Here is a 57,671-nt window from a genome sequence, read left to right on the forward strand (position 1 = left end):
TTTCGCACAGCTGGATACAGTGGAGAAGCAGAGCGGCGGAGAGAGTGTCAGTCAACCCCCGTTGAAGGATCAAGCATTTTCGACCATTCTAGACCAAAACCCACGGTTTGAGCTACGGCCCGAAATGGGTATTCCGGCGCGGGCAAAAGCCTGACAACTTGCGAAAGGCAAATTGCCCGTCGCACCGCTCAGCCCGATCGCCATCCGTCGGGCAGCCTAGCCAGGTATTCTCGGCGCTGGCACCCTCGCCTGATCGCGATTTACGACGGCGAAACTCAATCGTCCTCATTCAGCCTCGATGCGGCGCCATCGAACGCGATCGGCTTGCTAAAGTAGTTCCTTCTCGAGATCTTTCAGGAGGCAGTCGGCATCGAACACGTTCGTCTTGTCAGTCGCATTTCCGTCGCCGCGGCACTGGCCCGGCAAAGGGTCTTCGACCGAAATGAGATCGACCGTCCCGCCGGATAGCCGCCATCCGAGGGGTAGGTTATACAGCAGCCCGTGAAGTCGGAGGATGCGAACGGTATTTGCCGCATCCGGCGAGATATTCAACGTTTGATCGGCCGAGCGTATCGCCTCGACCGGTCGCGTGCCCCAAGAGTTCAACATCGCCCGGATGGGATCGAGCGGTTCGTGCAATCCGCCGATCGGATCGACGGCTCCGGGAGCCCCCGTCAAAATGATGAGCTTCGGCTCGACTTTGTCCTTCAAGTCAGAAGTCTTGATTGCTGCCATCAGCTCTTGCGCGGTCACCAGCCCCGAATTGTCGTAGTAGCCGCCGTCGACCAGATAGGTGATGTTGCCAGACTTGTCCCTGAACCAGGCCGACGGCGTCACCCAGGGGAAGCGCGCACTTAGGAAGGCTGCGGTACTCAACTTTATGTTTGCAAGCTCTCCGTTTCCCGAGACGGGGAGCATCTTTTGCGGGTCCCTGCCGAAATCAAATGGAGCCATGATCCGCCGCTCGCCGCTCCGGACATCGGTCGTATTCAGAAGCAGAGCCGGCCATTGAGCCTTAGCGTGCCAGTGGCTGGCGAACGAATTTCGCAGGGGATTTTTCGGCGGTGCCAACATCGACGTCGGCCCTCCGCTCGCGAGGTCGGTAGGAGTGTCGAAAGCGCTTTCGAGCGAACGGTCCAAAGCTCTGGCGCGATCGAACACCGGGAAGTCCCGCGGCAGTACGGACTGCAACACGTCGCCGAACAGCAACCCGGAAATCAATGGCGACAGAAGATCGTGATCGAGGATCTGGCTCGCTCGGTTTGCCAGCGAACCGCCGTCGGCAAAGAGCTCGCTGTTGGGTTTGGTCTGATCCTTACAGCGGGCCGGATCGGTGGTCGGCGCCTTGAGCTTCAGCAGGGAGACGAACACGGAGGCTCCGACGCTACCTCCGGAGACACCGCTGATCGCGAAGGTATGCGAACCGAATGCCGCGCATCTGTCCTGAAGGACGCCCAAGACGCGGGCTGTATCATAGGCGGCGTAGATGCCTCCGCCCTGCGCCGCCACGATGTAAAGCGGGTAGCGTTTGGGCGACACATACCGATTCCGATCCGGGCGGCTCTCATACCACTCCGCCAGCAGTTCGTTGAACGAGCGGTTCGCGGACGACGCGACGCTTTCTCCCTTGGAACTGACCGCGCCCGTTTCGACGATATGGTCATTGTTGATGCCTGACCAGGACAGAAGCAGCATCCAGCACGATAGCAAAAAAAGGAATGGAATTTCATACCGAGACGAGAGCGCGGAAAGCTGCGAAAGGATCGCTGTCGCGCACATAAGAAATAGGCCGAGTAACCCGACCGAGCCGATGAATTGTGGTATCGAGACCGGCGCCATCGCGAAGGCGGTCACTAGAATCAAAAAGATGAGTACTGGACCTCGTCGTTCCCAGCGACTGGCAGGCGCGATATCCGCGGGGCTTTTCGCGCGTGGCAAGAGGCAAGCGAGCGAGACCGCGACAGCTGCTAAAAGACCCGCCATGATGTTCATGACGTTCGTGGGCAAGATCAATACTTCGACCGTCTCGCGCATCGCCGATAGCTGGCGGGCGGTCGGGGAAAGACCGACTTGCGCTATCGCTTTGCGCTCCGTGATCACATTGAGAACGGCATCTTTCGGTCCGCCCGGAGTGAACGGAATGGCGCTATAGACGCCCCAAGCCGCAGTCAGCAAAAATGCGACCGCAAGTACGGCTGGAACACTTCGCAGGATTGCTCGCTCCAGTCCAGCGTCGGCCGACTTTGGCCAAAATTGCGACGCGAGACGCCGAGCCCAATACCAGATCGCGAGTGCAGCGCCGAGCAAGCCTAGAAACGCGAATATTGATTCTCTCAAAATCGATAAGTGAGGACAGGTCTTGTCGAAAATGCCCGCGAGGCACCGAAAGTTATATCCATACTGAACATCTTGCGCGACGACGCGATAGACCTCCTCTGTCTGCGGCGGGAAAACGAGCAATCCGCCGCCTATTATCACCACCGTGATCGGGACCCTAACGATCCGAGCCGCACGAAAAGATCTGCCGGCGCAAGAAAGGAAATCGCCTACACAGGATGTGCTCATTGTGCGGGCTCAGCGATCCGGCATGCCGCGCCGCCGGCAGGCATCGTAAGCCTTCCGACAATCCATCAGGCATTTGTCGTCGTCTTTACCGCATTGTGCTCGGCAGAAAGTATAATTCTGATCGCACTGGCCGGGCGCGCTGTCGGTCTCGGCCGCGATGACTTTATTGCTATTGTCCATCAGCAGAATGACGAGTCCAGATCCCGCCAGAATAAGAGCTAGGACGAAGAGAAGCATTCGAAATCGAAAAGCCTGCCGCATACTCATCTATCAATCCTTTTTCCGACGTCCTGAAATAAATTGCGTTGTGGGTTGCTAATGGCCACTCCCTTCGGGAGCGTGCCAAAAATGACGCGTGTCACCATTTGTTCAATTGCGATCCGCGAAAAATTCAACTCGGCTAGGTCTTTGGCGTTAGGCCCTGCCTTCGCGCACGCACCATTTCCGTCCGTTTGGCGGATAGAAAAGTCCGTGGTCTTTCTGACGCAGAACTTTTGCTGGGAAATCGCCCCGGGCACCGCGACCTCGTGGCCGCTCGCGTCACGCGCGTGCACGTAAAACGCGTGACCGGCGTCGATCCCATTGGGGACAATGCAGTCGAAACCTTTCAAGTGATACCACCCCTTCGCGAAGGTGTCGCTCTCCGCCCTGTAGGCGGCGGAAACGGTTAGCGGTGCCCGGGTGACGTTACAAATATGCAGGATGTGATAATCGTTGCGTTTGAGGCGTTCCGCATCCTTGGTGGCGATCGCGAACAAATCAGTCCACTTTTGCTCCATATCGGGCAAGCGAGTATCCATCGGCAACCACATCCACGGCCGGATGATTTTCTGCTTTTCGGATTCTGGCGGCATTCTCGACATGCCAAGCCAAGCGCTCTCGTCTTTATTGACCAGCGACGCGGCGAGGTTGCCGTAGGCCCAAGCACTCCCTGTCGGGTGGTATTCGGCTCTCATGCCGATTAGACGCTGGTTGGCATACAACGAGATGCCGCACAGGGCCTTTTCATCGCCGCCACCATAGGCGTGGTGGGAGTTCTGGTCATTGTTGCCGAGCGCGATACGCTTGATCGTGGATGCCGAGCTAGGCGAGAGCCGCTGTGTGAACTGCTCTATTCCCGATCGCCCCCTATTCTCGATGATGTAGGGCACCGTGCTGGTGTCGGCGAATGTCGTTCGCCTAACTCCGATCGTGTTGCATGCACCAGACAACTGAAAGGGGTTGTGACACATCATCCAAGCGAGATTTTCGCAAGTCCGCCAAGACCAGAACTCTGGAAGATCCTCCTCGAGCGACTTGCGAGATAAGCCGTAGATTTGAATACCCCATACCAGAGCTTGTTCGACGGTCTGGACATGGAAGGCAGACTTGTTGGGCGTAACTAGAAAAGTGAAAAAGAGAGAGGCGGGAAGGAAGGGATCGACATCCGCCGTGCTTAGCATCCGCTCGATCGACTCGCTCGTCGAGAGGTCAGGCGTTCCTAAGCCACTAGGCTGATCGCGGGTCAGGTAATCCCAGCCTTGAAGAAAGAGGATTCGACCCATTGTGAGGCGGCTTTGTTCGTATTCTTTGAGCAACTGATCTTTGGTGATCGTGCCGTCGGGCAGCCCCTCAAGTGTCGGCGCGTGAAAGGACAATATCCCCGTATAATGTAAATACCTGGCCTGCCGTCGGTTGGTCGAAGAGAACCCAAAGTCCCCGTACGGGCCGGCGAACAGCCCGGCGCCCATAAACGCAATGGCGCAGGCCGACTCGCACAGAGCTCCTTGCGGGACGACCGCGATCCAGCGATCCAGGTGAGGGATGAGATCAAGCGCGTCGTGAATCCGGCCGCCCGAACTCGACATGCAGAGCGCTCGGAACCCAGGTTGCTTTTCCAGGGAAGCCAGAACATCGTTATCGCGCTTCAGAGTGGTTCGGGCGTCGAGTTCTTTGACCGCATTTTCGAAATCCGCGACCGTATTGCCGTCGATCGTACCAGACATCACCAGATTGCAGCGTGGCTCGAACTGAATGTCCTCGAGCGGATTATTCAGATAGTCGATATTCTCACGGACGATATCGAAATAGGCGGCCTGAACGGGGGGCGCGGTTGTAGAAACCATCGCCACAACGACCAAGCGGGCGAAAACAGCCAAAATGCGCTGCGTTGATCCTGATAATCGGCTCATAGCTCAAAATCGGTCACAACCAAACTGACGCCGAACAACCATAGGGCGTTAATCAATCGATTTCTATCGAGATTTGGGATATTTTGCTAAATTGAAGCGCGTGCGGTGATGGCGAGGCACCCGGAAGTTTGCGCAACTGTCGTGCGATCGCGCGATCCGCGCCCGCTCCTCCCGCGCGCTCCGAGACTTGACCGCTCAACGTCCGACCGAGCACGAAGAGGGCTAAGTCACGACCTTGAAGGCTGTCGCGATCGTTGCCGCGGCCAGGCCGGCCGACGCCCTGATAGGGCGGCTTCGCATCGAAAAGGCCGGCCGGCCGCACCGGCGACTCGGCGATCGTCCTGTCCTACTTCTATGCAGCGCCGTTCCAACTATGATCTTACGTGACGCATCCGCGAAATCATTGCGATCCGCGAGCGCACGCTCGTCCGCCGCGGCTCTCCGTCAGCCGCAAGGCTTGATACCACTTGCTTTGGCTTTGGCTTCCGCTTCCGAACTTTGCCCAACGATGAAGCCCTTGCTCCAAATGGTGACGATGGAGTTGCTGGCGGACTTCGTATAGCAATAGCTTCCGGATGCCTCCCCAGCGCAGCTTTGGTCGTGCTGAGCGCTCGTCTGAGCCGCGCGGCCGATGCAAGGTGACGCATCACCTCGCTTAGCTGCGGTAAGCCCGGTCGAACCTTGCCTTCGAACGAGTTTAGGATGGTGAATCTTCTATCCTTAAAGGAGGTCACCATGATCGATAGCGCAAGAGACGTTCAAGGCGCTGAGAAAGTCGTCCAGCGGAGAACCTCTACAAAATCAAGATACAAAGATTGTCTTCATTTATTGGCCGGCGGAGTGGGGGGGCCTGCAGGAGCAGTCTGATCTTGTCCTTGAGTCTCCGCCGGCGCTCCTCGAGATTGGTTCGATGTCGGTTCGAAGCGCTGGGACGAACCGCCAACATCAAGATTTGCGTATGCCCCATACTCGGGCAGAATTGTCGCTCGAATACGGCGAATAGCGTTTATCCAGTCTGTCATCTTGTTGGAATCGACTGCTGCCCTGCTTTCCTTCGCATCACATTTGACGCTAAGAATGACTTCCTGATGAAGCTGCCGCAGGTCGAGCAGTGCGCGGGTATTTTGAGTAAGTATCCGCGTCGGATCATAAACCTGCTTTAATCCGGTAAGCGACGTGCCCGTAATCGACAAGGCAATCGCCAGAAACGCGACCCATCTAAAGCCGGATCCCGGCCCCCACAGAGCATAGGAAAATCTGACACCGATGGAAGATTTATCGAGAGTCTTCTTGTCTTCGTCCGACAGTTCGACAGCCCTTGTTTTTCCCTGCAAAGTGACGAAAAGGGTCGCCAAGGCAGAAATGATCAGGGTCGTGACCCCGAGGCGCTGAACCCACGGGACATTCGAATTGGCCCCATCAGCCGCAGAAAGCCGGGCTCGCGCAATTGAATCACTGAGCGACAGAAGATCCTGATCAGTGCCCGTGAGCACCAGCGGCTTGACGTCCTTGTCGCGCGTGGCAAGCAGCGCTTCTTCACCTTCCTTGGCAACAAAGACATGATTGCCCGATGGCGCCAGATCGAGGAGCAAGGCGCTGAAATACTGGCGCGGCATCGCGTCCAGCACGACGTCGGACAACTTCTTGCAGCTGAATACCGCATACGCAAGCAGCCGATGATCAGACCGCGCACCCCACCATTCGTCAGTCGCGGAAGCTTGCGATTTCAATCCATTGGTGAAGTAGGCTTCGGTTTGCTGCGGAGTCTTCGCTTGGCCGGCTGTTGACGAAGTGTCGGTTTTGGGTGCGAAAGGTTGCACTGCATAACGATTGGCGACGAACAAGGTGCCGACAATGAGCACCGCAACGAGCACAATGCCGATAACCGACAATATCAAAGGTCGCACGAAGCGATTTTGCAATTCTGGCTCTCCTGGAAATGGCGACGACATTAAAATCCCCCTACGTTGTACATTGATTTTGCTCTACTTTAGCGCTACCGTCTACCGTTTGGCGGACGGCAAGCGCCAGTCTGTGGGGGTTTTTGGGGTGGGAGTCGCTGGGCTCGTATCAGCAATCGTGTTGCGTTATTGCGCCGGTCATGACTGGTCATGAGACCGGCTCATTCCAGCCAAAGCGGCAGCAGCGCCAATGAACCCGACCTGTCGGCCTCGCGGGATTCAGCATCTATTTCCGTCCCTTCGCTGAGCCTTCCAAAGGGCGGCGGCGCTCTAAGGGGAATCGGCGAGAAGTTCTCAGTCAACGCATGTACAGGGACGGGAACGACTGCAGTTCCGTTACCCTTCCTGCCGACCCGCGGAGAACTCCAGCCAAGCCTGACGCTGTCCTACGATTCCGGCTCAGGCAACGGCTCCTTCGGAGCTGGCTGGCAACTCGACATCGGTTCTATCTCGCGCAAGACCGATAAGGGATTGCCGAAATATGAAGATGTTGCTCCGACCGATGTTTTCATCTTTTCCGGCGCCGAGGATTTGGTCCCGGTGCTGCCGGAGAATCTCCAGAGCAGAGACGGATACCTAGTGCGTCGATTTCGCCCGAGGGTGGAGGCTGGGTTCGCGCGGATCGAATGGTGGGTTCATTCAGACATCCCGTCGCACAACCATTGGCGGGTGATCTCGCGCGACAACGTGACGCATATTCTCGGCTTCTCGACGGACGCGCGCATCGCCGATCCGTCGGATGCCTCGCGCGTTTTTCAATGGCTCCTTGAGTGTTCTTTCAACGACAGGGGAAGCGCTGTTGTTTATCGCTACAAGCCGGAGAATTTCGAGGGTGTGGATGTCAACGATCTCTCGGAAGCTCACCGACTTCAGGGAATTTGCACGGTAGCCGGGTCTCACCTCGAGTCGATTTCATACGGCAACATCGCGCCCTTTTTTGCGGAAGGCGGGTCGAACTATTGGCCGTCCGTCGAAACCCTGATCGCTTCGGCAGAGTCCTTTTCAGAGCATTGGCAATTCCGCGCCTTTTTCGATTACACCGCTCGCGGGCTTGAGCACTTCAAGCCGGACAACAGCAACTGGCTGGCGCGCCGTGACCCGTTCTCAAGCTACCGGGCCGGGTTTGAAGTTCGTTCGTATCGTCTTTGTCAGAAGATCCTGTTCGAAACGAGCGTCTCGATCGAGATTGAGGGGCGCGAAACAGGCTACGCAGGAATTACGCACGCGCTCATGCTTCAATACCAGGAGCCTGCAGCGGGCACGGCGGTGAATAGCGGCCAAGGCTCGCCGATCCTGACCAAACTCGAATCGATACAACAGCTGCATGCTCGCCGGAAGAGTGCGCAAGGATCGAATCCGCCGACCTACGAAACGACCCCGTGGCCGCCGCTGGAGTTCGAGTACTCGATCAGCGGTGCAATGGAATTGCAGCAAATCTCGCCGGCGAACGCGCCAGCGCTTCCGGAAGGCATTGATGGTGCCCGGTATGAATGGGTTGATCTGGATGGCGAAGGCATTCAAGGCGTACTTTCGCGCCGCAATGACGCATGGTGGTACGCGCCAAACCGCTGGACCAGCAACTCGACGCCGGATGCAGCGCCGAACGAACCAGCCACCGGTGGGGCATTCGCGCCGCAGAAGCCGTTACGGCTGCAAGCTGCGACCGCGATCGGCAATGCAACGGCCCAACTGGTAGATCTTGCGGGTGATGGCTCACTGGACGTTCTCGAGCGTTCATCGGGCGCCACGTTTTTCTATGAACGGAACGACTCGGGTGGCTGGGAACGACCCAGACCTTTGCCGCGTCATCCCGCATATTCTCTCGACGACCCCAATCTGCGGATGATCGACCTCGATGGCGACGGCCTCGCCGAGCTGCTCATCACGGAGGACGATTGCCTGGTCTGGCAGGAAGCGCTGGGGGAAGCGGGTTACGGTGCAGTGCACCGCGTAGCCAAGGTGCTCGACGAAAGACGCGGACCGCGATGTGTCTTTAGCGAGGTAAACCAGACCGTTTTTCTCGCCGACCTGTCTGGCGACGGTTTGACGGACATCATTCGGATTCGAAACGGAGACGTCTGCTACTGGCCAAATCTTGGTTACGGCAGGTTTGGCGCTCGTGTCACCATGGATTATGCGCCCGTTTTCGACACCATCGACCAATTCGACCCGAGGCGAATTCGGCTTCTGGATGCGGATGGATCCGGGATGGCCGACCTGGTCTACCTCGGGCGCAAAGGCGCTGCCTTTTGGGCAAATCAATCTGGAAACAGCTGGTCTGAGCGACGCGAGATTCCGTTTCCGATCCCGCATTCCCTGGCGACCGTGACAGCGGCCGATTTCTTCGGTCGGGGAACAGACTGCCTCGTTTGGTCATCCCCTGCACCGGGAGATTCCGCCGCTCACTTCCAGGTCGTTGACCTGACCGGCGGTATCAAGCCGCATTTGCTGACGTTGGTCCGCAATAATATGGGAGCGGAAACTGCGCTTTCCTATTGCAGTTCGACGCATTTCTATTTGAAGGATCTGGCGGACAGAAAGCCCTGGATCACAAGGCTCCCGTTCCCGGTTCATGTGATCGAAGCGGTCGAAACACGGGACCTGATCGGCAGAAATCACTTCGTTTCCCGATACGCCTATCATCACGGATATTTCGACGGAGCTGAGCGCGAATTTCGCGGCTTCGGCATGGTCGAACAATGGGACACGGACGAAATCGGCGCGCTATCGTCTGCCGGGGACGCAGCCGATAACTGGGAGTCAGCGAGCTATGTGCCACCGAAGCTGACCCGGACTTGGTTTCACCACGGCGCCTGGAGCCTCGACAATTCGCTGACCGCTGCTTTCAAGACGTCCTACTGGGACGGTGATGAGCGAGCCATCCATCTGACGGAAAGCGCCATTCCAGAGGGCCTCAGCGTCGACGAGGAGCGTGAAGCTCATCGCGCGCTGCGCGGCCGCATGCTGCGACAGGAGATTTATTCGCTCGATGCCGACGACGATTCGGCGCAGGAGGTCCGAGAACGGGCCGCTCGGCCGTACGAGACGATCGAACAAAATTTTACCATCCGCACGCTGCAGCCACGCGGCAGGAACCGCCATGCGGTTTTCTTCGTTCATCCCCGTGAAGTGCTGCATGCCCACTACGAGCGCATCGCCCCGTCCGATCCCCGCGTCGCGCATGCCCTGACGCTCAAGGTCGATGCATTTGGCAACGTCGAGCAGTCCGTCGCTATCGGATATGGTCGCCGCCTTCCGCCCAAGCCGGACGATCTACCTCAGTCCAAACCGGACGTTCCAGCTCAGCCCAAGCCAGGCGGTAAAAAGGACAAGCCGCCGCCGCAGCATCAGCTTACACCCGCGGAAACCACCGCCCAAAATCGTACGCTACTGACTCTGAACGACAGTATTTTCACCAATGCCATTGAGAATCTGCCGGACGAATGGCGCACTCCCCTGCCCGCCGAAGAGCGCACATACGAACTCACTGATTACGAATGGCAAAATGCCAAGGCGGAAAATGGCAGCGGGCTGACCTTCGAGCTCCTGCAGGATGCGGTTGGGCAACTCGACGCAATCGAGGAAATCGCATACGAGGCCACTGCAAGCTATGCGAAGCGACAGCTCAGGCTCGTCGAGCACCATCGTACGTTCTATCGATCCAACGACCTCAAAATCCTTTTGCCGCTCGGCCGTCTGGAGTCGCTCGCCCTGCCGGGCGAAGCCCTCAAGCTGGCGCTGACGCCTGGCCTGCTTGATTTGTACAAAGACAATGCCGGTTCCGATGATGTGTCCGGCTATCTTCGGGATCGATCGGCGGGCTACGCCGAGCCGGAAGGCGACCATCATTTCTGGATACCATCCGGCCGGACGTTCTTCTCGCCCGATGCGTCAGGCACCCCGCAGGGATCGGCCGCGGAGCTGGCTTTTGCCCGCAAGCGATTTTTCCTGCCGCACAGATTTGTCGACGCATTCGGCAACGCAACATGGGTGGCGTACGACGACGCCATTTTGCGCATCGCAGAGGTCACCGACGCTGCGAAGAACACGACGCGCGCGACGTACGACTACCGCGTACTGCAGCCCCGGCTTCTGATCGATGCCAACGACAACTATCTCGCCGCAGCATTCGACCTACGGGGGCTAGTGGTTGCGACGGCGGTCCTGGGACAAAGCACGCCGGTCGGCGAGTTCGGCGACACCCTGGAAAGCCTGAAGCCCGACCTCAGCCCGGCTGAGGTCGACGCTTTCTTCAAAGATCCGGTCGGCAAGGCAGAAGATCTGCTCGCCGGCGCCACCACCCGGTTTGTCTACAACGTGATGCGGTTCTACGATGCCGACGCTACCGAGAAGGCCGCGTCACCGGTATTTTCCGCCACTCTCGAGCGGCAATTCCATGTCAACCGGCCGTTTGCGAACAGTGCCATCGCACGTCGGCATGCCGGACTGGAAAACTTCGTTCTGGCCGATCATATCCAGTGCCGCTTCAGCTATTCCGACGGCTTCGGCCGCGAGATTCAGCGGAAAGTTCGCACCGCACCCCTGATCAAGGACAATCCTGCGCAGACCAAGCCCCGCCGCTGGGTGGGCAGCGGGTGGACCATCTTCAACAACAAGGGGCAGCCGGTCCGGCAGTATGAGCCGTTCTTCCACGAGGACCAGGGCGCCGGTTCGCGTCCTCATGACTTCGAATTCCGCCGCACCGAAGGGGTCAGCCCGATCCTGTTCTACGATCCGCTCGGACGCGTGGTCGCGACGCTGCATCCCGACAACAGCTGGGAGAAGGTGGTCTTCGATCCCTGGCTCCGTGACGCTTGGGATCGCAACGACACGGTCGGCAACGATCCGCTCAACGATCCCGACGTGTCCGCGTTTTTCAAGCGACTGGCCCCCGTCGACTGGCCTTTGATCGGCACGGCATCGCCGACATGGTATAACCAACGCACGCTGTCTGAACCCAACGATAAAGCAGAATGGCGGCCCAAGCAGGAGACACGAGCGGCAGAGCAGACCGCTGAGCACGCCGGCACCTTCACCACGACGCAGTTCGACACGCTGGGACGCGAGTTCCTCGTCGTTACCCACAACCGCTTTGTCGATCCCCGTTCAAATATGGCAAAGGAACAGTTCTCGCACACGCGGACCGTCCTCGATATCGAAGGCAACCGCCTCGCGGTGATCGATGCGCTCGGCCGCCCCACCATGACCTGGAAATACGATATGCTCGGACGTCCGCTGCAGGAGAGCAGCATCGATGCCGGAAGCCGCTGGACGCTACCGGATGCGGCCAGCCAGCCGATGTACCGCTGGGACGAGCGGGATCATTTCTTCAGGCACACCTACGACGCGCTGCGGCGGCCGTCTGAGAACTGGATCACCAGCGGACACAAATCGCCAGACACCCATACTGACGCGATCTGCTATGAGCGCCTCACCTATGGCGAGCAGCCGGGGGCGCCGGCGGACGCCAATCTGCGCGGCCGGGTCTGGAAGCATCACGATACTGCCGGCCTGGTGACCGTTGGAGGCTACGACGCCAAGGGCAACCTGGTCGCTTCGACGCGACAGTTTTGCCGCGACTACAAATCGACGCCCGACTGGTCCGCCAACCCCGCACTCGACACCGAACCGCTCGCATCGAGCACGGATTTCGATGCGCTCAACCGCCCGATCCGGCTGGTGACGCCCTATGCGTCGGATTGCCCGACCTTTCGGCGCTACAATGTTGCCGGCCAGTTGTTCGGCACCACCGTCAGGACGGCGCCGGAGGCGTTCCTGATCGTACGGGGCATCGACTACAACGCGCGCGGCCAGCGTCGCATCGTGCAATACGGCAACAACCACGACGGCTACGGCCTGCGCACCACCCTGAGCTATGACGAGAAGACGTTCAGGTTGTCGAGCCTGATCACGGTCGACAAGGATCCGGGAAGCTCGGCGGCCGCCTATCAATCGCTCGACTACGTCTACGATCCCGTCGGCAATATCACCGCAATCCAGGACCGCGCCCAGCAGACCATCTATTTCAAGCGAAAGGTGGTCGAACCTGACGCGAACTACGCATACGATGCGCTGTACCGGCTGACATCCGCGAAGGGACGCGAACATATCGGACAAAACCTTCAGCCAAACCTTCCGCCAAATGCATGGGATTCCCATCGCATGGGCGCGTTTGACGGAAACTGCAACTTCACCAGCTTTGCCAATCCGAACGATCAGAAGGCGATGCGCATCTATACGCAACGTTACGCCTATGATCCGGTCGGCAATATCGAGGAGATGCAGCATCAGGTCGATGCGCAGACATTGTGGCGGCGCGTCTACCACTATGAGCTCGTCGCCGGATCGCGCGACAAGAAATCGAACAAGCTGATCCGTACCACGATTGGCAGCTCGACCTTTCAGTACGATTACGACGCGCATGGCAGCATGATCACCATGCCGCATCTGCCGAAAATGGAAACCGATTTTCGCGATCAGTTGCGCCTGACCATGCGCCAGAAAGTCAAATGCGACGCGGATCGTCCCTTTTCGCGGGGCGAGGTCACCTATTACGTCTACGACGGCAGCGGCGAACGCGCCCGCAAGGTCACCGAATTCGACGGCAAGAAGGTGAGCGAGCGCCTCTACATCGGATCGAGCGAGATTTACCGTAGTTACAAGGCGAACGGCGACGATCTCGCGGCCGAACGGCGATCCCTGCACGTCTCCGATGGCGAACGGCGCTTCGCGCTGTTCGAAACCCTCACAAAGGGCAGCGACACCGCCGCCAAGCAGCTGATCCGCTGCCAGTTCCCCAACCACCTCGGCTCCGCCTGCCTCGAAACTCAGTTCGAGAAGAAGGCGCCGGTAATTTCCTACGAGGAATTCCACCCGTTCGGCACCACCGCCTACCAGGCTGTCAATCCCGCAATCAAGGCAGCGGCCAAGCGCTTCCGTTTCACCGGCAAGGAGCGCGATGAAGAGAACGGGCTGAATTATCATTCGGCGCGCTATCTGGCGACGTGGCTCGGGAGATGGGTATCGGCGGATCCGGAAGGGATTAAGGACCACATCAACGTTTATCAATACGCGCAAAATGATCCGATCGGCGGCACCGATCCAACGGGTCGATGGACCTGGGGCCAGGCTGCAGTTGTCGGTGCCGTTGTGGCCGTCTCGGTTGCCGTTACCATTCTGACAGCCGGGGTTGGCACCGTTGCGGTAGCAGCTGCCGTGTCAGCAGTTGGCGGCGGCACTACGACTGCCGCTGCGACGGCCTTTCTGGGCACCGTTGCCGTTGGGACCCTCACCGGCGCAGCGGGCGGCGCAGCTGCCGATTTGACCGCGCAAGCTCTTAGCGAAGGGCCCATCGATACCAATCGCATCAAAACAGCTGCCATAAGCGGCGGGGCATCGGGCGGAATTTTAAGCCTCATTCCGGGCGTGGCCGCGGCGCGCGCGACCGCGCAGGCAGTTCGAACGGGAAGCATGGCCGCGCAAGCCATCAAGGCCACCCAGAGCGCAACCGCGAGCCTCGGGCGACAGATCGCCGTGAGCGCAGTAAAGGGCGGCGGTGCGGGTGCCTTGGGCGGCGCCACGCATGAAACCGCACGGCAATTTGCCAGCGGCGAAGCGCGAAGCTTGAGCGACTTCGGATCAATGACATCGCTGCAGCGACCGGAACAGGACTGGCCTTTGGCGCTGGCGGAGCGGTGATCGCGACCTCGGGGAAGGCAGCGATCGCTAAGATACGAGATGTCATCTCGGGAAGCATTTCCCCGGGGCCCCCCACAGCTCCTGCCCCCAAAGAATTAAGTGCCCTGCTCGCAAAGGCTGAACGGACGGGAGGCCATCCGAATCAGCTGATGGCTACATTGGATGACGGCACTCGAGTTCTTTTCCGGAAGGATTTCGGCGAAAGCGCACACCCGTTGGGTGGCCCCTTCAAGGGCATGGGCAACATTGATCATTATAATATTGAGATTCAGTCTGCCGCCGGAAAACAGCTGGAGAACATTCACATTGTTCCAGATGGAAAGGGTGGCTTTACCTGGTGGGCAAAAGATGGAGTCATCAAACGATGAACGGCCTTAAGGATGTGGTTATCCTGAAATCAGATGGAAGCGACATTCCATCTCAACAAGTCCTCGACGATGATCATCATTCCGTTAAGGCGTCAGCTGACGCCAAGACGTCCGACATAATACTCGAGTTCTCCTCACGTTTGGCACTCTATGAGTTTGCGAAGTCCCTCCTGCACGAAGCAGTATTTGGCTCCACGGGCCAAAAGGAGTTCTATCCTCTAATATCAAATGGAAAACCGTTAGTCGTTGAAGGTGCACGTTTGACTGAAGACAGTTCGCGTGTATTTGCGTTTTACCCTCGCGACTAAGGATGACAGCTGGAGCAGTAAGGCAAGCCGAAGAAGTTCGCGCAACAGGTAAAGCCAACACTCACACTCGCAAAAGCAATTGCTGGCGTAGCCGAAATTAGGGCAAATTTCATGAAAATCGTTTTGCCAATTCTCGATCCCGCAACTGCCGACAAGAACCTCGTCACCATTCTGCAGACTGCCTTGGTCGCTCTGTGGGGGATCACGCCGAACCCTCCGATCAAAAAGCCGACCGGCGGGAAACTCATCGCTTACAACAAGGAAGTCGACGAACAGCGCTATGGCGACATCACCAACGGACTAGTGTCTGACTTTCAGACGTTCAGCACCCTTCCGGTCACCGGGATTCTGACCGTCGAAACGGCCGATGCGATCAACAAGAAGCTCGTGGAGATCAACAAGCTCTGGCTGGTCAAAGGCACCGTGACGGTCAAGAGTTCGAACGGAACTTCCCAGCCTCTCCCGCACATGCCTGTTTCGGTGTGGACCGAAAACGGTACAGAATCACCTCCTGAGTGGGGTGCTGCGACGACGACCGACAAGGAAGGCCACTATGAGACCCTGTCCGAAGTCGTCGAAAAAGGCGGAAACCCCCTGCCGCAGGATCTATTCGCACGCGTATTCACAACGCTGAACCTCCGCGAGAATGAGGCCGGTCGATCCGCGACGGTCTGGAACGCCTTTTTGACCCAGAGCACTGCGCCGGGTCTGGACGTCGTGGTCGACGAAGCCAAGTTGCCGCCGGTCGAATATCCCTGGGTTCTTGCAGAGGTTCAGGCGAGAATGTCTCGCGCGAACATTGTGATCACAGGCGACGACTGGAGCAAGCTCGCCCGAGCCGATATCACGAGGCTGGTCACGATCGGACCCGATACACACAAGGTCGTTCTGCTGAGTGAACAGCAGATCGAGCATCTCGTTTTTTCGCAGATATTCGCCTCTGTCACAAAACACCTCGATTTGTCACTCGACGCCGAGTTCTTCTACGCGATACTGCGCACGGAAGCCCTGCTCTATGCGAGTTTCGGTACTGATATCGAAGCCAAACCTACTGACGAAAAAGCGATTCGGCCGGATGCGCAACTTCTCATCCTGCCCGGAGAGCAGGTGCAAGACCCGGACCAGAGGTCGAGGCACCTCGCGCAGATCGCCTTCTATTCCACACCTGTCAGCGACAACGACGATAACAATAACTCGCTTGAGACCGAGCTATACGATGTCATCAAGAAGGCGACCGACGCGAGAGTCATAAGTGCCAAACATCTCGATGACAAAGGATCGCTGACCCCGGTCGACATCGATGCCCTGCAGAAGCTCCGAAAAAGCGTCAAACAATTCAAACCCAAGCTGCCGTTCCATCGCTACATCAATCGCGAATGCTTCTGCAAGGACGGCAAATGCCTAGCGTCGCCTCACGACGAAGTCCTGAAGTCGCTCGTCGACAGCGGAAAACTTCCCGATCTGTACGCCGGTGCGGCAACGAGTGTCCTCGCCGGTCAGGCGGGACAAGCAGACGGCCCGGCCGGCGCGCTTGGCCTGCTGTCCGGCAATGCGCGACAGCTGAGTGCAGATATCGGCCTGGACAAGGCGCAGACCGCCGCCCTCCTGTCGCTGCGTCGGGCCGCGATGCTCACTCAGGATCCGGCTGAAGTCGGCTTCCTCCTCTCCAGGGATTCCGACGGCCGTAACCTGGACAGTGCGTTGAAGATCCAGTCGCGTGGCCAGGGCGCCTTCGCCGCCGCCTATGCGGAGAAATTCGGCACCCCGGGCGGCGATACGACCGCATTGAAGAAACGCGCTGACCAGCTTTACAGCCGCGCCATAGCCCGCGCGGATGCCGTCGCGCATGCGTTCGCGGAAGCACGGTCTCTGGCAACCGCACAACACGTCGATGCGCTTTGTTCGCCCGACGACCGCAGTCGCTTGCGCGAGCGAATGAAGACGCCCGCCTCCGGCGACGCCACAAAGCTGCCGAGCTGGGAAATGCTGTTCGGTTCGCTCGACGCCTGCGCATGCGACGAATGCGACTCGATTTACGGGCCGGCATCCTACCTCGTCGACGTGCTGGAATATTTCAAGAAGCTCGAGGCGGGCAATCCGGGCGATGGCACACCGACGCTCTGCCTTGCGGCCCCCGAAAGCGCAAAGCACGTCTTCGACGTGCTGCTGAGCCGCAGGTCCGATATCGGATATCTGGACCTCAATTGCGCAAACGCGATGACGCCGGTCCCCTATATCGACCTCGTCAATGAACTGCTGGAGGATTTCCTTCCGCAAGAGCGTCTTCACCTGCCGATGAAACTGGAACCCGGCCCGATCCCGGACATCGCGCTGGACGCGCTCACGAAGAACGGCTTTCCCGAGGTGACCCGAAAGGCGATGGTCACCGCGGACTCGCTCGACAACCGTCTGGTGCGGGATGAACGGGCGCTGATCCTGTTCAAGCGGGACGGCGAAGAGGCCGGTTGCCCGCGCTGGCTCGTCACGCAACTGCGGCAGACTTACGGCACCGAAAAGGAAATCGCGGCCGCGCCTGAATACGTCAATCAGCAGGCTGTCAATATGCTGAAAGGCAGCCATCTTGCGCTGGCGCTGCCGTTCGACGCGGACCGCATCGAGGCGACGGCCTATCTGGGCAAGATAGGAACCGATCGGGCAACCATTATTCGGGCACTTTCGAAGGAGCCCGACGTCAGCGCGGTAGACAAGCTGACTGCGGCAACCGAGGCACTCGGTTTGACCTCTGTCGAACGCAACCTGATTACGACGCCGGATCCAAACGGCCAGAATGAATACTGGGCGGAGAAATCGGCAACCATCCTGGAGCGTATGGCGCAGCTACGCCGCTTCCTCGACAAGACGGGTTTGACCACAGAGCCGGTTGGCAAAAGCCAACTGGATGAACTGCTCGCCGGCGGCTTCATCAACCCATGCGGAAAAACCCTGCATATCGTCTCCGACGATCCGGCCGATACGGCCTCGCGATGCGACACCGAAAAGATGCGCATCGACGGGCTCAACAAGCCGGCCCTCGACAGGATCCATCGCTTCCTTCGCCTGTGGCGAAAGGTTCGCTGGCCGATGAACCTGCTCGACCGCCTGATCATGTCGCCGGCCGTCGGCAAGGGCGTGCTGAACAGCGACTGCCTTGAACGCATCGCAGAGATCATCCGGCTTGGGACGGATATCGGTATCGAGCCCACGAAAGCGGCCCAATGGTTTGTCGACATCTCGGTTCTCGGCGAGCCATCGGACTATCGCCGCATTTTTCTACAAAAGGGCGATAACGGCCATCCGTACCCGGAATTCCTGGCAGATAAGCTCTGTCCACCGCCTGAATGCCAAACTGCCGACACACCACGCTGCCCTGATCTTGCGAAACACAAGCCCGCCATTGCCGGAGCCATCGGAATTCCGCTGGAGCAACTGGAAGCGTTGCTTGCCTATTGCGGCAACGAACCCGGTGCGAACGTCGCCGCCAAACTGTCGCTTTCCAATCTTTCCCGCGTCTGGGCATGGTTCCAGTTCGCAAGGAAGTTTGGCCTCAACATGCGAGACCTGATCTCGCTGCTGTCGTTGCTCGGCATCAAGGATGCCCTCGCAGACCCCGCCGTGACGCGAAAGCTCTGTGAGGTCATCGCCCTGCTGAAGAAGTGGCACATCGGTGTCGCCGACCTGCAGTTCTGGCTGCTTCACACGACCCAAAACCAAAATCCCGGGGAAGAGAAGAAGCGGGTCATTGCCGATACCGGCGTCGCGCGGCTGCTTTCGGATCTGCGCCTGAAGCTCCGAGCCGTCAGTGACGCACGACCTGCAAAGGAGATCACGCTTCCTGTCGACGATTCGATACATCCCGTTCTCGGCGACGGGATGACAACCTGCGTCGAGAAACTGTCATCGGTGCTGTCGCAGATCGCAGGCCTTTCGGCGGAGGTGGCCCGCCAGATCGTGACCCTCGTTCAGGAAAGAAAGGCCCAGCAAGATGCCGACAATCTGAAAATCCTGCTGAATGCGAAGCCGCTCGCAGACATCGCCGGCGTGAGTTCGTCGGCTGATTTGGCGCCAGTTAACGCCAAGGGTGCCTGGACCGAAACGGATGAGCATCCCGAGATTCATGCCGCCTATCGGCAGTGGGCGCACGACCTCGTGACCATCTTGCTCAACCACGTCGATATCGAGATGCGGACTGGCATCACCATTCAAGTCGTCAGCCAGTCCTTCAAGACACCCGTCGAGCAGGCCGACGCGATCTTGCGCTGGTGCCGGATGCCCGATGGCGGCAAGCCGGCGAAAGGCGACAACTTGCTCGCCATATTGTCAACCCCGGCCTGGGCGCTGGAGCCCGTGCCAACCGGCGCGACGCCCGAACTAAGAAAGGCAATCGAGGCCTTATGGGACGGCGCATTGTGCGCCACGGACGATTGCATCGCCAATCTGGACGACAAGCAGCGAAAATTCCGCGATGCCGTCTTGAAGGGAAGTCCAATCGACTCCTGGGTCGAGCCACCCGCGCTCGCCGACGTCGAGAAATGGCGCGGCTGGCTAAGCCAACTCTTCGTTGCCGTACGGCTGGCGCACAAGATCTCCGGCTTCACCAATACCCTGAAGTTGCAGACGCAGGAGCAGCTGTTGTGGGGGCTGCTGCGAACGTCAGGTGCCCCGGATGCCAACCGGTTTCAACTGCTAGGCTGGTTTTCGCTGGATGAGATGCCCCTGACGGCCAAGGCCTCTGACGCTGCGGCCGACTACGAAAGGCTCGCCCTGCTGCTGCAAGGTCTCGAGCTCATCGAAACGTATCCACTCAAGGAAACTCCCACCGATCCCAATGTGAAGATTGGCGCATCGACGGCGTTCGAACTTGCACTCCTGACCCCAAAGGACACCAGCGGCACCCCTTTGACCGGTCTGGATTCCATTCGTGACATCGTCAGCATCTGTTACCAGCTTTTTGGTTCACCTGACGTCAATCTATTGGACACCGCCCAGCGGCTGGATCTGGATAAACACCGGGACTACTTCAAGCTCGCCTCGACCTACGGGCGGCTCGCCCGCGCTGCGGACACGATCGGCAACCTCGGGATATCTTTTGCGGACCTCGACGCGCTCGTTGCGGAAGATGTGTCCGAAAAACTGACGCCGGTTCTCCGCCAATGCCTGAAGCAAAAATCGGACGAGTCGTCCTGGCTGGATACGCTGAAGGACATCCAGGATCCCATTCGTGAACTGAAGCGCGACGCACTCGTCAGCTATCTCATCGCGGATCCGAGCCACGGCTGCTTCACGGAAGTCAACGACCTGTACGATTACTTCCTGATCGACACTCAAATGTGCTCGTGCATGCCCACGTCGCGCATCGCGCAGGCGCACGCCGTCGTGCAGTTGTTCGCTCAACGCTGCCTGATGGGTCAGGAGCCGTCAGTCGACCCCCGGGCCGATGACAACCACGGCAACGATTGGCAGGAGTGGCCGTGGATGCGAAATTATCGCGTCTGGCAGGCCAACCGCAAAATCTTCCTTTACCCAGAAAACTGGATCGAGCCGGACCTGCGCGACGACAAGTCGCAATTCTTCAAGGAATTCGAACAGGCGCTTTCCCAGATTGAGGTCAACGATCTCAACGTCGAAGTCCCCGCGCGAACCTATCTCGACAAGCTCGACGACGCGGCCTTCATGGAAGTGCTGGCGATCCACTATCAGGACACCGAGTATTCCGAGAACGGCAAGAAGGAGGGTCGGGTGCTCCACGTCGTGGCGCGCACCAAGGGTGGCGATCCTGCGGTCTACTATTATCGACGATTTGTCGAAGAGAAATACTGGACCGCATGGGAGAAAGTCGATCTCGACATCGCGACGGATCATGTTCTGCTGTTTGTCCGCAACAACCGTCTGAACATTGCGTGGCCAATTTTTGCCGATGTCACGGATGAATCTGCAGAAATCGACGTTCCAGCGGGTACTGGTCGCCGACCACTTCCGACGGCCCCGCGCGGGTGGACTATTCAGCTTGCGATGAGCGAACGTACCAACGGCCTCTGGCAGCCCAAACGAACTTCAAAAGAAGCCATTCGATCGCCGAAGTTCGTGAATGCTACGAGCGACCAGATGGCGCTTGAGCGCAAGCGATGCCGCTTTGTCATTCGCGATCAAGAGCCGCGCGACCTTCCTTTCCCGGCCGAAGATCATCCGGAGTTCGGTTTCTTCATCATCGCATCTTCGATGGTGGGTTCCGTGAAGGATGAGAAAGGCAATGAACAATACGTGTCACTGCCGCCTGAAGCCGATCCGACGCTGATGGGAGCCTTCAATCTCGCGGGTTGCCGCGGATATCCGGAACTGCTCTCCCCCGAAACTTTGAAGAAGATCGGGACCTCGGCAACAACCGCTCTCCCGCGGTTCAAGGATAGCGCGCTCGAAACCCAACGATGGATCGAAAAGGACACCGATGCTGACGACGACCTCGTCGTCGAGGGTTTGGTAGCAAACAATTTTGCTCCCACCGGAGTGCTGGGGGCAACGCCAGGCATATTCAGGGTCACCACCGCGCAACAGACCACGCTGGTCGACGATGTCTTGTCAAACCTGCTGAATATGCTCGGTCAACAGCCGGTCCGCTGGCAACCAAGCGGGATATTCGTCCCCTTCTTCTACGAGGACGGACGAAGGGGATATGTCGCGATTCCGACGATGTGCCCCGGGGATCGTGAGCCCGCAACGATCAGCAAGATCGTGGCCAATCTGCAGGATCTCGGCGTCCGCGAAGCCGCCAAGCCCGGAACAACCTGGCCTGAACTTGTGGAACAATGGAGAAAGGACACGGACCAGCAGGCAGCGTTCGTCTCTCTGACCAAACAACTGACCGGCTGCTTCGGCCTGAATTTCCATGCGTTCTATCACCCCTTCATCTGCTTCTTGAAACGGAGCCTGGCAGCGGGCGGCTTCGAACAGCTCATGAATGCCTCGCCGCTGACTTGGGATGGTGACGGCAAGTTTGCAGGCTTGTTCAAGCCTCATCCGGCCGTGCTGAAGCCATACCCGAATGAGACGAGCGGCTTCAGCTTCGATCGCATGGACGGTTATGCCAGTTACAACTGGGAAATCTTTTATCACCTGCCTTCGCTGGTCTCGCAGAAGCTTGTCCTGAGCCAGAAGTTTGAAGATGCGCAGCGCTGGTCTCACTTCATCTTCAATCCAAGCGGGCTGCCGGCGCCGAAGCTTGGCGATGACAGCGGCGCAAAGCTCATGTCTGTGCCCAAAGGCTCCGGACGCTATTGGATGACGAAGCCGTTCCGTGAACGGGACAGTCAACTCAATCCTTTGGATACCTATGTCGGGCAGCGGATTGAAAACATCCTCGCTTCGTTGAACGATCCGAACAATCAGGGCATAGGCAAGTTTTGGCAGGACGAAGTCGCACAATGGCGGCGGAATCCCTTCGTGCCGCATCAAATTGCGCGAGGCAGAACAGTGGCATTCCAGAAGGCCACTGTCATGACCTACCTCGATACGATCATTCAATGGGGAGATTTCCTGTTTCGACAGGATACCCGCGAGTCGGTCAACGCCGCCCTTCAACTCTACACCACCGCCGAGCGTCTGCTTGGCCCCAAGCCAAGGGTCGTCAAGGCTCCCGGCACATTCCACAGCCGCACTTATCGCGAGCTGGAAGTGGCCATTCACGGCGCCGAGATCGACGGCTTCGATTCTTTCGGGAATAGCCTGGTAGAGCTGGAAAGCCTGCTGCCACCGCAGCCGGATGCATCCGAGACTGATATTCCCAGCATGCCACCCCTTCCCGCCGGGGCGCTGTTGAAAGTTCCGTACTTCTGCATTCCGCGCAATGAAAAGCTGATGGGCTACTGGGACACGGTCGCCGACCGGCTGTACAAGATCAGGCATTGCCAGAATATCGAAGGGGTCGAGCGACAACTTGCCCTGTTCGCACCGCCGATCGATCCCGGCTTGCTGGTCAGGGCGGTGGCGGCAGGCCTCAGTATCGGCGATGTGCTTTCGCAGGGTGCCGGCGAACTGCCGCAATATCGCTTCGCGACACTCGTGCAGAAGGCCGCGGAGCTGACGCAGATGGTCATCAGCCTCGGAAATGCCTTACTGCAAGCCATTGAGAAGAAGGAAGCCGAGGCGCTGTCGCGGCTTCGTTCCAATCAGGAAATCGACCTTCTGAAACTGGTGCGGCAGATTAAGCTGAACCAGGTTCAGGAGGCGCTGCAGAACCAGGCGGGTCTGGAACGCACAAAAGCCGTGACGGAAGCGAGGCGCGACTTCTATCGCGACATCAAGTACACGATCAGCACGGAAGAAAAGTCGCTCGATTTGAACGAGGAAGGCGCCCGCCTTGGAACGGCAGGGCTCGTCTTCAGCACCGCGGCGAACATTTCGTTCCTCCTTCCGACTTTCAAGTTCGGAGGCTGGGGATTTGGAGGCGCGCCAGGGACCGATGCAGAATGGGGTGGCGTCAATCTGGGCCACGCCGCGAGCGCGATGGGGCAATTTCTTGGCGGTATGGGCGGCTTGCAGCGAGAGGCAGCCGGCACGCTACTTACAAGAGCGGGATACGAGCGCCGCTGGGACGAATGGAAGCTGCAGGAACGGCTTGCAGACCGGGAACTCGCCCAAATCGATCGGCAGATCGCTGCAGCGGAGATCAGGGTTGAAATCGCGAAGGAGGAGCTTTCCAATCACGACAAGCAAAGAGAGCAGGCCGAAGAAATCCTGGCTTATCTCAAGGACCGCAAGTTCGCCAACGTCGATCTCTATGACTGGATGATCGGGCAAATTTCCGCGACTTACTTTCAGTCGTGGCAGATGGCCCAGCGGTTTGCCCTCCAGGTTGAGCGCGCCTTCCACTTCGAGCTTGGTCCGAAAGACACACAGTTCGAGAGTTATGTTCGGCCCCGCGGCTGGGATACCTTGCACAAGGGACTGCTCGCCGGCGACGCACTGCTGTTTGACCTGAAGCGAATGGAGGTCGACTATCTGGCGCGCAATCGCCGGGAACTGGAGATCACAAAGCACATCTCGCTCGTGCGCCTCGACCCGGACGCCGTGATCACGCTCAAGGCTGCAGGCCGGTGCGAGATCGAACTGAACGAACTGCTGTTCGATGTGGACTATCCGGGCCACTATTTCAGACGAATCAAGAGCGTGGCTCTGAGCATCCCTTGTGTGGCAGGACCTTATGCCAGCGTGAACTGCACGTTGACGCTGACGAAGAGCCAGATAAGGATCAAACAGTCCAGGCTAGATGACGAGGGAGACGAAGAAAATCTGCTGAGAAACTTTTCGCGCATCCAGTCGATTGCCACAAGCACGGGCCAGAACGACAGCGGAATGTTCGAGGTCAACTTCCGCGACGAGCGGTACCTGCCGTTTGAGGGTGCTGGTGCGGCGAGCACTTGGACGCTGGAACTGATACCGGATGACAACCGCGAGCTGGACTTCGACACACTCACTGACGTGATCATGCACGTGAAGTACACGGCGCGACAGGGTTCGAAGCAATTCGGGGACACTCGCCGCAAGACAATCAGCCGACCGGTCGTCCATCGTCTGTTTGTTCTTCCGGACGAATTTGCCGGCGAATGGAATCGCTTCAAAAATCAAAAGAAAGACGCCCACGGAAGGCGCACCCTTACCCTGGAGAACTTCAAAGATCGGCTTCCCTATTTTTCGTCGGGACTTTCCGAAAAAGCCGCACGCGTCCGCATCGTTAGTCTGGAACATGGTTCGGCCAGTCCGGAGTTCTTTTTCAAACAATCATCGAATCCGGGCCAAAGCGCGACCGTATGGGAGGAGCCGATTGACCTAGGGGAATGGGAATTCGGTTGCGCGGCGGACACTATTCCCAAACTGGGGCTTCTGGTGAGCGTGGAGGAGAAACCGGCAAAAAGCTGAACCAGCGCGAGAGATTGCTTTTCGACACGCGACCGATCTGATTTATGATAGCGCCCATGGCGATGCATCTTGCAGTAACAGAGTGCAACGGGGACACGGACCGTTGCTTGGAATGGAATGCGAAACAAACGCTTAACAGACTACACCGCAAGCCGCGTTGGGATGTCGCCGAGATCAAGCCGGCCATGTCATTCGAGTGCTGATAACAGCCGCCTAATCCGACGTTCCATCACGCAGACGACGGCGTCAGGATTGTTCGCGAGGCAAAATCCGCAGTTTTGCGCTCCGTGACGCCAAACACGGCCGCGGTTGAGGCCGCGGCCGATGATCTCTTCTAAAACGCCTCTTGAGTGGCATATCTCTAACGGCGATCAGGTATATGGGGCGTTAAGCCGCCTCATGGAAATACTCCACAGCTGAGCCGATGCGCGTAACAGCCTCCTTGAGGACTTCGGTAGGCTCGTTCAGGGCGAGGCGAATGAACTGGTCGAAGCCGTCACCGAAGGATGATCCTTCAGAGACGAGGACGCCGGCCGCCGCCGACATCCTGCAGGCGCAAAGATTCCAGCACACGACTCATTGCCGAGTGTCGGCTCACACGAAGGATCTCGCTATCGATTTCGTCGCACCTTGAACGACAACGTCCACGGCGCCCGGTCTGCCCGCGGACCTACGGCCTCCGATAGATCTTGGCAAAATGCGGATTTAGGCTGGTCGCGACTTCTGGCTCGATGTGATCGCCGATGCCCCTCGAACGAAGATCATCCAAGATCGGAAACATTCTGCTCCAGAAAGACTGAAGCATACGATACAAGCCGAGCCGGAACTTCAGAACTCGAGCCTGTTCTTCTTCGTCATAGATCTGGCTCATGATGTCCAAGGCATAATGCTCTCTTATCAATGTCGGCGGATGTTCAAGGTAGATCGGATCGGATGGTCCTGGCTCGTCCCTGAATTGGAGTCGCCAAACCGACCGGCAGACGAAATGCCAAATGTGAAAGAAGAGAAAAATGCCGGCATAGCCTAATTCAGGTTCGATCTCCTTTGCTTGCGCTAACTTGATCGCGTATTCGACACCTATCAGATCGCAATTTATCTCGATGTTGTATGCGCGCCGCGCATTTCCTCGAAGTAAGACTAGCTCTGGAATTTGATCGACGTACTCAAGCGCGCCCCGACTGAGCAGTATATGACCGAATTCATGCCCGAACAAAAATCGAAAACATTGATCGTCGAAGTCCTGCGCGCTGATGCCTTGATGAAGTTCTTCCCAACGAACTTCTCCTTCGAACGAGACGACTTTAGGTGGATCGTTTTCTGAGGGGAGACCAAATTCACGCCGTAGATCATGGCTCTCTTGTCTTATTATCAGGTCAAGTACAGCGGTCCGGAAGTCGTCAAAGGCGGATTGGTAGTTCGGCAGAAGAGCCCATTGCTCGACGTCCGAGCTTGCCGCCTTCTCTGCGTCGTAACCTTCGGCAGCAAGCGGATAAGCCTTGGCCACAGCCCTGAAAACTTTGCCAAAGAAGGAAAACGCACCCTCCGTAAACAGCAACAGCGCTCGCCCGCTCTCGGGAAGATTTCCGTATAATCCTCCGGGAACCTTCCCTGGCCAGATGCCTAGTAGGGGGATTTGGAATTTGTCTTGTGCGATGGAACATCCGGCGAGGAACTCGCCGCAAAAACGAGACAACTTCTTTCGGTAGCCGGGATGATCGTAGCGAGAGCCAGGAAACATGTTGGGTTGGACGCCTGTCTCGAGCGCCTCAAATATCCCTTCCATATCCGACAGATGGAAAATGGTATCGTGCGCACCTCCGCTGTAATCTGTCGGCTCGATTCCCAGTTGTTCGCAACGATCGAGCTGCTGTTCCTCAAGCTCCTCGATTTCTTCAGCGGTGATATCGCTGTTCACTGATCTACTATCAACTACGCGGAATAAACTTCACTTCGATCGCGCCTTTGGTCGCGGCACTCGCTTTGAATACGCCCAGCACCGAGACGGATCCTGACGCGTCCACCGCGAGGGACACTTTTACTTCGGCGACCGAGAAATTCGTAACATGCTTCGAGGCTTCGGATAGCAGCGTGTCGAGCTTGGACATGATTGAATTCAAACTGTCTTGCAGACGTTCTCCGTCGACGTTTATCGTGCCGGTTGAAGAATTATCGCCGGTATTTGTCGATCCTTGAAGGGTCAGCTTTTCTCCGAAGGCGACGGGCAGCGTCCATTTCTCTTCCATTACGGACCTCACAAAATTGAAGTATCTCAACTGCGATAAAGGTTCTGGGAGCACTTCTGAGTATCTGGGAGCGGTTCACTTGGCCGCAATGTACCTGCTGGATCGATATCTGTCGATCGAAGATGCAACGGCGCCTAGACCAGTGTGAGCGCCGACACCGCGACCGACGATCCGATGAGCGACGGCTTGCAGTTTGGCGTGAGCCGATCATCGAACCAGCGAGACTCGGTCCGAGCCTCAAACGTCGTGTAGCCTACCTCGAGGCCGGTAACCTCTGCGTGGCAGAGCTTTTGGCTTCAAGACGGACGGGATGATCCTCGAACCTGATTTGCTCGCGTCTTCATCGACGATGTCCTGGCGAAGGGACGGGCTGACGCGTCGCCTCACCATGTCAGTACAGCACTACAGCGTCGTGGCGCTCTTGCTACAGTCGACCGACCTCGTTTGCGCTCTTCCGCAGCGTTTTCTCAATCGCTACCGTGATGCCCTCAATCCCTGCCCCTGCCCTTCGATACGAGGCCCTTTACGCTGCACGCCACTCGGCACGTGATCGCGGGCGTCAATGGCTTCGGCAGCAACTCAAGGACTGCGCCATCGGCTAGCAACGCGAGTTGAAGTGAACCAATTGATCATTGTCGTGGTCTGGCCGTAACCGACGAACTGGAAGAGAGGCCCTCATCCTTGTTGATCGCGACAATGACATTGGAATCCGTTAGGCTAAGCCAACGAGTTCAAACGCGCAAAATCGTGGTTTGGCGTAGAAAATCGTGCAAATGGCGGAGAGAGTGTCAGTCAACTCCCATTGAAAGATAAAGCATTTTCGACCTTTCTAGACCAAAACCTACCATTTGAACTACGGCCGTCCGACAAAAGCCTGTTCAGCCAATGGCCCTGATCGATGCCGCCGGAAGGCGCCAAAAGGACTGTTCGCAAAGCAACCTAGCGCGGAGTAAGGAGGCTCGCTGTGGCGTGATTGCCCGTGCGTTTACGACTGGATGATAGACATCTGGTTGTTCGCCATGATGTTCATAGGCAACGACAACCTAGACAGGTTTCGAAAATGGCCCTGGGGCACACTCCCCAAGAGCAACAGCACATTTTGCAAGAGGACCCCGCACTGAACGAGCATGTCGAAGTGCTGTACCATTTGTTTCAGCGCTAAATGGACACGCTGGCCTTCGATGCAAACTACCAGCTCTAGCTGCTGCGCGCTCTCTGTGGCATTCCCAAGGGGATCGCTGTTCTGACAATGGATGTGTCTAGCGTCTCGTAATTGTGTAACCCGATTAGGGCATAGAGTTCCGCGCGCGTCTGCATGCGATCCACGACGCCGTGCGCCCCGCCGTCGCGCGCGATCGCCACATAGAGTTCTTCCTGGGCCTTGTTCGCAACGCGAAGCGAGGAAACCGGCCAAATCACCAGTGCGTAGCCCATCGCTTCGAACTCGGCCGCCGTGAAGAACGGCGTCTTGCCAAACTCTGTCATGTTGGCGAGCAGCGGCACCCCCGGCATGCGCTTTGCAAATGCATGGAACATCTCTTCGGTGTTGAGCGCTTCCGGAAAAATCGCGTCGGCGCCCGCTTCCATGTAGAGTTTCGCACGTGCGACCGCTCCGTCCAGGCCCTCGCTCGCGGCAGCGTCGGTACGGGCGATGATGACAAGATCGCGCCGCGCCTTCGCGGCAGCCGCGATTTTTGCAGCCATGTCGTGCGCATCGACGAGCTTCTTGTCGTTCAGATGTCCGCACTTTTTCGGCAAGACCTGGTCTTCGAGATGAATTGCACCCGCTCCCGCCTCCTCGAACGCCCGCACTGCATGCATGACATTGAGCGTTTCACCGTAGCCGGTGTCGGCGTCCACGAGTACAGGCAAGCCGGACGCTCGCGCGATCTGCCGGATGAAGAGACCTACCTCGTCGACCGTGATGATGCCGAGATCCGGCAAGCCCATCGACGCAGTCATCGCTGCGCCGGACAGATACAGGCCGTCAAATCCGGCCTGCTTGGCCTGCAGCGCGGCTATCCCGTTATGCGCACCCGGAAGCCTGAGAATGCCGGGTTGTTGCATCAGGGCGCGGAAGCGACGCCCGGCGGATTCAGATGGCAGATCGGAGGCAACGAGATAAGGCATTTGAAGCCCCTATGCCGCGCGCACGGACGAAGCGGCGTGGCCGCGCCGTTCGATCGGCACGAACGCCAGGTTCTCAGGACCGACATAGTTTGCCGATGGGCGGATGATCTTGTTGTCCACACGTTGCTCGATGATATGGGCCGCCCAGCCGGAGGTGCGCGCAATCGCGAACAGCGGCGTGAACATCGCTGTCGGCACCCCCATCATGTGATATGACACCGCGCTGAACCAATCGAGATTGGCGAACATTTTTTTTGCCTCGGCCATGACGGTCTCGATCCGGTCGGCGATCTCGAACATCTTCATGAAGCCCGCCTCCGATGATAGGCGCCGGGCAACCTCCTTGATAACCTTGTTGCGTGGATCGGCGATCGTATAGACGGGATGTCCGAAGCCGATGACGATCTCCTTTGCCGATATGCGGCGCCGCATGTCGGCCTCGGCGTCCCTGACGCCGTCGTAGCGCTTCTGGACCTCGAACGCGGCTTCGTTGGCCCCGCCATGTTTCGGCCCGCGCAATGCACCAATCGCGCCGGTGATGGCTGAATAAATGTCGGCACCGGTTCCTGCGATCGAACGAGCCGTGAAGGTCGACGCGTTGAACTCGTGCTCAGCATAGAGATTGAGCGACGTGTGCATGGCGCGGACGTGAGACTCCGTGGGCCTGCATCCGTGCAGGAGATGCAGGAAGTGCCCGCCGATTGTCTCGTCGTCGGTCTCGACATCGATCCGCCGGCCGTTCTGGGCGAAATGGTGCCAATACAGCAGAATCGAGCCGAGCGAAGCCATCAGTCGGTCGGCCACATCGCGTGCGCCGGGATGGTTGTGATCAGGCGCCTCTGGTAACACACAACCGAGTGTGGACACGCCACTGCGCATAACGTCCATCGGATGCGCGGCGGCCGGCAGCGCCTCGAGCCCATTGCGCACCGCGGTCGGCAGACCGCGCAGACCTTTGAGCTTGGCCTTGTAGACAACCAACTCGGCCGACGTCGGCAGGCTACCGTGAACCAGGAGATGCGCGATCTCCTCAAACTCGCAGGTTTCCGCCACGTCAAGAATGTCGTACCCGCGATAATGCAGATCGTTGCCTGTACGGCCGACGGTGCAGAGCGCCGTATTGCCGGCGACGATGCCCGATAGCGCGACGGACCTCTTCGGTGTTGGCTTGGTCATCCTATCCTCCAGATTAATCTGCTGCGATGGAATGGCCGGCGACAGCGTCAGACCAATCAAAAATGCCCGGGGACCGCGTCCCGCCGAGTTTTGCGCATTCGACCGCGAAGGTGAGCCCTGTGAGTTCTGCGGACTTCAGGTCCGGAAGACGCTCGACCAGGGCTAGGAAGCGGTCCTGCTCCTGCAGCGCGACGATGCCGTTGGCAAGGCTCCGGAATTTGGCGATGTATTGCGAGCGCGCAAACGGACGAGCGCCAAGCGGATGGGCATCCGCGATAGCGATCTCGTCGCTGATGGTCGAGCCATCCTTAAGCGCGACGACGACGCGCCCGCCGAAGGCTTTCTCCTTGGGATCGTCGCTGTGATAGCGCCGTGTCCATTCCGGATCTTCGACCGTGGATATCTTATGCCACAGAGCCACAGTGCTGGGGCGCGCGGCTCGCTCTGGTGCGTAGGACCTCTGGTGGTCCCAACCGCCATCCTCCAACGCGACTGCGAAGATGTACATAATCGAGTGATCAAGCGTCTCCCGGCTGGCGTTAGGATCCATCTTTTGCGGATCATTTGCGCCGGTGCCGATTACGTAGTGCGTGTGATGGCTGGTCTGGATCACGATGTTCTTGATCTTGGAGAGATCGCCGATCTTAGGTCCCATGAGCCGTGCGAGATCGATCAGCGCTTGGCTTTGATATTCGGCCGCATGCTCCTTGGTATAGGTGTCGAGGATTGCTCGCTTCGGTTCGCCTTTCTCCGGCAGAGACACGCTGTAATTCGCCTTGGGGCCCGACAGCAGCCAGGCGATGAAACCGTCCTCACCTTCCCAAGCCGGCGACGGCGCGCCCTCGCCGCGCAGCACGCGGTCGACCGCTTCCACCGCCATCTTGCCCGCAAAAGCCGGCGCATACGCCTTCCAACTCGAAATTTCGCCCTTGCGCGACTGACGCGTGGTTGTCGTAACATGAAGGGCCTGCTGCACGGCCTGATAGATCGTCTCGGTCGGAAGACCGAGGAGCGCGCCGATACCAGCAGCCGCAGAGGGCCCAAGATGGGCAATGTGATCGATCTTGTGCTCGTGCAGGCAGATCCCCTTCACGAGATCGACCTGAATTTCATAGCCCGCCGCAAGCCCGCGCAGCAGGGCGCGGCCATCGAGTCCACAATGCTGGGCTACCGCGAGAATCGGCGGGATGTTGTCGCCGGGGTGAGAGTAGTCGGCCGCCAGAAACGTATCGTGGAAATCGAGCTCACGGACCGCAACGCCGTTCGCCCAAGCGGCCCACTCTGGCGAGACACGTTGCGCCTGCGTCAATCCAAATACAGTCGCGCCCGGCCTGAAGGGATGTGCCTGCGCCTGCGCGCGCGCGTTGGTGACGGGGCGGCGCGCCAGCGAAGCTGCCGCCACCGCGGCGTTGTCGATAATGCGATTGCCGATCATCTCGACCACCGCCGGCTCGACCTCGACCGGGTCGGCGGCCACCTCGGCGATCCGCCAGGCAAGTTGAGCAGGGCGGCCCAGCTCTTCAGACGACTTGTGGGTGCGCACGACGTATGACTTCACGGTCGAACTCCTCTGCGGTTTAACTAGAAGACGCGTACTCGCTTCGCTGCCGCGAATGTCGTGAGGTCTGCCCTTAACAACCTCTCGATCTGCGTCAGCAGACGCTCCCCAGCAAGGCTCGTATCCCTGGCGTGAAGGCAGATCACTCTGCGTGACCAGGTCAAAGCCGAGTACCGGCGGACCGCATCCAACGACGCCCCTTGCAAGTTTGGGCGTCATTCGCAATATCCGCATCTGCGCAAGTGTGGATAGTGCTGAAATTGTGGAGAACAGCAAAGGCTATTCCGCAGATTTGCAAAGCTTGTGGAGACAACCGAATGAAGAAGGCTTTCATGGGCGTTCGTCTGAAACGCCTCCGTGAGGAACGTCAACTTACGCAGCAAGCCTTGGCGCATGCCATTGGCATTTCACTTAGCTACCTAAACCAGATGGAGAATAATCAGCGTCCGTTGACACTCGCTGTCTTACTCAAGCTAAACGCCTCCTTTGGGATTGATCTGCAGCTGTTCTCGGAGGATGACGAGGCTCGGCTTTTGGCCGACGTTCGTGAAATATTTTCACTCGAGCTTACTGGCGAAATAGTATCATCTGCCGAGATGCGCGAGTTGGCCAGCAACATGCCTGCCTTAGCTCGTGCCGTCATCTCTCTCAACCGCAAGCATCGATTGGCTGCTGAGCAGGCAGCCGCACTTGCAGCCCGTCTCGGTGAAGATCGGCAAGCCGAAATGGCCCTGCTACCTTCCACGCCATACGAAGAGGTCCGCGACTTCTTCTACGCACGTCATAACTATTTTCCAGAACTAGATGAGGCCGCTGAACATCTCGCTGAAGAGCTTGCCCCCTCCGAGACGTTGTCATGGCCCCAACTAAGCGATTATTTTCGGAGAAACTTTTCTATAAAGGTCGTGGTTGATGATCGTCCGGGCGCCACCTACCGCCGATTTGATCTACGCCATTCCGTCCTTTACCTTTCCCGAACTCTCACATCTGGCCAGAAAGCTTTTCAACTGGGTACGCAGATTGCCATGCTCGCTTTTGATCGTGAGCTCACTACGTTGGTCGACGCTGCCAGATTTTCAAACTCCGATACGCGCGGACTAGCTCGTATCGGTCTCGCTAGCTACTTCGCTGGCGCGTTGCTCATGCCGTATAGAAAGTTTTTAGCTTCAGCTCAAGCGCTTCGCTACGACATCGAATTGCTCGGAAATCAATTTGATGTCGGTTTCGAAACTGTTTGTCATCGGCTAAGCACTCTCCAGCGCCCCTCCTCCAGAGGAGTACCATTCTTTTTCATACGCGTAGATCGCGCTGGAAATATTTCCAAACGACAATCGGCAACTGATTTTCATTTTTCTCGGATTGGCGGAACTTGCCCGCTCTGGAATGTGTACGAAGCTTTCGCTTACCCGGGGCGAATCATGACCCAACTCGCTCGTATGCCTGACGAACGCACGTATCTCTGGATAGCGCGGACCGTTTCTCATAAGAGCGGCGGCTATGACTCCCTAAGCAAGACGTTCGCCGTCGCCCTGGGGTGCGATGTTCGACACGCTGCCGCCCTCACCTATTCGCGAGGACTCAACGTTCTTGACCCTACATCCGCCACACCAATCGGGATTGGTTGCAGAGTTTGCGAGCGTACAGAGTGCCCTCAACGCGCGTTCCCTCCGCTTGATCGCCGACTTATGATCGACGAAACTCAATCGTTATTTGCGCCGTATGCAACGTCCGTCAGATAGCACAGAACTCCCTGCCCTTTGCACGCCCCCGTCTACTGGGCCCCAAACTCTGAAGGCGAAACTACCGACGACATGGCCGTGGTTGATTCGTGTTCAGCAACTTATGCACGCCGTCTTCCGCCTAGGCCTTTTCTTCGAAGGTCGTGAGAACTCTGGGGCTCATGTGCCGATTTCCGATTTCACTGAAGTAGATTGGGCACCAGTGACGTTCGATTTGCGCTGCTAAGCGACGTTTGTTGCGGATGCGGATCATGACGGCGTCTAACGAGTTGCGCGCGCACAGGGTGTCGACCAATTTACCCTAAGCTTTCGAGATCGAAGGTGCTGCAAACCTGTGCGCGGCGGGTCTCTTGGCGTGCGAGCGGCGGACTTGTTTACGCCATGCGCCTCAGCGCCTCGCCGATTTCGTCGAGCACCTTCGGGTCCTCGATCGTCGCCGGCATCGTCCAAGGCTCGCCGTCAGTGATCTTCTTGATGGTGCCGCGCAGGATCTTGCCGGAACGGGTCTTCGGCAGCCGCGCCACCGTGATCGCGAGCTTGAATGCGGCGACCGGCCCGAGCTTGTCGCGCACCAGCGCCACGACGTCCTTCTCGACCTCGGCGGGCGCTTTGGTCACGCCGGCCTTCAGCACCAGGAAGCCGCAGGGCACCTCGCCCTTGATCGCATCCTTGATGCCAAGCACGGCGCATTCGGCGACATCGGGATGCGAGGCCAGGATCTCCTCCATGCCGCCGGTGGAGAGCCGGTGGCCGGCGACGTTGATGATGTCGTCGGTGCGGCCCATCACCCAGACATAGCCGTCCGCATCCTTGTAGCCGGCGTCCGAGGTCTTGTAGTAGCCGGGGAATTCGGAGAGGTAGGCGTCCCTGAAGCGATCATCCTGCTGCCACAGCGTCGGCAGGCAGCCCGGCGGCATTGGCAGCTTGATCACGATCGAGCCCATGGTGCCCGCCGCTACCGGCTTCGCCGCCTCGTCGACGATGTCGACCTGATAACCCGGCATCGGCACCGTCGGCGAGCCGTGCTTGACCGGCAGCATGCCGAGCCCGACCGGATTGCCCGCGATGCACCAGCCGGTCTCGGTCTGCCACCAGTGATCGATCACAGGCACCTTGAGCTGCTGCTCCGCCCACGCCACGGTCGGCGGATCGGCGCGCTCGCCGGCGAGGAACAGGGTACGGAGGCTCGATAGGTCGTAGTTCTTGAGCAACTTGCCTTCGGGATCTTCCTTCTTAATGACGCGGAACGCGGTCGGCGCGGTGAAGAGGGCGACCACCTTGTGCTCGCTTATCACGCGCCAAAACGCGCCCGCGTCCGGCGTGCCGACCGGCTTGCCTTCATACATGATCGTGGTCGCGCCATGGATCAGCGGGCCATAGACGATGTAGGAGTGACCGACCACCCAGCCGATATCAGAGCCGCACCACCAGATCTCGCCGGGCTTGACGCCGTAGAGATTGTACATCGACCATTTCAACGCGACGAGATGACCGCCATTGTCGCGCACCACGCCCTTCGGGATTCCGGTCGTGCCCGAAGTGTAGAGGATGTAGAGCGGATCGGTCGCTGACACCGGCACGCACGGCACGGCCTTGCCGACGTCGAACGTGGCGCGGCGCAGGGTCGCCCAGTCATGGTCGCGGCCCGCGGTGAGCTCGCAACAATGCTGCGGCCGCTGCAGGATAATGCAGGTCTCGGGCTTGGTGCCGGCGAGGCGGATGGCTTCATCGAGCAGCGGCTTGTACTGCACGATGCGCCCGGGCTCGAGGCCGCAGCTCGCCGAGAAGATCAGCTTCGGCTTGGCATCGTCGATGCGGGTCGCGAGTTCCTTGGCGGCGAAGCCGCCGAACACCACGCTGTGCACCGCGCCGATCCGTGAGCAGGCGAGCATCGCGACCACGGCCTCCGGCACCATCGGCATATAAAGGATGACGCGATCGCCCTTGCTCACGCCGAAATCCTGCATCACCGCGGCCAGCGTCTGCACCTCTTGCAGAAGCTCGGAATAGGTGAATTTGCTGATCGTGTTGGTGAGCGCGGAATCGTGGATCAGCGCGACCTGGCTGGCGCGGCCACCCGCGACATGACGATCCAGCGCGTTGTAGCAGGTGTTGACCACGGCGCCGGTGAACCAGTGCCCATAGGCCCCCACGGAGGGATCGAAGATCTTCTTGGCCGGCTCGATCCAGTCGATCTCGCGCGCCGCTTCCGCCCAGAAGCCGTCGGGGTCGCGAAGCGAGCGGGCATGCGCCTCACGATAACGGCTCTTTTGCTGAATGTTCATGTCACGTCTCGCTCGTATTTTTGTCGATAACAGGTGGCGTGCATTGGAAGGGAAATTGCACAGCCGCTTCCGGCGTGATGCTATCAGTCGCAGTTTCGCAGCGGCTAGATTTAGCAAACAGAGTTGAAACCGTTGCCGCAGACAAAACTTCGTAAAGGCACGCGGGATCACCCAAACGAATCGCTGATATCCAAGCGAGGACGAGGAGTCTTCGCCATCGCCCCCCGAAACTGCTCGGCCCGATCAACTTCGCCGGGTCTGCTCTTCGGTGAGATCGAAGATGGTAGTGCCCATTTCGCCGCGGCAAACAGATTATCCGGACTCCCTGTACGCGGCCCTAAGCGCCCGCGGTGCATGCTGTAAAGAGTGGCTCGAGCCCAAAGGATCGATACGCGCTTGCGGCCTGTGGAGCAAAGATAAACCTGGTTAGCTCTTCGATTGCAGGAGACTTTGGCGTCTCTCGAAACGGCGCAAAGCAGAATCGGGTCCGAGCGTTATGCGGTTCTGGGAAGGGGCCGATCAAATCTATTCCAGGCACCGCCAACAGTTCACTCAATTGCTGGACCGCAAATTCGGCATGCCCATTCACGAGCAACTCGGCGGCAAGTCCTTTCTCGATTCGTACCAGCTTGTTTGCAACCTCATGCGAGATCCGCAAATCCGAAAGCACCCTTGCAAATGCGATTCCACTCACACCGGTATTCGAAACTGCAATGCTGGACGCACTAAGCAGCACGCTCCTAAGGGCCTCTGGGCTTGATATATCGACGGCACTTCTGTCGCGGAGTTGGGCGATTCCTATAGCGGACTGAACCAAAGGCCGAATAGCCGAAGCATCGAGGACACCGGCCTCCGCCAGTTCAACCACAGCGGCCTCGAGTGCAATCAGCCCGTCGGCGCGCGTACCGGATCTTATTGCCGAGAGGAGAACAGCTGTTGGATCGGGCGCCAATTTGCACCGGAAGCCGGTTGACGCCTCAAAGGCTGGAACAACCACCTCTTTCAGCGGTGCGAGGGTCGCAAGGGAGCTCATCAAGCAGACTACGTCAGCCCTTCTCGTCACTTTTTTCACCTATGCAAGCCTGCATCATTTCAGACACACAAGACACTTCAGACTGAAGTAGGAAATCGTGTACTTGGGCAGGTCTGTCCTCTACATCGCCAAGCCCACCCATTTGACCAGTTCTGTACGCCTGTCAGCGCTTAGCGCCGCTGCTGCGATTCATTCCAGCGCAAAATCCGCTCGATTTGCGTCGCCAACCGGAGCAATCGTTCGTCCTGCCCCCTCGCAGCAATCATCATAAAGCCCGTACCAGGATGGCCACCGATCGGTAGCGAAATCGCACAGCCGTCCATCACGTTTGCCAGCGCAGTGTTGCGCAAAGCAAGCGCGTTAAGACGATGAAACGCTTCCGGGGTAGCGCACTGACTAATCTGTGGTGGCAGGATTGCAGCGGTCGGAAGGACTAAGACATCCGTTCCTAAAGCCTCGGTCATTTCTTCAACAAAATCCGCGCGGGCTCTTAGGCTGGATGCGTAGCTAATAGCACTCACGTCGTCAGCGCGCGCCATCCGCTCCGCTACTCGCGGATCGATGAGGTTCGCTTCAGTCCAGTCGCCCGGCTGCAGAGACCGTATCTCTACCGCGGCAAAGTGCCAGACCGGAATTCGAACATAGGTTTCAAACGGCTTGGGAGGCATTGCGCCCAAGCTTAGCTTTGCATCCCGCAAACATTGCAAAGCGTGGTCGAATGCGATTTTGACACCATCTTCAAGATGGTCGAGTCCGAACCCTTGCGCCAGCAATAATCGAACGGGTTCCGGACCTATATCCGCCATGGGTGACAGAACGGCAAAACCTGCCGTCACGTCCGCGACCGAACGACCGATTAATCCTACCCCGTCAAGCGTAAATGAAACGGGTAATGCGCCTTTGCGCGAAATTCGCGTGGCCGTAGGCTTCCAACCGACCAGTCCGCAAAAGGCAGCGGGGATACGTGCGGAGCCACCAGTATCCGTTGCAAGCGCCAAATCGGCATAGCCGCGCGCCACCGATACGGCCGCCCCACTGCTCGAACCACCGGCGGTTGCGCCCGCAAACAACGGAGTTTCTGGCGTGCCATAGTGCGGATTTAAGCCGAGCCCAGAATAGGCTAGCTCGGTCATATTGGTGTGGCCGACGAAGGCAGCCCCCGCGTTGCGCATTTTGGCGACGCAATTTGCGTCAGCGGGCGCCGGCGGATTCTTCGCACGCCTCCGTCCCCCCGCTCGAGTTACGTATCCCGTGACATCGAACAGGTCTTTAACCGAAACGACGCAACCCTTGAGCGGACCATCGAGTGGGTGCATCGGCTCGAACAATTGTGTGAATACTGCCGGATCGGGACCAGTGCGCGCTGCTTCCTGCGCGGCGACGGTTCTCGAATAGCCATCCAGGCCGTCCCATGAGGGTCGATGGACAATATCGGTCATATTTAGCCTCACGGAGCAAGTAGCCGCAAAAATTGAGGATGTGATTGTATCTCGGCCGGCTTGCCCGATAACGCGAAATGCCCTCGGTCCATGACCGCGACGTGCTGCGCAACGCGCAAAGCCAAACCCAGGTTCTGTTCTACGATTAGGATAGCCATGCGTGTTGCAAGTTCAGCCAAGCGCTCGGCGATTTCCTCGACTACGCCAATCCAGACGCCTTCCGTCGGCTCATCCAGCATTAGCAACTTCGGTCGACCGAGCAGAGCGCGGCAAATGCCGAGCATCTTTCGTTCTCCTCCTGACAGAGTGCCCGCGGCTTGACCAAGTCGAGCACGAAGCTTTGGAAAGAGTTCCAGCACCGACTCGACCTCGTCGACGGTGCCGCTGTTCAATGCTCCTGCAAGGAGATTCTCTTGCACAGAGAGGCGCAAGAAGACAGGCGCATCCTGAGGCACATAGCCGAGGCCCAGCTTGGCGCGCTCCGCGCTATCGAGAGATGTGAAATCCTGCCCGGAGAAATGGATGCGCCCGGCGGTGAGGCTAATCTCTCCCATTAGCGTCTGCAAAAGGGTTGTCTTGCCGGCGCCGTTCCGGCCCAGGATCCCAACGATCTGGCCAGGCGCCACTGCAAATGACAAGTCAAACAGAACACGGCTGCGACCATATCCGGCGCAAATGCCCTCGGCCGAAAGGAGAGGCGCCTCATATCCGCCTGAGATACACATCCTGCACCTTCGTATTCGACTGAATTTCAGCAACCGTTCCATTGGCCAGAACGCTGCCCTGGTCCAACACCGTCATGTGATCGACAAGTCCGCGAATGAAATCGAGGTCGTGCTCGACAATGATGATTGAGCACTTCCCATGCAACTGACGCAGAAATTCGCCAGTCAGCTTTCGTTCTTCAATGCTCAGGCCGGCAGTCGGTTCATCCAGCAAGAGAAGGCGCGGGTTAAGGGCCATGGCCATGGCAATTTCAAGCCATTGCTGCTCACCGTTCGAAAGAACGCCTGCGAGATCGTCGGCCCGCTCAGCAAGTGCAAAGTGCGACAGTACGCGAGCGATGTGGTCTCGATGTGTCCTGCAACTGCGCGAAAAGACCAGCGAGACGAGGCTTTCACGCGACTGGCTGGCAATCAGCATGTTGTCGTAAACTGAAAGCTCCGGGAAGATGGAGGTTAATTGGAATTTGATACTGATCCCTGCCCTGGCACGATGCTGGGGAGAAGCCGTAGTGATATCGCGTCCACCCAACAGAACCCGCCCTGTGCTCGGGGGCTGCACGCCCGCGATGCATTTGAGGAAAGTGCTCTTTCCCGAGCCATTCGGTCCGATCAAGCCGTGGAATTCACCTTCGGCTAGGGCGAGATCAGCACGGCTCAATGCCTTTAGCTGACCGTAGGATTTGGAGAGATTTGATATTTCAAGCAGCACCGACTCGCTCCTGCAACGTGCGCAAGCGCCCAACGGCGGACCGCGCGACCCGCTCCTTGTCGGAGACCAGCAAGCTGATTAGGCCAGATGGGCGAACGAGCACAACTGCCAGCAACAGCAGACCGAGCAACATCGGCCAGATGCCTGCATACCGATCCGCTAGTAGGTAGCTCGCGAGTTCTATGGTAAACATACCGAGCACAGCGCCGATCAGGCTGCCTGTGCCACCCAACAGCACGCCGATGACCACCTTGGTAGAAAGTGCAACACCGATAATAACCGGCCCTACGAAACCCTCATGGAAAGCATAAAGGCTCCCACCAAGTCCGGCGATACCTCCCGCAAGGGTAAAGACAATCATGCGCATGGCCTGGACCGGTGCACCGAGAAACGCGGCACGACGTTCATTCTGCCTAGCCGCGGCAAGCGCTAGTCCGAATTGCGATCGCGTTAGCCAGCGACATGAGAGATAGACCACTAACAGCAGGCCAAGCGCGCAGTAGTAAAAGACCGGACCTTCGGTGATATCGGTGCCTGAGACCGTCAGGTAAGGTAGTCCCGAAATTCCGTTCTGGCCGCCGAGATAGTACCAACCCCGCGCAACACGTTCTGCAATATAGGCGCCGGACATGGTCCCAATGGCGACAACAATCAGTGCCGGTGGATGCCGCGCGATGAGAATAAGGGCACCGATGACTGCCGCAAAGAGGGAGCCGAGCAGAATTGCCAGGGGCAGAATAATGAAGGCCGACGTGACACCAACATCTCTTGCCATCAAGGCTGAGGCATAGCCGGCCGCGCCAAAGTAGAGGGCTTGGCCAAAGCTCATGATACCGCCGTATCCCCAAGCCAAATCAAAACTCAACGCCAGCAAACAAAGCAATACGACTCGAGTCACGAAGACCGCGAAATAGTCGGGCGTCACGGCTGGCAAGTACAGCAAGATCAGAAGTATCAAGATCTCAACCGATGGCAGCCTGCCTATTCGGCGTACTCCGCCAACGGAAGTTATCGTTCTTATCATACGCGTAGTCTCCTGTTCGGGAGCGAAGTTTGGATCCCTGCTCCTCGCTGCGTCACGTGCACTGCCGCGGGGCGACTAGCCCATCGCTTCTCTGCCGGATTTTGTATGAACCATTTTCGGCCGAGGCGATGTACATCCGCATTTCGCAATGCCGGGATCCGGGCACCATTCCGGCTGGCCCCCCAGGTGCTTTGTCGATAGACGCATTGTCGATGGCCTCTGCCACGGCCTCTCGATCCGTTTTGCCAACCTTCTGAACGGCCTTGGCCCAGAGCATCAGACCGCGATAGGTGCCGGTCGCCGCGCTGCCTGCAGACAAAAGGGCGCCACCCGGAAATGCGTTGTCGTAGGCCTTCTGTATTTCGCCGCTAACGGAGTCTTCGTCGGCCACGGCACGAAAGTAATCGAGGCAGTTCGCCAGGCCTTCGATTTCCTCAGGCCGGTTCATGCCGAGCATGTTTTCGTCATAGTAGGCGCAGCTCAAGCGGCCGCCATTGGCATTGAAGCCGGCCTGGTGCAATTGCTTGAAGAAAGCGCCGACCCCGGGAGGGCTAATTGTATTGAATACCACGTTTACTTTTTCTGACAGAATGCGCGAAACGGTCGCCCCAAACTCAGTCTGGTCTGGGGTGTGATACTCCTCGAATACGACCTCGCCGCCATGTTCCTGAATTTTGACGCGAGCGTATTCGTTGATCTTCCGGGGCCAGAGGAAATTGGCTCCAGGGAGCGCGAAGCGCTTTCCGCCATTGGCAATTAGCCAAGGGATCAAGGTATCGCACTGTTGCGCTGGTGTCGGGCCGGTGCAGTAAACGTACGGAGTACATTCGCCGCCTTCGTACAGTTGCGGATAGATGTAGAGGCCTTTGCCTCGCCCGGCGATGACGTCTCTCATCGAAACGCGCGTCGAACTCAGGATGCCCCCCAGCACCACGTGCACTTTGTGCTGCATGACGAGTTTACGCGCGGCTACTACAGCCGTCGCCTCATCGGAGGCTGTGTCTTCAACATAGAGTTCGACCGGACGGCCAAGCAGGCCGCCCGCGTCATTAATTTGTTTAACCAAGAGCCGAGCGACGTTTGCGTCAGCCGTCCCTGCGAATCCGAGCACTCCGGTCAAATCCGTCGCAACACCGACTCGGACCGCTTCGCCTTGGGCGGCGTCCGCCGGTCTCACTGACCAGGTCCCAACACCAGTTCCTAGTGCGCTTACGGTTGCTGTCGCAACCGTCAAGAAACTCCGGCGTGAGATGTTGGAAGCGTCCTTCCTTGGCATGGCGTTACCTTTCTTTACTAAAAACGCCTTGCGGTTGCAGGCGTATGAGGGCGATCGCAAAAAAAACGAGCAATATTTCCGAAAAGGTGGGGGATACGATCCAAGGCAAACCCGCGTTAAGAAAGCCAATGATCGCTGCGCCCGCGAGCGGCCCAGAGATCAAATCGGCACCGCCAAGCAGAACAGCGAGAAAGCTCTGGATCATCAGTCGCAAACCAATGTCCGCTGCCAGCGAGTAAACCGGCACGATGAGCGCCCCGGCAAAGCCTGCCAGCGCGGCGCCCACTGCAAAGGTGGCCGTAAAGATCCGCTGGGTCGACATGCCAGATGCCCGGGCCAGCCTGGGGTTTTCGAATGCCGCTCTTGCCCGCAACCCGATGCGAGTGCGTGTCAGAACCAAAATCGCAGCTATGACCGTCGAGGCCGCCGCAGCGATGATCACCAATCGCCAATAGGGGAGTTGCAGTCCGCCGACCGCGAGACTTCCCAACAAGGGTTCGGGGACGGTGTGGTAGTTTCCACCAATATACCAGCGGATCAGCTCACGGATGATTTGACCGATTGCGTACGTCGCAAGCATTGCCGCGACTGGCGCTCGATAAAATCGACGGATCACGGTGATTTCCAGGAAAGCTCCGAGTCCCCCCACAATCAGCGGCGCCAACAAAAGACCTATCCAGGGGGAGAGACCTGCTTGTGCCACGCTCCACTGCACAAACGCGCCCAACAGAATCAACTCGCCATGCGCCAAGTTGAAGATGCCTGTCATGTTGACGACAATGACCAAGCCTACAACGACGAGGACGACTATCGACGCATAGCTGATTAGCTCGAAGAGAAACGCGCTCAACAGCATTGTTACGCCCACGCGCTGTTCAACAGCGAGTGAATGGCAATGCAAGCATTGATCAGGATTGGCTCTCTGCGCATTTTGCTAGTTCCTTGGGCGAGCTTCTAATCGAGCCCTGATCCAATGAAAAAAGCAGTGCGAAGCCTACAGCGTCAAATCGATGCTGCTCATAGCTTTCATCGACATGAATAATGGAGCTATTCGGCCGCCATCGTGGAAACGGAATCCCGCAGACCGCGCTGCACAACTTGGCATCCGCGAATCTGCCCGCGCAGCCAGACGCTTCCCGGCTCGCGATCGGCGCGCCCAGGCCAGACCATCGAGATCGAAGTAGCGCTGAACGGGAGTGGTACCGCACTGGTTCTGAGGCCGAAGATAGGCGCATACAAACCAGCGATGCGACTGGGTAGCGTCGTCAGAAGTGGTGCCTCGCGCGCCATCATCAAGGTGGCCAGGAAATTCGGACCAGAAGCAACGATGTTAATAGTGGCGTCGATCTCCTCCAGCGCGGGCCGAAGGCATCCCCAAAGCTCACCATTGAGCGAAACGACGGCTTGCGGCGTTTCAATGTAGCAATGCTTGGAAATCGGCACCTCGAAGCCAAGTAGCTGCGGGTTAAAACAGCAGCTCAGCGTTTCCTTGAAAAGCGGCTCGCTATGTTGCCAGGAAGCGGGTGAGTTGTAGCATCCTATGATCAGGTCAAGTTCTCCGGCATCCAGCAGATCAGCGGCCCCGAGTGGCTCGATCGTACGCGCAGCAAGCGACACCGACGGTGCAGACCGGCGAAGCCCACTTATTAGCTCCGGCAACAGCAACACCTCGAGGCCATCTGTCAGACCGATGCGAAATACCCGCTCGTCAATTGACGGGTCAAACGTTTTGCTGGTTCGGAGGACATGCTGCGCCTGAGCAAGCAATTCGCGAATCGGCTCGTAGAGCTCAAGGGCCCGATCCGTTGGCTCCATCGAGTTTTTCACTCGCACGAGCAGTTCGTCGTCCAAGATTACTCGCAGCGTCGAAAGTGAGTGGCTCATAGCCGGCTGCTGGATGCGTAGCCGCTTTGCCGCGAGCGTCACGCTGCGCTCCTGCATCAGCGCATCGAAGGCGACGAGAAGGTTGAGATCGAAGGAGCGGAGATTGAAGTGGTCAATGGCAGCCATCGATAGCCTCGATTTGAGATTCAAGCCCAATTCATATTATCGATGGGTCGACAGAAACGCTAGTTGTCAGCGAAGAAAAGGCTTAGGGCATGAGTGAAAAGACTTACCGGGTCGGCCAATGGCAAATTACCCGCATTCCAGAAATTGACCTCTATTTTGATCCCGCAGGATTGATCCCCGAATGGGATGAGAGCGTGCTTGGCGAAGAAGCCGCGCCAATAATTGAGCCAACCCGTGAGAACGGCGGAAGCCGACTGAAGGCGCCGGTGCATAGCTGGCTGGTTCGAAGCGAAAGTTGCCGGTTTTTGGTTGATACAGGAGTAGGCAACGGTCGCCAGCGCACATTTGCACCATTTGCAAATCTTCAGACCGACTACTTCGATCGGCTTCGTGCAGAGGGCTTGAATCCCAACGAGTTGGATTTTGTGCTCTGTACCCACATGCACACCGATCACGTCGGCTGGAACACTCGCGCCGACGGGGGCAAATGGGTGCCTACATTCCCGAACGCTCGCTACGTCTGGGGTCGTGTGGATGGCGCGGTTGCAAGGCACCCTCGCTTCCATCAAGGCCCAACCGCCGGCGTCTTCGAGGATAGCGTAGAACCGATTATCGAAGCGGGACTATTCGACGAGATCGAACCCGGACCTTTTGCGCCAATTGACGGCGTGACTTTCCATTCAACGCCCGGACACAGCCCGGGCCATCTTGCCATTTCCTTGCAAAGCCGCGGCGAAGAGGCATTCTTCGGCGGCGACGTCCTTCACCATCAAGTTCAGGTCCTCCGACCCGAGTGGAATTCGGCGTTCTGCGAGGACGCCGAGCCGGCGCGCGCTTCACGGCTCTGGGCGCTGGGCCATGCCGCCGACAGCAATGCGCTCTATTTCGGAGTGCATCTTGGCGGTTCGTCTGTCGGGCGCGTGAAACGCATGGGCGATCGATTCACCTGGATTCACGAATAGGGACTAATTCATGACCGTGCATCTTTCTCCTTACGCCCGAAACAACGAAGTGGTGTTCACGTCCGGCCAGGGCGGCTTCAACGAGCAGGGATTGATCCAAGGCGATATTGCCGAGCAGACTGTGCGCACCTTGCGCTGCATCGAAAAGTTGCTTGCGGAGTCCGACCTCACATTGGCGGACGTCGGCAAGACGACGGTCTGGTTGGCCCGGGCCGAGGATTTTGCTGCATTTAACTCTGCTTACGCTGACGTTTTCGGGAATCACAAGCCAGCTCGCACAACTGTCGTGTCGGGACTAGTGGTAGCCGGCGGGCTTGTCGAGATCGAAGCTATCGCGTGGAAACACGCTGTAGCAGACGCGGGGACGAGTAAACATGGATAAGCTTAAGTCGGCACTCGACCCTGCGATAAAGCGGATTGTCGATCCGTTGATCGCCTCGCCTGTCCCAGGGCCACACATGGGAGGCGTCGAGGACGCGCGCCGTTCGTTCCGAGTGAGCCGCCGCGCGCTAGCACCAGCACTGCCAGAAGTCGCGAGTGTTCACGACGTGCCCGCAGCCGACGATCGGCCCGCAATGCGCGTATATCGGCCCTGGGGTATTGCAGGTACCGACGTTCTACCGGCCTTTTTGTTTTTCCACGGAGGCGGATGGGTCACGGGAGATCTCGATACGCACGACAAGGCTTGCCGTTCCATTGCAAATGCCGCTCGCTGTGCGGTGATAGCTGTCGACTACGCGCTTGCACCCGAGCGGCCGTTCCCCGCAGCGCCTGATGACGCGCATGCAGCATACAAATATGTGAGCGCGGCATTCGCCGAGCTTATGATTGATCCAGCGAGACTCGCTATTGGAGGCGATAGCGCAGGAGCTAACATTGCAGCCGTTCTCGCTCTGAAGCTACGCAATGTCGGAGCACCGCCCCCACGGCGGCAGATCCTGATCTACCCTTTGACGGATTTTTCCGCAAAGACGGCCTCGAAGGCTGAGTTTGAACATGGACCAACTCTGAACCGAGCCGCGCTAGATTGGTTCGCACGACAGTACCTTCCCGACTCGGCCATGGCGACGGATTGGCGCGCTTCACCCCTGCTTGCCAGCGACCACCGCCATTTGCCGGCCGCACTAATCATCACCTGTGGTCATGACCCGCTCCGCGACGAAGGCATCGCCTACGCTGATCGACTAGAATCTGCAGGAGTCAGGGTGCGTCGACGTCATTTTCCAGGCCAAATCCATGGCTTCTTGCTCATGGGCGGTGTCGTACCTGAAACAACTATCTTGATCGGCGAAGTTGCATCAGAACTGCAGCACGCATTCGCAGGGTAGATTAAGGGCCACATCGAGGCGCACTCAACATCGGGTTTGATAATGCCGTTCCGCAACATCCGATCGAAAGCGTTACCTCCGAGGCGCTCCTAAGCAGGGCCCTCAACTTGGGCCCGGCACTTGGTGTCGGGCTTCTTTTTTACAGAGGATGAGCAGCGCTCGCAACGCTGCTCGGCTGTCGCTCGAACAATGTGTTGCTGGTGCTTCTTCGAGACGCCAGAGCCGCGAATTATCAAATGAGGTGGCGCAATAGCTATGATCGAGCTCGTCAGTGGTAGAGCCGACTAATTGTAAGGTGGTCACATGACTGAAAACTCATCGCTGGCACTCCATCACGGTCGGCAACAAGTCGCCGACCGTTGCGTTTCCTTCCTTGGGTCTGAGAGTGCCTTCATGGTCAACGAACTTCACTGGGACTTCCAATTTGGATATCTCATCCACGATGTTTCGCGTCTGCGCCGGATCGTCTTTGACAGATTCCTTGCACCATTAAAGATAACGCGATCGCAATGGAGGGTTCTTGAGCTCATTGCACGCGAGAGCGGCGTACCCCAGACTCAAATCGCTAACGAATTGGATATGGGAAAAGTTGCGATTGGATCTCTTGTCGACCGCCTCGAGGGCACGGGCTTCGTCGTTCGAAAGTCCGATCCAAGCGATCGGCGTGTCAATCGCGTGTGTCTGACCCAACAGGCACAGGAATTGTTGGGCAATATGCGCAAGGAGATCGACGATTTTGACGCCAGGATAATGAGGGAGGTGAAAGAATGCGAGCTTCAAGCCACCTCGCGCACTCTTCTTTCTATAAAGCGTGCCCTGTTAGACTTGTACAACGGAACAAATGGATAGGAACCTCTCGCAGAGACAATTGCCGATAGCTAGCCCGCTCTAAAGCCACGGAGAGCCAACAGCTATTTCGTTTGCATCCATCCGATAAGGCGATCGACCGGCACACTATCGCTGTTGAGCATTGCGGATGCGCGTGCAAGAGGAGCGCTCAGGCTCGATTGATGCGCTAGCGAACTATCATTCAAGCTAACTGTGATGCATGCCTCGACGCAACGAACCGCGACAAACTCGAGCGAGCTTTCGTTTCAGAGTTGTCCCCTCGGAAACGTGACGCAATAGATCTTACGTGCAGATCTAATTGCAAACTTTCTAGGGGGAAATGAGAATGAGATTCACGAAGACACTGATCGCGGTGATGGGATGTTCGATATGCGTTAGCGCCACCGAGGCATTCGAATTTTCCGCTCAACAGCAAAAGAGTGGAGTATTCTTGGGCGCGAGCGCTGGTGTCCCGCCAGAGGGAATCTACATGATCAACCAGTTCTTCACCTACCAAGCAAACATCGTGGGACCGGTAACAAACACAATTGGAAGCAAGACTGGTGTGCAGGCTGCGGTCGATGTGCAAGCCTTTCTGTTCGTGCCTGGCTGGACGTTTCTCGGAGCTACATATGATGCTGTGATTGGAGTGCCATTCGCCATGCAGAGCGCGGGCAATCCGATCAACGCCCAGGCCTCCGGCATGCACAATACTTATATTGTCCCAGCGGAGTTGAGTTGGAAGTTGGCGGACAGTGGTGTCAGTGTGAAAACTGGCCTCGGGATCTTCGTGCCAGACGGCACCGTTACGGGACTTGGCGGAACGGGAAATGTTGGCGCGCCGTATTGGACCTTCCAGCCGGAAGTCATCGTCTCCTATCTGAAAGACGGCTGGAACCTGTCCGCCGCATTGTACGAAGAAATCAATACGGCAAACAGCATTACGGGGTACAGGACCGGCAACATTCTGCACGCAGACTTCACTGCCACAAAGACAATCGGCAAATGGACGGTTGGGCCAGTGGCCTATTACGTTGGCCAGGTCACCAGCGACAGATCCAGCGCGTTCTACAATAACCTTATTCAGAATGCGAACAGATACGATGTGTGGTCGATCGGCGCGTTGGTAGGTTACGACTTTGGACCCGCGGCGTTCACTGTGTGGGCAACACAAGAAGTATCTGCCCGTGCATCAGGTGCAATGGCGGGACAGACTGATCTATCGAATGCCACAAAGGGGTTCACTGCGTTCGCAACGCTTAGCTACAAGATATGGAGCCCCGATGAAGCGCCCACGTCCGGGCGACCGTTGGCACACAAATAACCCCTTACACGACTGATACCCGATGCGAACTTTTGTCAGCCACGAGGTTTCCTGCTAGCTCGAGCGCGCGAAGGCGGAGAGTCAAAGCACTCTCCGCCTTAAGTGGCAGCCCATTTAACATCCAATGACTGATCGTCGAGCGGACATTTCATAGCGATTAGTTCGGTTCGAACATGAAGAGACAATTGGAGGAGACATGAATATCGGTTTTGTAGGTCTGGGCCAGATGGGCCGTCCTATCGCCCTGAACTTGCTGAAATCCGGCGGAGCTCTCACCGTTACCGGCCGGACGCCAAAATCGTTCGCTGAATTCGAGGAAAGAGGTGTTCGCGCAACGACCGACCCGAGCGTTCTCTCGCAGTCCGATGTTATCTTCCTCTGCTTGCCCGATGATAATGCTGTCGAAGCGCTGCTCGTCGGAAAGGACGGACTTTCCGCAAATTTGGGCGAGGGCCAGATCGTCGTCGACCTGAGTACAATCACCTATAAAACGACCATCGCTATCAATGAACTGCTGAAGTCGCGCGGCGTCCTCTTCCTCGACGCGCCGATCTCGGGCATGAAAGCGCGCGCGATCGACGGTACCTTGACGATCATGTGCGGTGGTGAGCGCTCTACCTTCGAGCGCGTCAAGTCGCTGCTAGACTGCATTGGAAACAAGAACCTTTACATGGGCGCTTCCGGAAGCGGTCAACTCACCAAACTCATCAATCAGCTTCTTTTCGACATCAATGCGGCGGCCATCGCCGAGATCTTGCCAATGTCCGCCAAGATGGGCCTTGATCCCGACCTGGTCGGCGAAGTGGTCAATAGTGGCACGGGCCGCAGCTATGCATCGGAGTTCTTCATTCCTCGCGTACTCAAGGGGTCCTTCAGCGATGGCTATCTCATGAGGAAAGCTTACAAGGATCTGGTCAGTGGAGCGGAGCTAGGCGCGCGTCACTGCATTCCAATGCCGGTGCTTGCGGCCGCGACCGCAACCTATCAGATGGCGCTCTTGAGAGGTCATGGAGGGAAGGACAAGGGTGGCATGATCTCTATCTTTGAAGAATTGCTTGGCGTCACCTATCGCAGCCTCGCGCCTTCGCTAGAGACCTCGGGAGTGGCATGATGTCCGACAATGATCATGGCCTCGACAAGGGCCTGACAAACTACGGGGACTTCGATTTTGCGCGTTTCCTGCGTAGGTCATTCGCGCGCTCAATGGGCATCTCTCGCGAGATGCTCGATAAGCCGATCATCGGCATTGCCATGACGCCATCGGGCTTCAACAACTGTCATCGCTATATGCCAGATCTTGTCGAAGCCGTCTCCCGCGGCGTGCTCGCCGCTGGAGCTTTGCCGCGACCGTTCCCGACTGTGTCGCTGGGCGAGGTTTTCCTCAACCCGACCAGCATGATGTACCGAAATCTCATGGCAATGGACACCGAGGAAATGATTGGAGCGCAGCCGATGGATGCGGTCGTGCTCATCGGCGGCTGCGACAAGACCGTGCCCGCTCAATTGATGGGTGCGGCTTCCGCCAATCTTCCGGCCATTCAACTCGTCACGGGACCGATGTCGACCGGCCGGCACAAGGGACAGCGCCTCGGCGCCTGCACCGATTGCCGCGGTTTCTGGGCCCAGTACCGAGCCGGGACTGTCAACTCCGACGAGATCAAGACCGTGGAAGGCCGTCTCTCGGTAACCGCCGGTACCTGCGCGGTTATGGGGACGGCTTCAACGATGGCTTGCATCGCCGAGACGCTCGGCATGTCGTTACCGGGCACCGCGTCGATTCCTGCCGTACACGCCGACCGCCTAGTGGCGGCCGAGGAAACAGGGAAGGCCGCTGTCCGACTGATCGATAGAAGACTTTCGCCACGCGACGTCATCACCCACAAATCGGTCGAGAACGCGTTGCGTGTTCTGCTCGCGGTCGGGGGCTCCACCAATGCCGTTGTGCATCTAGCCGCGATCGCCGGCCGGGTAGGGATCAAGATCCCGTACTCGCGCTTCAACGAGTTGTCGGACCAGACGCCGGTGCTAGTTGACCTGAAACCGGTGGGGGACGGTTACATGGAGGATTTCCATGCAGCCGGCGGCATGGCGGCGCTATTGCGCGAGTTGCGCCCGCTTCTGCATCTGGACACCATCGATATTGAGGGGCGTCGTCTCGGCGATCGTCTTCTGGAGCCCATGGATTGGGTAGATCGTTCCATCATCCGTCCGTTCGATGATCCGATTTCGAAAGTCGGAGGACTGGTGGCGTTGACTGGCAATCTGGCGCCGGACGGAGCCATCTTCAAGCGCGCGGCGGCAACGCCGGCATTATTCGAGTCGGAAGGCCGCGCAGTCGTCTTTACTGGACTCGAAGATCTCAGCAAGAGAATCGATGATCCGGACCTCGACGTAAAGCCAGACGACATCCTTATTCTGCAGAACGCCGGCCCGCATGCGGCAGGTATGCCCGAGGCAGGGTACCTACCCATTCCGAGGAAACTCGCTCGGGCCGGTGTAAAGGACATGTTGCGCATTTCAGACGCGCGTATGTCGGGCACTGCCTTCGGTTCGATCGTGCTGCACGTCGCGCCGGAAGCCGCCATCGGAGGACCGCTTGCTGCCGTCCGTAGCGGCGACCGCATCCGCCTGTCCATCGCCAACAAAACGATCGATCTTCTAGTCGAAGACGCCGAAGTTAAACGCCGCCTGGCTGATCATCGTCCTCCGCCGACGCCAGCGCGCGGCTACAAATCACTTTATCGCCGAACGGTGCTCCAGGCTCCGGACGGCTGTGACTTCGATTTTCTCACCCAAGGCGAAACACGATGACTTGGACATTTGCCTTGCGACCGTAGTCCGGCGACCGCGGAACTGCGCCGCGAACGGCTTGTCTGGCCAAGCCTATCTCGACGTTTACTGATGTTGCGCAAGTGCAGTGCATTGTGCCGCGAAGACGCAGATAGGTGGATCTACAGTTGTCTTCATAGTTCATATGCTGCTCCACCCGCCCAACTAATATACGTCTAGCTGGCCAACCGCTAGAGCCGGAGTGTCGCTTTTGCGCCTGCATCTGGCGATCGCATTTGGACACAGGCGCGCAGCGATTTTCGTAGCTTAACCCCCGCGATTGCGGCGAACGCCTCAGGGTCTCTTCACAGATACCAAAAGAATCCCAGCTGCTGTCGTTCGGCACATCTTATCCTATGCATCGCGTCTTTCAGACCTTTATCGATCGCTTATCGCGCGCCGAAGACGTCGCCCAGTTTTCGGAAGCGATGATCACTATGGCAGCCGCGCTCGATCTGTCTTGCTTCGCGTATCTCGCGTTACCATCTCAGCAGCACAAGAAGCCACTGTTGATCTCGACCTATCCCCCCAATTGGGTCGCACATTACGTTCGCAATCACTATCAGCGATTCGATCCCGTGATTATGAAGTCTCTTCAGAATCCGGAGCCATTCCAATGGGGGACTTCATTATCATGGATACATCTTTCAAAAGCTCAGCAGAAGCTATTTGATGAAGCTTCTCAGTTCGGAATTGGACACGGTTTCACAGTTCCGATTCACGATGGTCACGGCCCTATTGCCGCTCTGACCTTTGCTCGCGAGCGGCGAGACGTTGCGTTTGAACACTACGTCACATCAAACACTCGACTGCTGCAGCTGATGGCCATGTATTTTCATGCGCATGTTCGCCGTAAGCTCACACACGGAACCAAAATCGACGGAGTGAGCTTGTCGGCTCGCGAATTCGAATGTCTAGAATGGGCTGCGCGGGGCAAAAGTGCTTGGGAAATCGGACGCATCCTGGGCATCTCGCGGCACACTGTCGCCTCCTATCTGGACAATGCGAAAGAGAAGCTCGGCGTGCGCACGATCGTGCAAGCAGCTTCGCGCTTTGCGGCTGCAAAACGAGAAGAGCACAATTAAGGCAGGACGCCCCCCGCAAGTACGGGTGATGCCTTAAATCGCGAAGCAAGCTTCCATAGGCATGACAATGCTGTTTGGAGGCAATTATGATTCAGCTCATCACAGATCGGTGCTATGGCGAATTTGCAGAAACTCTCGTCGCGATGCATCAACTCCGGTATCGAGTTTTTAAAGAACGGCTAGACTGGGAAGTCTTCACCAGTGGAGATATGGAAGTTGATAGTTTCGACGCGCTCCATCCCGCCTACCTGGTACAGCTAGCAACCGATGGCCGGCTACACGGCTGCGTTAGATTGCTTCCATCCGTCGGGCCTACCATGTTGAGTGACACTTTTCCCGTACTTCTCGCTGGCCAAAGTGCACCAGCAAATTGCTCAATATGGGAAAGCAGTCGATTCGCACTGGACTTAGCGGCAGACGCTCCTAAAGGGAAACACGCTATAGCTTGCGCAACATATGAATTGTTCGCTGGCATGATCGAGTTCGGCCTCTCGCGACGGCTCACAGATATCGTCACAGTAACCGACGCTCGAATGGAACGAATCCTGCGTCGCGCCGGCTGGCCCTTACGGCGTCTGGCCAACCCGTGCGAGCTTGGAAATACATTGGCCGTTGCGGGCTTTCTCGAGATATCCACTGAGATACTCGCTGGGATCCGTAGCGCCGGCGGTTTCACCGGGCCCGTCCTTTGGGAGCCAGTCGTTCTCGCTGTCGCCTGACATAGTCGCGAGACGAACTGTTCTGTTAGCTCTCAAGCGACATTGCTGCTTGCAGCACGACGCAATGCATCCGCTCGCTTCAGAAATTGGGGGAAACAAGAAAATGGACCAGCCATGGATGTCCCGAGGGCAAGCTGTTGACCTGCAACAGCTCCGGTTTGCGATAGCAGCCGCAGACTGTGGGAGTATTCGGCAAGCTGCCGAGTTGCTGTCAATTCGACATTCGACCCTAAGCAGATCTATTCGTCAGCTTGAGCATCTGATCGGCGTTGCCGTATTCGAGCGCTCGGGCGGAGGCGTAAAGCAAACACCCGCAGGGCGACGCGTTCTCTGGATGGCCAGATTGATTCTGGAGCAAGTCGATGTTCTTGTCGCAACCGCAAAATCGAATGGACGAGGGGAAGCCGGGCGACTTTCGATCGGCTTTTGCACGTCTATCTCCGCGGGCAATCTGCGAGCGACACTGACTGAGTACAAGAATCGATTTCCTCGAATAGAACTCGCAACCATCGAGCGATCGCGAGCACGCCTAGCAACTGCACTACGAAACGGTACGGTCGATATTTTGATTGTTATTGGGGAGGTCCCGCTGCCCGACAATACCGTTCGCTCCCTCTGGAGTGAACGCATCCTGGTCTCTCTGGCGGACAGCCATCCTTTAGCCGCGCGCAACGTGATCTATTGGACGGATCTGCGGAACGAGACCGTTCTATTGAGCCAGCACGATCCCGGACGCGAGCTCGAGGATCTCTTGGTGTCAAAGCTTGTTTCTCCTGAAGGTCGCCCCAGAATCGAGCGCCACGACGTCAGCCGAGGTATCATCAAGAGTCTGATCAGCATGAAGCTTGGGATCAGCCTGGTCCTGGAGTCAGATATTGGCGCGAGCTTCGCCGGTTTGGTCTATCGCGAATTGCGCGATGGGACGGGGCCGACACGCGTTGACTTTTCGGCACATTGGCGAGCCGATAACGACAATCCCGCCTTGGATAGTTTTCTTAAACTCTTGGCTGAACGCTACCCTTTGCTGGCCTCAGACGAATGAACCGCCCGCCGAAGCTTCGCAAACCCGCGATCTGTGGCCATGAACCGCGCCAACATTGGCGCGATAAGCTTACCCGGATCGCTGATGGGTTGACCGGATTCGCTTGTAACGGCGTTCGCGTAAGCGATAAGATCTCGATGCACGGAAGCTGGCAATTCAATACTGATCTTGACCGGTCTCTCGTCTGGAAGTGCCCCAATCTTGAGCTTGGTCATGTCACCCTCTGTATGGTTCGAGAACGAGATCACGATTGACGATAACGCGCATCGGAAATCCCGGGCGAACGGTCAGCGTCGGCTGAATATTGAGGCTGCGACGAACAACCTGCTGGCCGGTCTGATTGAGCGAGTCACCTGCCCCGCGCCGCAGTGCCTGGATGATTGCACTGTCATTGCTGTTGATGTCAGAGCCCGCTCCGACTTCAGTGCCAATCGCCAAGAACGTTGATAGAGCGGCAGCCTTAAACAATTCGCTCCAGTGATTGTCGACCTCGTCTTGAAGACCCGCATAGCCCGCTGAGTCCGCGCCTGACTGCCGCTCCAAAACGATTGAGCGGCCGTTCGGCATGATCAGACGGGTCCAAACCAGCAGCACGCGGGACTGGCCGAAGGTGACCTGACTGTCGTATAGGCCGATCAGACGCGCTCCTTGAGGCACGAGCAGAAAGCGGCCGGTCGGCGTGTCAAAAACATTCTCGGTTACCTGCGCGGTAATTTGGCCTGGCAGGTCCGATCGGACCCCAGTGATCAGCGCTCCTGGAATCACCGTTCCAGCCTGCACGATGTAGGGTGAAGCGGGCTTGGTAACACGGTCAGGGCTTACCGTGCGACGATCCACAGAAGCATTAAGGAAAACAAGCTTCCGGTCTTGGCCGTTCTGCCCAGATTCATCGTCGCCGGTGCTCGTTGCGCTCGTCGACACGACGTGCTCGCTTCCAACCGCCGCAGCGGCGGACGGACGCACTTCTCGTCCATTTGTGGAAGCGAACAGATGGCTGATACGGGCTGCTTCGGTCTCCTGCTCGCGGCGCTGCTGGTCCGGATCAGCGCCGATCGCCGGCGACTGCCCTTGAGCGGCAAGGATCGGTCGACCGAGGTCGCCGGGGAGCGACGGACCAAGCTGCGGAATTGGCTGGCGCGGAACGCCGGCATAGTCCTTCGGCAGCGTCGTAATGCCGTCGGCAACATTGTGATGGTCGGTACTATAAAGCTCATCGGCCGCTTGATTGCGGGGACGATTGCTCTGCAGCGACCAAAGCACAGCTCCGCCGATGACAAGCAATGCAACCGCGCTCCCGCCGGCCAGGACCTTCCGCGACAACCGCGTCACGCGCGGATGCTCTGCTCTCAAGCGGAAGCTCTCGGACTGCTCCCCTTGTGTCTCCGGCGGAACTGGTTTGTCGTGATCGTTTCCATTCCGAGTTGTCATGACGACGGCCTCCCGTCGGTCCTGACAATCCTGACCTTCAGCTGGTGCTCACCGCCCAGCCGGAGTTCGGCGGCCGCGAAGAGCCGATCCACGATCAGCACGTTGCCGTAGGCGCGGTAGTTGACGAGTTCGGTCTTGCCGTCCGGGCCAATCACAAAGAGCGGAGGCATCTCACCCTGCACAATGCCCTGCGGGAATTCGACGTAGACCTTGCGGCCATCGTCATACACGGCGAGCGGCCGCCAGGGCGGACTATCTCCTTCGATGGCGTAGCGGGAGATACGCTGCGCCGGACCCGGAAGAACAGGTTTCAGAGCGACCGAACGCGATCGTTCGCGCACTGTTTCAGGATAGTACCAGGCAACAGATGGCATGTATGGCCGCTCGCGGGAGCGGAGCTCGATCAGGTAGGTGCGCCGATCGGTATTGACGACAAGATTGGTTTCGATCGACGCGCGGGTCGGCTTAACCAGGATATGAACGCGTCGCGTGTCACCGCTTCCACTCTCGGTATCGCCCACGACCCAGCGTACGGTATCTCCGGCCGCGATCGGCCCTGATCCCGTCAACTGCTCTCCCTCCTCGAGCGCAATATCCGTGATTTGACCCGGTGCGGCGTAAATCTGATAGAGCGCCCCGGGACTGTATGCATAGATTTGCGCCGCATTGAAATACCCCCGTTTGCGCGGTTCGACCCGGGCGGTGCTATTCGCTGTCTCCACTCGACTCACGGGTTCAGCGTCTTCCTTTCCTCCCGACTTGCCACCGAAAGCCGGCTTCCAGAGCGGCGGAACGTGAAGCGGTCGTGGTTTGTCGTCGAGGGCCACCGGCGGCGCCGGCAACGGAGGAACTTCCGCGTCATAGCTGATCTCGGGTGGTATGTAGGTCGCGCACCCACCAAGGGCCGACGAACAAAGCAGAAGCGCAGATAGAATTGCTCGTCTCGAGCTCACGAACCCGGGCCAAGCCGAATTGAGCCTGCTTTGCTGGAGAGAATGTTTCGAACGAAAGTCAGACGGCGACTTGGTCACTGACTCAACTCCTTTGACCAGTTGATGGCACGGACGTAGACGCCAAGGGGATTTTTGCGCAGGCGTTCGGCATCGCGGGGTGTCTCGATCACGATCGAGAGAATTGCAGTCCAGCGCTCAGTCGAGCTCAGTGAGCCGTTGTCGTAGACGCGCTGGGTCCACGCGACGCGAAAGCTTTCCGAGGACGCGCGAATGACGCTCGAGACGTCGACGGAGATTTGGGCCTTACCCAACTTGGCAAAGGGGTCGTTGTTGCGCGCGTAGTCGTTGAGCGCGCCCGCACCGCGATCCGTCGTGAAATCATAGGCCCGGAGCCAGTTTTGACGCAGAACGATGCCGTCAGCCGGTAGACCCCTGACATCCTCGATAAAGCGTGCCAGATGGTAGGCGATCTGCGCGTCAGTGGGTTGATAGTCGATGTTGGCCGGCGCAACCCTTTGGGCTTGGCCGAGATGATCGACTTCAACCACCCACGGCGTGATCGAGCCTTGGCTCGATTGCCAGACAAGGCTACCTGCGAGACCGGCCGATAGCATTAAGCAACCGAACGCCATCAAGCGCCAGTTCTTGGCCTGCACGCGGGCAGATCCAATGCGTTCGTCCCAAACCTGCGCTGCCTTTTGGTAAGGCGTGATGGGCTCGGGCATGCGCCCGTAATGATCGGAAGGTCGTTTGAACATCTATCATTGCCCCTGAGATCAAGTGATCGGTGTAAAGTCGGGCGGCACCTGGATTGGAGGCGCCGCCCCACGGCGTGCGACGAACGCG

37 protein-coding genes are annotated in these 57,671 nt (G+C 58.0%); 15 read left to right on the forward strand and 22 right to left on the reverse strand.

Translation table 11 applies throughout. The annotated features are described in order from the left end of the window. Positions 1 to 327 precede the first annotated feature (327 nt). The 4 genes from HAP41_RS43175 to HAP41_RS43190 form a co-directional block, all read right to left on the reverse strand. Entirely contained in the window at positions 328 to 2,460 is a 2,133-nt protein-coding gene (locus HAP41_RS43175; protein WP_166075509.1) for a hypothetical protein, read from the reverse strand. Positions 2,461 to 2,574: 114 nt separating this feature from the next. Continuing rightward, on the reverse strand, positions 2,575 to 2,832 hold the full coding sequence (locus tag HAP41_RS43180) for a hypothetical protein (RefSeq protein WP_166075508.1): 258 nt from the start codon (positions 2,830 to 2,832) through the stop codon (positions 2,575 to 2,577). Then, positions 2,829 to 4,736 (reverse strand): DUF1036 domain-containing protein, encoded by a 1,908-nt coding sequence (locus tag HAP41_RS43185; RefSeq protein ID WP_166075507.1) that lies wholly within the window; start codon positions 4,734 to 4,736, stop codon positions 2,829 to 2,831. The genes HAP41_RS43180 and HAP41_RS43185 overlap by 4 nt, the downstream gene beginning before the upstream one ends. Positions 4,737 to 5,557: 821 nt before the next feature. Beyond that, positions 5,558 to 6,658 (reverse strand): hypothetical protein, encoded by a 1,101-nt coding sequence (locus HAP41_RS43190; protein WP_166075506.1) that lies wholly within the window; start codon positions 6,656 to 6,658, stop codon positions 5,558 to 5,560. Between the two features lie 189 nt (positions 6,659 to 6,847). Here HAP41_RS43190 and HAP41_RS43195 point away from each other — a divergent pair, with 189 nt between their 5' ends. The 4 genes from HAP41_RS43195 to HAP41_RS43210 all read left to right on the forward strand — a co-directional run bounded on the left by HAP41_RS43195 (position 6,848) and on the right by HAP41_RS43210 (position 24,980). Next, positions 6,848 to 14,395, forward strand: a complete 7,548-nt coding sequence (locus HAP41_RS43195; RefSeq protein ID WP_248577154.1) for a SpvB/TcaC N-terminal domain-containing protein — start codon at positions 6,848 to 6,850, stop codon at positions 14,393 to 14,395. A gap of 149 nt (positions 14,396 to 14,544) precedes the next feature. Next, positions 14,545 to 14,763: a hypothetical protein gene (locus tag HAP41_RS43200; RefSeq protein ID WP_248577155.1), complete on the forward strand. Its 219-nt coding sequence runs from the start codon at positions 14,545 to 14,547 to the stop codon at positions 14,761 to 14,763. After that, positions 14,760 to 15,071 carry a hypothetical protein gene (locus HAP41_RS43205; protein ID WP_166075504.1) on the forward strand — a complete coding sequence of 104 codons (312 nt, stop codon included), beginning with the start codon at positions 14,760 to 14,762 and terminating at the stop codon, positions 15,069 to 15,071. The genes HAP41_RS43200 and HAP41_RS43205 overlap by 4 nt, the downstream gene beginning before the upstream one ends. A 111-nt stretch (positions 15,072 to 15,182) precedes the next feature. Beyond that, positions 15,183 to 24,980 carry a Tc toxin subunit A-related protein gene (locus HAP41_RS43210; RefSeq protein WP_166075503.1) on the forward strand — a complete coding sequence of 3,266 codons (9,798 nt, stop codon included), beginning with the start codon at positions 15,183 to 15,185 and terminating at the stop codon, positions 24,978 to 24,980. Between the two features lie 670 nt (positions 24,981 to 25,650). Here HAP41_RS43210 and HAP41_RS43215 read toward each other — a convergent pair. From HAP41_RS43215 to HAP41_RS43235, 5 genes are all read right to left on the reverse strand, one after another. Beyond that, positions 25,651 to 26,895: a hypothetical protein gene (locus tag HAP41_RS43215; RefSeq protein ID WP_166075502.1), complete on the reverse strand. Its 1,245-nt coding sequence runs from the start codon at positions 26,893 to 26,895 to the stop codon at positions 25,651 to 25,653. A gap of 10 nt (positions 26,896 to 26,905) precedes the next feature. Continuing rightward, positions 26,906 to 27,223, reverse strand: a complete 318-nt coding sequence (locus HAP41_RS43220) for a Pepco domain-containing protein (RefSeq protein ID WP_166075501.1) — start codon at positions 27,221 to 27,223, stop codon at positions 26,906 to 26,908. A 1,197-nt stretch (positions 27,224 to 28,420) separates the two neighbouring features. After that, positions 28,421 to 29,353, reverse strand: coding sequence for a methylisocitrate lyase (gene prpB / locus HAP41_RS43225; RefSeq protein ID WP_166075500.1), 933 nt, complete (start codon positions 29,351 to 29,353; stop codon positions 28,421 to 28,423). Positions 29,354 to 29,362: 9 nt separating this feature from the next. Further along, a complete protein-coding gene (prpC, locus tag HAP41_RS43230; protein ID WP_166105422.1) occupies positions 29,363 to 30,529 on the reverse strand; it encodes a bifunctional 2-methylcitrate synthase/citrate synthase in 1,167 nt (388 codons plus the stop codon). A 13-nt stretch (positions 30,530 to 30,542) separates the two neighbouring features. Next, entirely contained in the window at positions 30,543 to 32,087 is a 1,545-nt protein-coding gene (locus HAP41_RS43235) for an MmgE/PrpD family protein (protein WP_166105420.1), read from the reverse strand. 317 nt (positions 32,088 to 32,404) lie between these two features. On the opposite strand from HAP41_RS43235, the gene HAP41_RS43240 reads away from it, so the two are divergent. Further along, positions 32,405 to 33,826, forward strand: coding sequence for a short-chain fatty acyl-CoA regulator family protein (locus HAP41_RS43240; RefSeq protein WP_166075499.1), 1,422 nt, complete (start codon positions 32,405 to 32,407; stop codon positions 33,824 to 33,826). Positions 33,827 to 34,200: 374 nt separating this feature from the next. Here HAP41_RS43240 and HAP41_RS43245 read toward each other — a convergent pair whose 3' ends face one another. The 9 genes from HAP41_RS43245 to HAP41_RS43285 all read right to left on the reverse strand — a co-directional run bounded on the left by HAP41_RS43245 (position 34,201) and on the right by HAP41_RS43285 (position 44,327). Further along, positions 34,201 to 36,111: a propionyl-CoA synthetase gene (locus HAP41_RS43245; RefSeq protein ID WP_166075498.1), complete on the reverse strand. Its 1,911-nt coding sequence runs from the start codon at positions 36,109 to 36,111 to the stop codon at positions 34,201 to 34,203. Positions 36,112 to 36,448: 337 nt separating this feature from the next. Then, complete coding sequence (locus tag HAP41_RS43250) at positions 36,449 to 37,183, reverse strand: substrate-binding domain-containing protein (protein ID WP_166075497.1); 735 nt, start codon at positions 37,181 to 37,183, stop codon at positions 36,449 to 36,451. A gap of 131 nt (positions 37,184 to 37,314) precedes the next feature. Further along, on the reverse strand, positions 37,315 to 38,583 hold the full coding sequence (locus HAP41_RS43255) for an amidase family protein (RefSeq protein ID WP_166075496.1): 1,269 nt from the start codon (positions 38,581 to 38,583) through the stop codon (positions 37,315 to 37,317). Positions 38,584 to 38,591: 8 nt separating this feature from the next. Next, a complete protein-coding gene (locus HAP41_RS43260; RefSeq protein WP_166075495.1) occupies positions 38,592 to 39,308 on the reverse strand; it encodes an ABC transporter ATP-binding protein in 717 nt (238 codons plus the stop codon). Beyond that, on the reverse strand, positions 39,286 to 40,017 hold the full coding sequence (locus HAP41_RS43265) for an ABC transporter ATP-binding protein (RefSeq protein WP_166075494.1): 732 nt from the start codon (positions 40,015 to 40,017) through the stop codon (positions 39,286 to 39,288). The genes HAP41_RS43260 and HAP41_RS43265 overlap by 23 nt, the downstream gene beginning before the upstream one ends. Then, entirely contained in the window at positions 40,007 to 40,975 is a 969-nt protein-coding gene (locus HAP41_RS43270; RefSeq protein ID WP_224580583.1) for a branched-chain amino acid ABC transporter permease, read from the reverse strand. The genes HAP41_RS43265 and HAP41_RS43270 overlap by 11 nt, the downstream gene beginning before the upstream one ends. 118 nt (positions 40,976 to 41,093) lie before the next feature. After that, complete coding sequence (locus tag HAP41_RS43275; protein ID WP_166075492.1) at positions 41,094 to 42,317, reverse strand: substrate-binding protein; 1,224 nt, start codon at positions 42,315 to 42,317, stop codon at positions 41,094 to 41,096. Between the two features lie 4 nt (positions 42,318 to 42,321). Next, positions 42,322 to 43,170, reverse strand: a complete 849-nt coding sequence (locus tag HAP41_RS43280; protein ID WP_166105418.1) for a branched-chain amino acid ABC transporter permease — start codon at positions 43,168 to 43,170, stop codon at positions 42,322 to 42,324. A 194-nt stretch (positions 43,171 to 43,364) separates the two neighbouring features. Next, positions 43,365 to 44,327, reverse strand: a complete 963-nt coding sequence (locus HAP41_RS43285; RefSeq protein ID WP_166075491.1) for a LysR family transcriptional regulator — start codon at positions 44,325 to 44,327, stop codon at positions 43,365 to 43,367. An 89-nt stretch (positions 44,328 to 44,416) separates the two neighbouring features. Between HAP41_RS43285 and HAP41_RS43290 the strand changes: the two genes are divergently transcribed. The 10 genes from HAP41_RS43290 (at position 44,417) to HAP41_RS43335 (ending at position 54,444) form a co-directional block, all read left to right on the forward strand. Beyond that, the gene (locus HAP41_RS43290; RefSeq protein ID WP_166075490.1) at positions 44,417 to 45,289 is read left to right on the forward strand and encodes an MBL fold metallo-hydrolase; all 873 of its coding nucleotides are present in this window, start codon (positions 44,417 to 44,419) and stop codon (positions 45,287 to 45,289) included. Between the two features lie 10 nt (positions 45,290 to 45,299). After that, a complete protein-coding gene (locus tag HAP41_RS43295; protein ID WP_166075489.1) occupies positions 45,300 to 45,671 on the forward strand; it encodes a RidA family protein in 372 nt (123 codons plus the stop codon). Continuing rightward, complete coding sequence (locus HAP41_RS43300; RefSeq protein ID WP_166075488.1) at positions 45,664 to 46,617, forward strand: alpha/beta hydrolase; 954 nt, start codon at positions 45,664 to 45,666, stop codon at positions 46,615 to 46,617. The genes HAP41_RS43295 and HAP41_RS43300 overlap by 8 nt, the downstream gene beginning before the upstream one ends. 393 nt (positions 46,618 to 47,010) lie before the next feature. Continuing rightward, positions 47,011 to 47,466 (forward strand): MarR family winged helix-turn-helix transcriptional regulator, encoded by a 456-nt coding sequence (locus HAP41_RS43305; protein WP_166075487.1) that lies wholly within the window; start codon positions 47,011 to 47,013, stop codon positions 47,464 to 47,466. 325 nt (positions 47,467 to 47,791) lie between these two features. Beyond that, entirely contained in the window at positions 47,792 to 48,769 is a 978-nt protein-coding gene (locus HAP41_RS43310; protein WP_166075486.1) for a SphA family protein, read from the forward strand. Between the two features lie 196 nt (positions 48,770 to 48,965). Continuing rightward, the gene (locus HAP41_RS43315) at positions 48,966 to 49,880 is read left to right on the forward strand and encodes an NAD(P)-dependent oxidoreductase (protein ID WP_166075485.1); all 915 of its coding nucleotides are present in this window, start codon (positions 48,966 to 48,968) and stop codon (positions 49,878 to 49,880) included. Then, a complete protein-coding gene (locus HAP41_RS43320; protein ID WP_166075484.1) occupies positions 49,880 to 51,580 on the forward strand; it encodes a dihydroxy-acid dehydratase in 1,701 nt (566 codons plus the stop codon). Before HAP41_RS43315 ends, HAP41_RS43320 begins: the two co-directional genes overlap by 1 nt. A gap of 374 nt (positions 51,581 to 51,954) precedes the next feature. Beyond that, positions 51,955 to 52,683, forward strand: a complete 729-nt coding sequence (locus HAP41_RS43325; protein WP_166075483.1) for a LuxR family transcriptional regulator — start codon at positions 51,955 to 51,957, stop codon at positions 52,681 to 52,683. A gap of 86 nt (positions 52,684 to 52,769) precedes the next feature. After that, the gene (locus HAP41_RS43330; protein ID WP_166075482.1) at positions 52,770 to 53,402 is read left to right on the forward strand and encodes an acyl-homoserine-lactone synthase; all 633 of its coding nucleotides are present in this window, start codon (positions 52,770 to 52,772) and stop codon (positions 53,400 to 53,402) included. A gap of 103 nt (positions 53,403 to 53,505) precedes the next feature. Beyond that, positions 53,506 to 54,444, forward strand: a complete 939-nt coding sequence (locus tag HAP41_RS43335) for a LysR family transcriptional regulator (protein ID WP_166105416.1) — start codon at positions 53,506 to 53,508, stop codon at positions 54,442 to 54,444. On the opposite strand, the gene HAP41_RS43340 is transcribed toward HAP41_RS43335, so the two are convergent. From HAP41_RS43340 to trbF, 4 genes are read right to left on the reverse strand one after another with little or no spacing between them, the layout of a single operon-like run. Then, positions 54,417 to 54,659, reverse strand: a complete 243-nt coding sequence (locus HAP41_RS43340) for a DUF2274 domain-containing protein (RefSeq protein WP_166075481.1) — start codon at positions 54,657 to 54,659, stop codon at positions 54,417 to 54,419. The two genes, HAP41_RS43335 and HAP41_RS43340, sit on opposite strands and share 28 nt — an antisense overlap. A 1-nt stretch (position 54,660) precedes the next feature. After that, a complete protein-coding gene (locus HAP41_RS43345; RefSeq protein ID WP_166075480.1) occupies positions 54,661 to 55,872 on the reverse strand; it encodes a TraB/TrbI/VirB10 family type IV secretion system protein in 1,212 nt (403 codons plus the stop codon). After that, a complete protein-coding gene (gene trbG / locus HAP41_RS43350) occupies positions 55,869 to 56,903 on the reverse strand; it encodes a P-type conjugative transfer protein TrbG (protein WP_166075479.1) in 1,035 nt (344 codons plus the stop codon). The genes HAP41_RS43345 and trbG overlap by 4 nt, the downstream gene beginning before the upstream one ends. Then, a complete protein-coding gene (gene trbF, locus HAP41_RS43355; RefSeq protein ID WP_166075478.1) occupies positions 56,900 to 57,583 on the reverse strand; it encodes a conjugal transfer protein TrbF in 684 nt (227 codons plus the stop codon). The genes trbG and trbF overlap by 4 nt, the downstream gene beginning before the upstream one ends. Positions 57,584 to 57,671 lie beyond the last annotated feature (88 nt).

Origin of the sequence: Bradyrhizobium barranii subsp. apii (assembly GCF_011516635.5) — a bacterium.
Lineage (GTDB): Bacteria > Pseudomonadota > Alphaproteobacteria > Rhizobiales > Xanthobacteraceae > Bradyrhizobium > Bradyrhizobium barranii.

Excerpts from the sequence above, each read along its gene's own strand:
- HAP41_RS43260 (WP_166075495.1), bottom strand. The coding sequence starts at position 39,308 with ATGTGTATCTCAGGCGGATATGAGGCGCCTCTCCTTTCGGCCGAGGGC.
- HAP41_RS43275 (WP_166075492.1), bottom strand. The coding sequence starts at position 42,317 with ATGCCAAGGAAGGACGCTTCCAACATCTCACGCCGGAGTTTCTTGACG.
- HAP41_RS43300 (WP_166075488.1), top strand. The coding sequence starts at position 45,664 with ATGGATAAGCTTAAGTCGGCACTCGACCCTGCGATAAAGCGGATTGTC.
- HAP41_RS43305 (WP_166075487.1), top strand. The coding sequence starts at position 47,011 with ATGGTCAACGAACTTCACTGGGACTTCCAATTTGGATATCTCATCCAC.
- HAP41_RS43240 (WP_166075499.1), top strand. The coding sequence starts at position 32,405 with ATGAAGAAGGCTTTCATGGGCGTTCGTCTGAAACGCCTCCGTGAGGAA.
- HAP41_RS43330 (WP_166075482.1), top strand. The coding sequence starts at position 52,770 with ATGATTCAGCTCATCACAGATCGGTGCTATGGCGAATTTGCAGAAACT.
- HAP41_RS43210 (WP_166075503.1), top strand. The coding sequence starts at position 15,183 with ATGAAAATCGTTTTGCCAATTCTCGATCCCGCAACTGCCGACAAGAAC.
- trbF (WP_166075478.1), bottom strand. The coding sequence starts at position 57,583 with ATGTTCAAACGACCTTCCGATCATTACGGGCGCATGCCCGAGCCCATC.
- prpB (WP_166075500.1), bottom strand. The coding sequence starts at position 29,353 with ATGCCTTATCTCGTTGCCTCCGATCTGCCATCTGAATCCGCCGGGCGT.
- prpC (WP_166105422.1), bottom strand. The coding sequence starts at position 30,529 with ATGACCAAGCCAACACCGAAGAGGTCCGTCGCGCTATCGGGCATCGTC.
- HAP41_RS43335 (WP_166105416.1), top strand. The coding sequence starts at position 53,506 with ATGGACCAGCCATGGATGTCCCGAGGGCAAGCTGTTGACCTGCAACAG.
- HAP41_RS43245 (WP_166075498.1), bottom strand. The coding sequence starts at position 36,111 with ATGAACATTCAGCAAAAGAGCCGTTATCGTGAGGCGCATGCCCGCTCG.
- HAP41_RS43200 (WP_248577155.1), top strand. The coding sequence starts at position 14,545 with ATGGCTACATTGGATGACGGCACTCGAGTTCTTTTCCGGAAGGATTTC.
- HAP41_RS43320 (WP_166075484.1), top strand. The coding sequence starts at position 49,880 with ATGTCCGACAATGATCATGGCCTCGACAAGGGCCTGACAAACTACGGG.
- HAP41_RS43290 (WP_166075490.1), top strand. The coding sequence starts at position 44,417 with ATGAGTGAAAAGACTTACCGGGTCGGCCAATGGCAAATTACCCGCATT.
- HAP41_RS43345 (WP_166075480.1), bottom strand. The coding sequence starts at position 55,872 with ATGACAACTCGGAATGGAAACGATCACGACAAACCAGTTCCGCCGGAG.
- HAP41_RS43285 (WP_166075491.1), bottom strand. The coding sequence starts at position 44,327 with ATGGCTGCCATTGACCACTTCAATCTCCGCTCCTTCGATCTCAACCTT.
- HAP41_RS43315 (WP_166075485.1), top strand. The coding sequence starts at position 48,966 with ATGAATATCGGTTTTGTAGGTCTGGGCCAGATGGGCCGTCCTATCGCC.
- HAP41_RS43195 (WP_248577154.1), top strand. The coding sequence starts at position 6,848 with ATGAGACCGGCTCATTCCAGCCAAAGCGGCAGCAGCGCCAATGAACCC.
- HAP41_RS43205 (WP_166075504.1), top strand. The coding sequence starts at position 14,760 with ATGAACGGCCTTAAGGATGTGGTTATCCTGAAATCAGATGGAAGCGAC.
- HAP41_RS43220 (WP_166075501.1), bottom strand. The coding sequence starts at position 27,223 with ATGGAAGAGAAATGGACGCTGCCCGTCGCCTTCGGAGAAAAGCTGACC.
- HAP41_RS43340 (WP_166075481.1), bottom strand. The coding sequence starts at position 54,659 with ATGACCAAGCTCAAGATTGGGGCACTTCCAGACGAGAGACCGGTCAAG.
- HAP41_RS43295 (WP_166075489.1), top strand. The coding sequence starts at position 45,300 with ATGACCGTGCATCTTTCTCCTTACGCCCGAAACAACGAAGTGGTGTTC.
- HAP41_RS43310 (WP_166075486.1), top strand. The coding sequence starts at position 47,792 with ATGAGATTCACGAAGACACTGATCGCGGTGATGGGATGTTCGATATGC.
- HAP41_RS43325 (WP_166075483.1), top strand. The coding sequence starts at position 51,955 with ATGCATCGCGTCTTTCAGACCTTTATCGATCGCTTATCGCGCGCCGAA.
- HAP41_RS43185 (WP_166075507.1), bottom strand. The coding sequence starts at position 4,736 with ATGAGCCGATTATCAGGATCAACGCAGCGCATTTTGGCTGTTTTCGCC.
- HAP41_RS43180 (WP_166075508.1), bottom strand. The coding sequence starts at position 2,832 with ATGAGTATGCGGCAGGCTTTTCGATTTCGAATGCTTCTCTTCGTCCTA.
- HAP41_RS43255 (WP_166075496.1), bottom strand. The coding sequence starts at position 38,583 with ATGACCGATATTGTCCATCGACCCTCATGGGACGGCCTGGATGGCTAT.